A 40,920-nucleotide genomic window follows, 5' to 3' on the forward strand; every position below is an offset into this window, starting at 1 on the left:
TCCTCGAGGACGACCGGACGTCGGATCGCACGGCGAGCGACTTCGACGACGACTTCGAACCGCTCGACATCGAAGGCGCGCCCGAGCTGCCCGCCGAGCGCTACCTCGACCGCGAACTGAGCTGGCTCGCCTTCAACCAGCGCGTGCTCGAACTCGCCGAGGACCCGCTCGTCCCGGTGCTCGAGCGGGCGAACTTCCTCGCGATCTTCGCGTCGAACCTCGACGAGTTCTTCATGGTGCGGGTCGCCGGGCTCAAGCGCCGCATCATGACCGGGCTCGCCGTGCCGACGAACGTCGGCCGCGCCCCGGTCGACGTGCTGAGCGACATCTCGCGCATGGCGCACGAACTGCAGGAGCGCCACGCCGCCGCCTACCAGGAGCTCGTGAAGCCCGCCCTCGCCGACGTGGGCATCCGCATCGTGACCTGGGCCGAGCTCGGCGACGACGAGCGCGCGCACCTGCGCGGCTACTTCTCGTCGCAGATCTTCCCCGTGCTCATGCCGCTCGCGGTCGATCCGGCGCACCCGTTCCCCTACATCTCGGGCCTCTCGCTGAACCTCTCGGTGCGCGTGCGCAACAGCCGCACCGGCCGGCAGGAGTTCGCGCGCGTGAAGGTGCCGCAGATGCTGCCCCGGTTCGTCCGCGTCGAGCCCGGCGAGTCGGTCGAGGACGCGCGCTACATCACACTCGAGGACCTCATCGCGAACCACCTCGGCGACCTCTTCCCCGGCATGGAGATCGTGGAGCACCACGTGTTCCGCGTCACCCGCAACGAGGACGTCGAGATCGAGGAGGACGAGACCGAGAACCTCATCAAGGCGCTCGAGAAGGAGTTGCTGCGACGCCGGTTCGGCCCGCCGATCCGCCTCGAGGTCACCGACGACATGGACGAGGTGACGCTGGGCCTGCTCGTGCGCGAGCTCGACGTCACCGAGCAGGAGGTGTACCGGCTGCCCGCGCCGCTCGACCTCGGCGGGCTCTTCGACCTCGCGCGGCTCGACCGCCCCGAACTACACTACCCCACGCACGTGCCGACCACGGCCGTGCAGCTGCAGCCGACCGAGTCGAACCTGCGCGCCGACGTGTTCAAGGCCGTCTCCCGCCAGGACGTGCTGCTGCACCACCCGTACGAGTCGTTCGCGACGAGCGTGCAGGCCTTCCTCGAGCAGGCCGCCGCCGACCCCGACGTGCTCGCGATCAAGCAGACCCTGTACCGCACGTCGGGCGACAGCCCGATCGTCGAGGCCCTCATCGACGCCGCGGAGTCTGGGAAGCAGGTGCTCGCCCTCGTCGAGATCAAGGCCCGCTTCGACGAGCAGGCGAACATCACGTGGGCGCGCAAGCTCGAGAAGGCCGGCGTGCACGTCGTCTACGGCCTCGTCGGCCTCAAGACCCACTGCAAGCTCGCGCTCGTGATCCGCCAGGAGAAGGGCGTGCTGCGGCACTACAGCCACATCGGCACGGGCAACTACAACCCGAAGACGAGCCGCATCTACGAGGACCTCGGCCTCCTCACCGCCGACGACCAGGTCGGCAAGGACCTGACGCGCCTCTTCAACGAGCTGAGCGGCTACGCGATCGAGAAGAAGTTCAAGCGGCTCCTCGTCGCGCCGCTCCACCTGCGCAAGGGGCTCCTGAAGCTCATCGCGGGCGAGATCAGGGCGGCCGAGGAGGGCCGGCCCTGCGGCATCCGCATCAAGGTCAACTCGATGGTCGACGAGGCCATCATCGACGCGCTCTACCGGGCCTCGAACGCCGGCGTCCCCGTCGAAGTGTGGGTGCGCGGCATCTGCAGCCTGCGACCGGGCATCCCCGGCCTCAGCGAGAACATCCGCGTCCGGTCGATCCTCGGCCGCTACCTCGAGCACTCGCGCATCTTCTCGTTCGCGAACGACGGCGACCCGCAGGTCTACATCGGCTCCGCCGACATGATGCACCGCAACCTCGACCGCAGGGTCGAGGCGCTCGTGCGCCTCACCGACCCGCAGCACCTCGTCGAGATCGAGCGCATCTTCGACCAGGCGATGGACGAGTCGACGAGCTCGTGGCACCTCGACGGCGACGGCGTCTGGACACGCCGGTCGGTCGATGAGGAGGGCCGCCCGCTCACCGACCTGCAGAATGGCCTCATGCTCGAGATCGCCCAGCGCACCCGATCGGGCCAGCGCACCCGATCGGGGTCGCGCCGGTGACGACGGCCGTCTACGCCGCCGGCGCCGTCTGCTGGCGCTACATCGACGCCAAGCTGCACGTGCTCGTCATCCACCGCACCGTGTACGGCGACGTGACCATCCCGAAGGGCAAGGTCGACCCCGGCGAGTCGCTGCCGCAGACGGCCGTGCGCGAGATCCAGGAGGAGACCGGCCTCGCCGTCGACCTCGGCGTGCCGCTCGGCGTCTCGCGCTACCCGCTGCCGTCGGGCCGCGAGAAGATCGTGCACTACTGGGCGGCCGAGGTGGGCGAGAAGGCGGTGCAGCGCTCGACCTTCAAGCCGAACGCCGAGGTCGCCGCGCTCGAATGGGTCACCCCCAAGCGCGCCCGCGGCTACCTCACCTACGAACCCGACGTCGAGATCCTCGACAACTTCACGGCGCTCGTCGAACAGGGCGTCACCGAGACGTTCAGCATCACGGTCCTCCGGCACGGCAAGGCGGTCGGGCGGGGCGGCTTCGACGGACCGGATGCCTCGCGGCCGCTCTCCGCCCGCGGCGTCGACCAGGCCGCGGGCCTCGTCGATACCCTCACCGCCTGGGGCCCGAAGCGGATCGTGTCGAGCCCGGCCGTACGCTGCGTCACCACCGTGACGCCGCTCGCCGCGGCCACCGGCATCGAGATCAAGCGAGACGCCGGCATCAGCCAGGAGGCGTTCGAGGCCGGCGAGGCCGAGGTGCGCCGGGTCGTCGGCAAGCGCGTGCGCGCAGGCAAGTCGGCCGTCATCTGCAGCCACGGGCCGGTGCTGCCCGACATCATGCGCGAGCTCGCACTCGCGACCGGCACGCCCCTCGGCACGTACGCGACCGACGCCGCGGAACTCGAGCCCGGCGCGTTCAGCGTCGTGCACCTGTCGGCGACGAACCAGGGCTCCGGCATCATCTCGATCGAGACGCACGCGCCGCGCGCCTGAACGCAGCGGAATCACGCGCCCGATTCCGTTCACCTCCCGTTCACCGGCGTGGCGGAAGCTCGTAAGGCGCACTGATTAGCGTCGCAGGCGGGTCGGCACCGACCCGGACCTGCAATCGAACCCCGGAAGGGACTTCACGTGAACTTCAAGCGTTTCGGCGTGCCCGCCGTCGTCGCCGTCACCGCGGCGCTCGCGCTCAGCTCCTGCGCAGCAAACGAAGGCGGCGGCAGCGCCACCCCCGAAGAGTCGACCTCGACCCTCTCGGGCACGATCGACGCGGCCGGCGCCTCGTCGCAGGGCTCGGCGCAGGAGGCGTGGGTCGCCGCGTTCCAGACCGCGAACCCCGACGTCACCATCAACTACGACCCCTCGGGCTCGGGCGCGGGCCGGGAGGCCTTCATCGCGGGCGGCGTCGACTTCGCCGGCAGCGATTCGTACCTGAAGGACGAGGAGCTCGCGGGCGAGTTCGCCGCGTGCGCCCCCGACACCAAGGCGATCGACCTGCCGGTCTACATCTCGCCCATCGCCGTGATCTTCAACGTCGAGGGCGTCGAGGAGCTCAACCTCGACCCGGCGACCCTCGCGAAGATCTTCAAGGGCGACATCACCAAGTGGAACGACCCGGCGATCGCCGCGCTCAACGAGGGTGCCGCCCTCCCCGACGCGACCATCACCGCGGTGCACCGCTCGGACGACTCGGGCACGACGAAGAACTTCGCCGACTACCTCAACCAGACGGCCGCAGACGTGTGGGCCGAGGAGCCGAGCGACACCTTCCCGTACCAGACCGGTGAGGGCGCCCAGGGCACCTCGGGCGTCGTCGACGCCGTCACCAACGGCGTGAACACCATCGGCTACGCCGACGCATCGCGCGCCGGCGACCTCGGTGTCGCGAAGATCAAGGTCGGCGACGAGTTCGTCGGCTACTCGCCGGAGGCCGCCGCGGCCGTCGTCGCGGAGTCGCCGCTCGTCGAGGGCCGCGAGGCCAACGACCTCGCGATCGCGCTCGACCGCACCACGACCGACCCGAGCCACTACCCGCTCGTGCTCGTGAGCTACGCGATCGTCTGCCAGGAGTACGCCGACGCGGCACAGGGCGAGCTCGTGAAGAGCTACGTCTCGTACCTCGCGAGCGAGGAGGGCCAGTCCCTCTCCGCCGAGCAGGCCGGTTCGGCGCCGCTCTCGAGCGAGCTCGGCGAGCAGGTCCAGGCCGCCCTCGAGACGGTCAAGTAGTCCGGCGCCCGCCCGTCCCGATCGCACCGCAGCGGTGTCCGATCGGGCCGGGCGGGCTCGGTGCGCGAGCCCGGCTCGCGCGCTCCCCATTCGCACGAACCAGGAAGACCCCGCCCCATGACGCCCCCCGAGGCATCCACCATCACCGCCAAGCAGCGCCCCGGCGATCGGATCTTCTCGACCGCCACGCTGGTGGCGGGCGTGCTCATCCTGGTCACCCTCGCGGCCGTCGCGATCTTCCTCGTCGCGCAGTCGCTGCCCGCGTTCACCGCAGTGGCCGACGACTTCAAGGGCGACGCCGAGAACTTCTGGCAGTACGTGTGGCCGCTCGTGTTCGGCACGATCTGGGCGGCGGCGCTCGCGCTCATCATGGCCGTGCCGCTCTCGATCGGCATCGCGCTGTTCATCTCGCACTACGCGCCGCGGCGCCTCGCGCAGGGGCTCGGCTACATCATCGACCTGCTCGCCGCCGTGCCGTCGGTCGTCTTCGGCCTCTGGGGCATCACGGTGCTCGCCCCCGCGGTGCAGCCGTTCTACACCACGCTCACCGAGTGGTTCGGATGGTTCCCGCTGTTCGCCGGGCCGGTCTCGGGCACGGGGCGCACGATCCTCACCGTCGCGGTCGTGCTCGCCGTCATGATCCTGCCGATCGTCACCGCGCTCTGCCGCGAGATCTTCCTGCAGACCCCCGTGCTCCACGAGGAGGCGGCGCTCGCCCTCGGCGCGACCCGCTGGGAGATGATCAAGCTCGCGGTGCTGCCGTTCGGCCGCCCCGGCATCATCTCGGCCTCCATGCTCGGCCTCGGCCGCGCCCTCGGCGAGACGATGGTCGTCGCGATGGTGCTGTCGCCGTCGGCGATCATCAGCTTCGCCGTGCTGCAGTCGCAGAACCCGACCACGATCGCCGCGAACATCGCGCTCAACTTCCCCGAGGCGCACGACATCGGGGTCAACATCCTCATCGCGACGGGCCTCATGCTCTTCACGATCACGCTCGCCGTCAACATGGTCGCCCGCTACATCGTCGAGCGCCGCAAGGAATTCTCGGGAGCCAACTGATGAGCCTCACCGCCACTCCCCCGCAGGCGCCGGTCACGCAGAACGGCATCTCCAACTCGCTGACCGCGGGCAAGCTGCCGCGCTACGCCTCGATCTACGTGCTCGTCGGCGCACTCGCCGCGTCGAGCGCCGTGTTCGGCCTCGTCGCCGTCTCGAGCGGCGAGCTCTTCAACATCGCCGGCGCCGTCTTCTGCGGCGTCGTGCTCTACACCGCCTCGATCTGGCTGATCTCGCGCCTCGTGGAAGGCTCGCGCAAGGCCGCCGACCGGTTCGTCACCGCGCTCGTCGCGACGGCGTTCACGATCGCGCTGCTGCCGCTCATCTCGGTCGCGTTCACGACGATCGTCAACGGCCTGCCGCGCTTCGACGCCGCGTTCTTCACGGAGTCGATGCGCAACGTCGTCGGTGCCGGCGGCGGCGCGCTGCACGCGATCATGGGCACGCTCCTCATCACGGGCATGGCCGCGCTCATCTCGGTGCCCGTCGGCCTGCTCACCGCGATCTACCTCGTCGAGTACGGCCGCGGCAAGCTGAAGCACGGCATCACGTTCTTCGTCGACGTGATGACGGGCATCCCCTCGATCGTCGCCGGCCTGTTCGCGTTCGCGCTCTTCGCGCTCGTGACCGACGACCCCGGCGTGCGCATGGGCTTCGGCGGCGCCGTCGCCCTCTCCGTGCTCATGATCCCGGTCGTCGTGCGCTCGAGCGAGGAGATGCTGAAGCTCGTGCCGAACGACCTCCGTGAGGCGTCCTACGCGCTCGGCGTGCCGAAGTGGCTCACGATCCTGAAGGTCGTGCTGCCCACCTCGATCGCGGGCATCATCACCGGCATCATGATCGCCGTCGCCCGCGTCATCGGCGAGACCGCGCCGCTGCTCATCATCGCCGGCTTCACGACGAGCATGAACTACAACCTGTTCGCCGACCGCATGATGACGCTGCCGGTGTTCGTCTACACCCAGTACATGAACCAGGGCACCGACTCGCAGGCGTACATCGACCGCGCCTGGGCCGGTGCGCTGACGCTCATCCTCATCGTCGCCCTCCTCAACGTCGTCGCCCGCATCATCGCGAAGGCGTTCTCCCCCAAGACCGGCCGCCGCTGAGCGCCCAGACCGCAACGACCCCGTACAGAGAGAAGCAGCACCCGTGTCCAAGCGCATCGAGGTCGAGGACCTCAACGTCTACTACGGCAACTTCCGCGCCGTCGAGGGCATCACGCTCGAGATCGAACCCCGCACCGTGACCGCGTTCATCGGCCCCTCCGGCTGCGGCAAGTCGACCTTCCTCCGCACGCTCAACCGCATGCACGAGGTGATCCCGGGCGCGCGCGTCGAGGGCAAGGTGCTCATCGACGGCAACGACCTCTACGGCCCGGGCGTCGACCCGGTGCTCGTGCGCCGACAGGTCGGCATGGTCTTCCAGCGTCCGAACCCGTTCCCGACGATGTCGATCAAGGAGAACGTGCTCGCCGGCGTGCGCCTCAACAACAAGCGGATCTCGAAGCCCGACGCCGACGAACTCGTCGAGCGTTCGCTGCTCGGCGCGAACCTCTGGAACGAGGTCAAGGACCGCCTCGACAAGCCCGGGTCGGGTCTCTCGGGCGGCCAGCAGCAGCGCCTCTGCATCGCCCGCGCGATCGCCGTCTCGCCCGAGGTCATCCTGATGGACGAGCCCTGCTCGGCACTCGACCCGATCTCGACCCTCGCCATCGAGGACCTCATCGAGGAGCTGAAGCAGCAGTACACGATCGTGATCGTGACGCACAACATGCAGCAGGCCTCGCGCGTGAGCGACAAGACCGCGTTCTTCAACATCGCGGGCACCGGCCAGCCGGGCAAGCTCATCGAGTACTCGGACACGACGACGATCTTCTCGAACCCGCAGGTCAAGGCGACGGAGGACTACGTCTCGGGCCGCTTCGGCTGATCGTCCTGCCGGCGACGAAACGGATGCCTCGGAGCGGACTTCGCTCCGAGGCATCCGTGTCTCACGACGGGATCAGCAGGCCTTCACGAGCTCCCAGGGGCCCCACTGCTCGGCGCCGGGGACGTTGTTCTGCGTCCACCACTTCGCCCGGTACTCGCTGCCCTGGTAGCTCACGACCTGCCCGCCGGTGTAGGCGGTCGAGGCGCTCCACGCCGCGGCCGCACAGGTGCCGGGGTCGGTCGGGTCGGTCGGATCCGTCGGGTCGGTCGGATCCGTCGGGTCCGTCGTGCACGAGCCGACCTCCGCCCAGACCGCGGACGTACCGGGCTGCTCGCCCTGCGTCCACCACTTGGCCGAGTACTCCTTGCCGCCGAACGAGACCTTCTGGCCGCCCGTGTAGACCGCGGTCGAGCTCCAGGCCGGCGACGCGCAGTCGCCCGGGTCCGTCGGGTCGGTCGGGTCGGTCGGATCCGTCGGGTCGGTCGGATCCGTCGGGTCGGTGGTGCCGACCGGGTCGGTGGCCGGACCGGACTTCGCCGCGCGCAGCCGGTCGGCGAGCGTGCCGATCAGTTCGCCCCGGCGGTCGCCGTCGAGCTCCCACCACATGCCACCGCCGAGGCCCTGGTCGACGATGTACTGCGACTTGCGCGCGGTCGACTGCGCGTTGTCGTAGCTCCACCACTGGTTGCCGTCGTAGCGCCAGGCCGCGCCGATCGCGGCGTCGTAGTGGTCGGTGCCGAGGGTCTTCAGCTTGTCGTAGTCCTCGTTGCCCTTCTCCCAGGTGCCCGGGGCGGCACCGGTCGCCGGCCCCCATGCGTTCGCCGAGCTCGCGCCCTGCCAGCCGCGGCCGTAGGCGGCGAGGCCGATGCCGAGCTGCTTGGGCGAGATGCCCGTCTTCAGGTACTCCTTCACGGCCTTGTCGACGCTGAACCTCTTCGAGGCCGGCCGGGTGTCGGCCGGATCGTCGAAGAGGTTCGCCTGGTGGCCGGTGAGTGCCGGGTCCCAAGCGCCGTGCAGGTCGTAGCCCTGGATGTTGCCGTAGTCGAGGTAGCGGAAGTTCTCGGGGTTGTTCCAGCCGCCCGCCGCGATGTCGGCCGGGTTCGCCGGCAGGAATGCGGAGAGCTGGTACGGGTGCTCGTTCTCCGCGGTCAGGGCGTCCATCTGGGTGCGGAACTCCTTGAGGAGCAGCGTGAAGTTCGCCTTGTCGTTGACCTCGTCGACGTAGTTGCCGACCTCGCCGTTCTGCGAGCCGGGCCACTCCCAGTCGATGTCGATGCCGTCGAACACCCCCGCGGCCGCGCCGGTGCCGCCGCGCCCGTCGATGACGGGCAGGTTGCCACGCAGGTAGAGGTCGACGCAGCTCTTCACGAACTTCTTGCGCGAGGCGTCGGTGGCCGCCGCCTTGGAGAAGTTCTTCGACCAGGTCCAGCCGCCGATCGACAGCATGACCTTGAGCTTCGGGTGCTTCTGCTTCAGCTGCTTGAGCTGGTTGAAGGAGCCCGCGAGCTTCTGGTCCCAGGTGTCGGCGACGCCGGCGACCGAGTTGGCCGCGGTGTAGCCCATGCCGAAGTCGGCCCACGCGTCGCCCGCGCCGTCGGATCCCGTCGGCCCGGTGCCCTGCGCCTTGTTCGCGATGAAGCAGGTGAGGTCCTGGTAGTGGATGTTGCCGAACGCGTAGTTGATGTGGGTGAGGTCGTCGGCGGCGCCCGACACCTCGAGCTGCTTCGCCTGGAACGCGCGGCCGTACACGCCCCACTGGGCGAAGTAGCCGACGTTGCGGTAGCCGTTCACGGCGCTCGGCGCCTGCTCTGCGGCGACGGCCGGTGCGGCCGCGCCGAACGCGGCGAGGCCGGCGACCATCGCGCCGGTGGCGACGGCGGCGAGCGCAGTGCGCAGGCCCCGTCGCGTGCGTTGCTGATTCTCCATGATGTCCTTCGTCGTGTGGGGAACCGGACGCGCATCGTGCACGCCCCTGGACGCTCTCACGCTAGGGACGCATGCCTCGCCCCGGCGTCCGCACGATCCACATGATCCGCGCCGTGCGGGGCCACGGGTACGTGGAACTACCTACAGCCCCCGCAGCGGGCCGCCGGGCGCGCCGGGACGCCGGAGCGGGGGCTCCGGTCGCCGGAACCCCCGCCCGAGGCATCCTGTTCGATCAGCAGGCGGCGGCGTCGCCCCAGACGGCCGCACTGCCGGGCGTCTCGCCCTGCGTCCACCACTTCGCGGTGTACTCGGCACCCCCGTAGCTGACCTGCTGGCCGCCCGTGTAGACCGCGGACGCGCTCCAGGCGGACGCGTCGCACGTACCGCCGGTGCCGCCGCCCGAGCCCGAGCCGCCGCCCGGCTGGACGACCATCGCCCCGCGGGGCAGGTCGTAGAGCGCCGCGTAGGTCTCGGTTCCGATCTTCACCCGCAGGTTCGAGAGCTCGGCCATCGGCAGGCGCCAGCTCAGCTTCGTGGAGACGCTGCCGCCCGCCGCGATGCCGCCCGATGGCACCGTGATCGTGTACGTGTGGAAGTCGCCCTTGAGGCCGCCGACGTTCGATCCGGTGTGATCGCTCGAGACCTTCGTGATGCCCCATCCGTTCTGCTCGCCCATCGCGCCCGTGTCGCTCGTCGCGGTGTCGAACGTGATCTTCGATCCGGCGGGGATCGCGGTCGTCGAGTTGTTCGTGAACGTCACCTTGGGGTTGATCGGGTAGTTGTTGTCGCCGAGCGCGAACTCGGAGAACCTCACCTGCAGGTCGATCGACTTCGCGGGCATCGCGACGTTGGCCTTCGCCGCGTCGTACGGCTGCGAGGCCGCGAGCCGGTCGTGCAGCAGCGACACGAGGGTCGAGCCCATCTCGTACTGGCCCTTCTGGGCGTTGTACGAGTAGTCGCCCGCGAGCTCCCAGATCATCGCGCCGCCGATGCCCTGCTGCGCGATGTAGTCGGCCTTCGCGCCGATCGCCTGGTCGGCGTCGCCCGAGAGGAAGGTCTTCGTCGTGTCGTTCCACCACCACTCGGTCTTCGTGACCGAGTCGAAGTGATGCGTGTACGAACCGCTGATCGACGTCGGTGCGCCGTAGCTCGCCGTGTAGTCGCCCACGACGCCCTTCTGCAGGTTGAGCACGTGCCAGATCGGATTGGCGCCGGCACCCACCTCGGCCCCGGTCTTGTCGAGGTCGTGCCACAGGTTGTTGATGCCGACCGCGCCGTTGCCGCACTTCGACGTGCCACCGAGCGACGGACCGGTGCCCGCGGGGCACTTCGTCTGGTCGGGCAGCGGCGCCTTGCCGTAGAGGCCGTTCGTCCCGCCCTGCACGCCGTCCCAGCCGCGGGTGTAGAACGGCACGCCGACGTTGATGCGGCCGGGCGGCATCGCACCGCGGAAGTAGTGGTAGGCCCAGTCGGTGTTGAGGTAGCCGATGCCGTTGTACGCCCCGTACACGCCGCCCGCGGCGAGCTCGGGGTCCTTGCCGTCGTCGAAGAGCGGGCCGTTGCCGCCGACGTAGTCGTTCCACGAGCCGTGCAGGTCGTAGCTCATGATGTTGACGTAGTCGAGGTACGGGGTGACCTGGTAGACCTCGGCGCCGCGCAGCAGCCAGCCCGAGGCGGGTGCGGCAACGGTGAGCAGGTAGTGCTTGCCGTCGGCGGCGCCGGCGCGGTCGAGCTTCTCGCGGAGGGTCTTCATGAGCGACTCGTAGCCGGCCCAGAGCTTCGCCCGACGCGGCTCGGAGAACGAGAAGTCGTCGGGGCTGCCGGCCTTGCCGTTGGAGTTGGCGTACTCGTAGTCGATGTCGACGCCGTCGAAGCCGTAGGTGCGGATGAACTGCACCGCCGAGTCGGCGAACGCGTCGATCTTCGCCTGCGAGTCGGTCAGCGTGTAGAAGCCGCCGTCGGCGACCCTGTTGCCGTCGGCGTCGAAGTGGCCGCCGGTCTCGGCCCAGCCGCCGACCGAGACGAGCGCCTTCACGCCCGGATTCTGCTGCTTGTACTTCGTGAGCAGGTTGAAGTGCCCCTGGTACGGCAGCGTCGGGTCCATCTCGGCACCGGCGACGCCGGGCCAGGTCATCTTCGTCGAGGCGTTGCCCGCGACATCCTGGTTGACCGAGACCTTGCCCTGTCCGTCGATGTGGGCGAAGGCGTAGTTGATGTGGCTGAGCTTCTTCCACGGGATGTCGCTCGCGAGGTAGCGCGGCTGGCCGTTCTGGCCCGTGCGCCAGTTCGTGAAGTAGCCGATGACGCGATGCTCGAGGCCGTTCGGCAGCTTCTCGCGGCCGGCCTCGTCGTAGATCGTGCAGTAGGGCACGTTGACGCCGGGCGTCTGGTAGAGGCCGTCGGGGCGGCACTTCTCGTCGGGGTTCGTCGTCCACGGGGTGCCGCCGGGGTCCGGGGTCGGCGTCGGCGTGGGCGTCGGGGTCGGCGTGGGCGTCGGCGTCGGCGTGGGCGTCGGCGTGGGCGTCGACGTCGGCGTGGGCGTCGGCGTCGGCGTCGGCGTCGGCGTCGGGTTCACCGTGCCGCACGCGCCCAGCGACTCCCACGGGCCCCACTGCTCGGCACCGGGGACGTTGTTCTGCGTCCACCACTTGGCCTTGTAGTTGACGCTCTGGTACGAGACGAGCTGGCCGCCCGTGTACGTCGCCGACGACGACCAGGCGGGTTCGCACTCGGTCGTGGCGGCGGTCGCGGCCGTGGCGCCGGCGAACCCGAGGGTGCCGATGAGCGCCAGGCCCGAGACGATCGCGCCCGCACGGAAGCGGGCACGAGAAGAGAGTGTGCGCATTCGAGTCCTCACTGACTGGGGATGCCGCGGCGGAGGCCGCCCGGCGGCTCGACGCTATTCGAGCCGGAGGCGCGAGCGCGTCCGTACGACCCCGCATACGTAGGACTGCGTAGACGTCGCCGGCGGCGAGCGGCGGGTCGCATTCGGCACCGGCTCGCGGCGCGGACGGCCGGAGATCAGCGCAGGGCGTGCGCCGCATGGGCCATGCGGTGGGCGAGCACCGCGAGCTCGACCCGCGAGTGCACATCGAGCTTCTGGAACACCCGGCCGACGTGCACCTCGACGGTGCGCACCGAGACGTAGAGCCGGGCGGCCGCGTCGCGGTTCGAAGCACCCTCCACGACGAGCATCGCGACTTCGAGTTCGCGCTCGGTGAGCACGTCGGTCCACACGGCCCGGCACGCCGCGAGCGGATCGCCCGGCACGTCCACGACGCCAGAGGTGGCGCCACGGTCGCGGACGCCGGCGGATGCCTCTGGAGGGCGACGCGCGCGCGCGGCGGGTTCGCCCGTCGGGTTCGTCGTGAGCGCGGGCGCGGACTCCGCCGGCACGGGCCCCTCGGCGCGGGAGAGGCTCCCGTCGGCAGCGAGCGCCCGACGTTCGTGGGCGACGGCCGTGAGCCAGGCGTCGGCGCCGGCCTCGCCGAAGAGGTGCTCGGCCGCCAGCAGGTGCCGTTCGGCGCGCTCGGGCACGCCCGCCTCGCCGCAGGCCCGCGCGAGCATGAGCTCGGTGCGCGCCCGCTCGTAGGCCGATGCGATCGCCCGCCCGCCCTCGACCGCGGCGAGGTAGTCGGATTCGAACCGCGTGCGGTCGGTGCTGCGCATCCGCCGGCGCAGCGCGCTCGCGAGCAGTGCGTCGGGCGGCCGACGCACCGCCGGGTCGCCCGCCGCCCGCCCGGCATCGGTCGAGCACCAGTCGATGCCCGCGTCGAGCCCGGGCACGTGCAGTCCGCCGCCGCGCTCGAACTCCGTCGCGAGCGCGACGAGCGTGGCCGCCTCCGTGCGCGCACCGCCGAGGTGGGCCGCGACGGCGCGGTCGATCAGTTCCTCGTACCGCACCGCTCCCGCCGACGGGGGTTGGGCGGCCTCGATCGCGCGGGCGAACGCGGAGACCTCGCCCGTCGTGATGATGTCGATGCGCCGTGCGACGGCCGCGCCGATGCCGCCGAGCGGCGACGCGATCGGCAGGTCGGCCGCGCCGCGGGCGAGCACCTGCGCGGCCCGTCGCACGTCGCCCGCCCAGAGTTCGAGCAGGCTCGTCGCGACCGCCCGTGCGGCGCGCATGAGCGGCGACCGGTCACCGCGTGCGATCGCCGGGTCCGCCGCCGTCTCGCGCACGGCGCCGAGCCAGCGCACCGCGGCCGCCGGGTCGCCGGCGAGACCGCGCTCGAGGGCCGCTGCGACCGCCCGCGCGCCCCCGACGAGGGCGATGCCGCCGGTCGAGACCGCGACGGCGTCGTCGGAGTCGGCGGACTCGGTCGAGCCTGCAGCGCCGGTGACGTCGAGGCCGAAGAGGGCGCACCAGGCGCTGCCGGCCTCGAGCGGCGCCCGATCGAGGCCGTACCGTTCGGTGATGACCCGAGCCTGTGCGAGTCGGCGTCGGGCGGCCGGCAGCATCCCCCGCTCGGCGAGCAGCCCCGCGGCGGTCGCGACGGCCCGGGCGAGCTGCAGGCGCATCGGACGCGTCGCGGGGTCGAGCGCCGCGGCATCGACCGTCGAGCGTCCCGTCGGCGTCGCCCCCGGTTCGAGCGCACCGCCGGCCTCGTCGAGCGCCGACCCGATCTCGTCGCCGAGCCCCGCGAGCCGGCGGTCGAGCTCGACCTCGGGGACGTCGCCCTCGAGGATCGCGCGGGCCGTCAGGTAGTCGGCGAGCACGGACGTGCGGGCGGGCTCGTCGCCGTGCTCGATGACGCGGTCGAGCCAGCCGCGCGCGTCGTCGACGTGCCCGCCGTGCAGTGCGGCGCGGCCCGCGATGCTCCACGCGGTCACGGATTCGGCACCGCAGGCGTGGCTCGCGGCCTCTCGCGCGACCGCATGGGCCCACTCGGATTCGCCCGACGCATCCGCGGACTCCGCGATCTCGATGAGCGGCGCGACGAGGTCGCGCGAGCCCTCGAGCGTCGCGAGCGAGCGATGCCAGGTCGCCTGTCGCGCATCGCCGAGCCGGGCGCACGCCCGGGCGAGCGACGCATGCGCGGTCGTCCGCTCGGCGAGCGTCGCGGAACCGTGCACCCAGACGCGCATGCGCGGGTCGGCGAAGGCGAAGTGCCCGGCCACGAGGAGCAGGTGCCGGCTGACCTCGCCGTCGATGAGGTCGGCCATGGGGCGGTTCGATGCGGCGAGCAGCACGTCGATGCGGTCGTCGACGCACACCGACGCGACGACGAGCAGCTCCCGCTCCCACGCTGCGAGCCGCGCCCCGCTCGGTGCCATCGCGACCTCGATGGCCGGCACCGACGGCAGCGGGTCGGGCAGCACGGCATGGCCGAGGCGCTGCGCGACGCGCAGGAGCCCGGCGACCTCGATGATCGCGTCGGCGTCGCCGCCGAGCGCGAGGCCGAGGCGAGCCGCGACGTGCGGAGCCGCGACGAGCCGGTGCCGGGCGAGCAGTTCGACGACGGCGCGGGTGTCTTCGAAGGCGTCGACGGGCGAGCGGTGCCGCGCGGGCGGCCGGGGGTGCTCGGGTGTGTCAGGCATCGGCCCCTCCGCTCGCTTCACGGTCGCGTGGGGTTATGTTAGCAACATTTACAAAGTGGTCGCGAGGGCCGATGCCGGCAGCGCAACTCCCCGTTCGAGGGGCGGGCCGGCGTCAGTCGCGCGGGCTCAGCAGGTAGTCGTTGAACCGTCGCGTCTCGGCGGCGTCGAACGGCACGGCCGTTCCGTCGAGTGCGGTCACGCCCGCCGCGAGGCGCACGCTCGACACCAGCCAGATCGCGTCGGCGGTCGCGAGCTCGGCGACCGGGATGTCCCGGTACTCCGTCGCGTGACCGTCGCGCTCGAGGAACTCGAAGAGGCTCTGCTGCGTCGTGCCCCGCAGGATCGCGCCGCTCGGCTCTGGGGTCGAGTAGACGTCGCCGTGGCGCAGGATGACGCTCGACGTCGGCCCCTCCATGACGTACCCGTCGCTCGCGACGAAGAGCGCGTCGTCGGCACCCCGCCGCTTCGCCTCGCGGATCGCCGCCATGTTCGTCGCGTAGCTCAGCGTCTTCGCACCGAGCAGCAGCCACGGCGCCTTCGCCGCGGCGTCGTGCGCGAGGCCACGGTCGAGCGAGACGATGCGGATCCCGTGCTCGCGCTCGGCGGTGCGATCGGCCGCGCGGGAGGCCGCAAGCCACGCGGTGGGCGCGGGGCCGTGCTCGACGCCCCGGCTGAGCACGAGCTTCAGCGCGAACTCGCCCGACGCGGGCAGCTGCGAGACCGCCGCGGCGATCGCCGCCCGCCATTGCGCGAGGTTGGGCTCCGGGAGCTCGCAGATCTGCGCCGAGTTGCGCAGTCGCTCGAGGTGCGCCTCCGCCTCCTGCGCATGACCGTCGACGACGGCGAGGGTCTCGAAAATGCCGTCGCCGCGCTGCGTGGACAGTTCGCCGACGCGCAATGCGGGCTCCGAGGCATCCACCGCATGGAACGTCGAGTCGAGGTCGACGGCGGGTGCGTCCGCGGTGAGGGGCGCGATGAGGAACGTCACGGTCTCGGGCATGCACCAATCGTAGGCGTGGATGCCTCGCCGCCATGCGCTACCGTACGGTGCATGCGCGCGCTCGGCACCGGGGAGATGAGCCGGGCGTCCGGGCTGTCACTCAAGGCGCTGAGGATCTACGACGCGAGCGGACTGCTCGTGCCGGCCGACGTCGACCCGCGGACGGGCTACCGACGGTACGCGCCCGAGCAGGTGGCTCGCGCGCGCACGATCGCGATGCTGCGCCGCATCGACCTGCCGCTCGCCGAGATCGGCGGACTGCTCGATGCGGCACCCGCGGAGGCGCGCGAGCGGCTCCTCGGCTGGTGGGCGGCGCAGCGCGAGGACTTCGCGGAACGCAGCCAGGCGGTCGATCGGCTCGCCGCATCGGACGCGGGCCCCGTGGCGGGGGCCGGCACGGCGGACGACGGGTTGCGCGGACGGGTGCGCTTCGAGACGATGCCCGACACGTCGATCGCGACCATCGTCCGCACGGTCGTGCAGTCGCGACTGGTGCCGAGCTTCGTCGCCGACGTGATCGAGATCGGGCGCCACCTCGAGCGCGAGGGCGCCACGGCGGGACCCGGCCATTGGGTGCTCTTCCACTCCCCCGTCGGCGACGCCCTCCCCGGGCGCATCGAGACCGCCGTGCCCTTCACCGGCCGGGCCGCCCCGACGCGGACCATCGCCCTGCGGATGGAGCCCGGAGCCCGCTACGCGGTCATCGACGTCACCGCCCGCGAGGTCGTCTATCCGCAGCTGCTGCGCTTCTACGACGCGGTGCGCGGTGCGGCGGGCGCCGGCGCGTCCGAGGCATCGGCCGGCCGGGACGCCTCGGCGCCCGCGGCGCCGCGCGAGTGGTACCCGGGGCCGTGGCCCGAGGACCCCGACGAGATCGCGATGCGCGTCGCGATGCCGCTGCGGCCCGGTGTCCGGCTTGACCCGGCCCCTGGGACCGACTCGACGATGCCGGTATGACCGGACACCCCAACCCTGCCGAGTACGCCCGCCATTCGCCGTTCTCCGACCCGGGCGCCCATCGCGCGCTCGTCGCGGGGGTCGCCGCCGAGCCCGGCGCGATCCACCGCGCGGTGACCGCCGCGATCACCCACTACCGCGCCGACCCCGCGGTGACCTCCGAACAGTTCGCCGACATCGACCGCCGCTGGATCGCGTCGATCCTCGATGCCGCGACGGAGCGCGCCGACGGCCCGCTCGACGCCGAGCGCGCGCCCGACCGGCGAGTCGGCGGCTGCTGCCGCGACCATTCGCTGCTCGCGGTGTCGATCCTGCGCGAGCACGGGCGCCCGGCACGCACCCGCCTCGGATTCGCGGGCTACTTCACGCCGGGGTTCCGCCACGACCACGTCGTCGTCGAGGCCGGGCACGACGGCCGCTGGGTGCGCTTCGATCCCGAGCTCGACCCGGCGGCGCACGGATTCGACGTGCACGACCTGCCGACCGGACCGGGTTCGCCGTTCGAGACCGCCGCGGAGGCCTGGCTCGGCTACCGCGCCGGCGAGATCGACCTCGCCGGGTACGGGGTGGCGCCGGGGCATCCGATCTCGGGGCCCTGGATCGTGCACGGCTACGTGCTCGGCGACCTCGCCCACCGCATGCGCACCGAGCTGTTGCTCTGGGACGGCTGGGGCGTGATGGACGCCCCCGCCGCGCCGATCGCCGCCGACGCCCTCGACCTCGCCGACCGCGTCGCTCGGCTCACCGTCGCAGCCGACGGCGGGGATGCCTCGGCCGAAGCGGAACTCGCCGCGCTCTGGCGCACGGACGAGCGGGTCCGGCCCGGGCGCACGGTGACGACCTTCTCGCCGGCCGGCGGGTTCGGCACCGTCGATCTCGAGGCCCGCACGACCGTTTGGGCGACCGCGGAGACGTGAAAGGCCGGCCGCAGAACGCCTCTCGGCGCGAGGCCGCTCGGAGCGGCGAATTTTGGAGCCCGGGGTTACTGCGGCCGGCCTCAGACAGTCTAAACGACACCGAGGGGCGGTTCATTCCCGACGCGAGCCACCGGTCGCCCCATTCGATGTGCGGAGCGCGGACGTGGCCGTTCCGACCGGCTGCGCCCCTTCGCGGGGCCACGCTCGGTCGGAACGGTCACATCCGGCGAATCAGTCGAGCGCGTCACGCCGCCAGAGCTTCGCGCAGGCCGTGAGCTCGTCGCCGAGCTCGGTGAGGCGCAGCGCCCGCCTCGTGAGCGCGGCCGAGCGGTCGTGGTGCACCGAGTCGGAGGCGTCCGCGTCGTCGGCGAGGCTCGTGAAGCCGGTCGCCGTGACCCGCGCGAACGCGGCCGCCCGCTCGAGCGCGACCGCGAAGTCGCCCGTGAACACGCCGTGCAGCACCCGGTCGGCCAGCTCGCGGATCTCGGCGGGGCCGGCCGGGGACGCCGCACCGGCGACGACCTGGTCGATGGTGTGCGACATCTCGGTGCCGCGCCGGTAGGCGAGGCTCAGCGTCTCGGCGTCCTGCCCGATGAGCGTGCGCAGGAGGTAGATGCGCCAGAGCGCGCCAGGCAGGCTCTTCGCCGACGCACCCGACCACAGCTCCGCGATCGCGTCGATGCCGTGGCGGTCGGTGTACGCGATGAGACGGGCGACGATCTCGGGGTCGGGGTCGGCGCGAACCCGGGCGAGCAGGGCCTGCGCGGTGTCGTGGGCTGCCCGGTTGAGGTGGGCCGGGTCGGCCCCGCCGATGAAGTCGTCGAACATTCCGGGTGGGAGTTTCGTCGGGCGGTGGAAGTCGGCGGCCATTCGGTACAGGATACTCCGGTCGGGTGCGGCCATCCCCGGCCGGGTGCCCTGCGCTCCCCCGTGCTCCCCTGTGCGGGGGCCGCTCGCACTGGGGGCTTCGATGCCGTCGCGATCGGGACTAGCCTGCGGGTCATGCACACCCGAAGCATTCTCGGGCGGGCGGCGAGCTGACCGTGATGCCGCTCGAGGGCGAGCGTTCGGCCGTTCGGGCGGACGCGACCCCCGTCGCCGAGATGGCGAGCGGCCGGTCGCCGGGAGCGCCGGCGGCCGGTCGCATCGCCGTGCGCGGCGCTACGAGGCCAGGCCGTCGTCTCCGGCACGACGCATGAGCCCTGACCTCCCGTTGTCGCCCATGCGCTCGCAGGTGACCTTCGCATGACAGTTCCGGCAACGGACATCGCATTTGTCGATCTCGGCCATGATGCGCAGCAGGCCGTACCCGTCTTGAACGAGCTTCATCACCTCAGCGGTCTCGTCGCAGTTCTCCCGGTGATCGAAGTCGAGTACCCGGACGTCGGCCTCACCGCAATCGATGCACGGGTGGTCGAGGAGGTGGTCGCCCACCGCTGCGAGCGCGATCTGGCGCTGAACTGCCTTGCGCGCCATGATCACTCGAATGCGGGCCTCACGGTGTCTCGCGTCGTAGTCGCGAGCCTTCTGCGTGTTGCACTCGCGGCAGATGGGCTGGAGTCCATCGCGGGCCGATCGCAACCGATTGAAATCGGCGATTGGCTTAGACTGTCGGCAAGCCGAGCAGCGCTCCTGCGTCATCGGCGTCGCCCCCGTAGCTCAGAGGCAGAGCAGCGGACTTTTAATCCGCGGGTCGGGATGTCGGAATTCCCCGGGGGCACCGTCGAGGGCCGATCGCGGTGGGAGATGCTCGCCGGTTGAGCGCTCCATGCTTCGAACATATCTTCGACCACCGAAATGGAGGCCGCTCACCGCGGAACGAGCCCCCGCTCGTACGCCCAGATGACGACGTGCACGCGGTCGGGCAGGTCGAGCTTCGCGAGGATCGCCTTGACGTGCGTCTTCACGGTGTTGCCCGTGAGGAAGAGCCGCTCGGCGATCTCGTCGTTCGAGGCGCCCGTGACGAGGAGCGCGAGCACATCGCGCTCGCGCCCCGTGAACGGCTCCAGCAGCGTCTCGGCGTCGACCGGCTCGGGCGCGCGCGCCACGAAGTCGACGAGGCTCGCCGTCGCGCGCGGCGCGAGGGTCGCGTCGCCCGCATGCACGGCGCGGATCGCCGCCGCCAGCTCGTCGGCCGAGGCGTCCTTGGTGAGGAAGCCGCTCGCGCCCGCCCGGATCGCGGCGAACACGACCTCGTCGAGGTCGAACGTGGTGAGCACGAGCACCCTCGCGGCGGAATGCTCCGCCCGCACGCGCCGCGTCGCCTCGATGCCGTCCATCCGAGGCATCCGCACGTCCATCACGACGACGTCGGCACGGTGCGCGCGCAGGCGCTCGACGAGTTCGGCACCGTCGGCGGCCTCGACGACGAGCTCGAGGTCGTCGTGCGACTCGAGCATGACGGCGAGCGCCGAGCGGATGAGCTCCTGGTCGTCGGCGAGCGCCACGCGGATGCGCGCGGCCGCCGGATCGTCCGTCACTCCTCGCCCTCCGCTCGAACGGGCGCCGCGACGAGCGGAAGCCGGGCGACGACGCGCCACCCCGGCCCGTCGGGGCGGGGGCCGGCGTCGAGGCTGCCGCCCAACTGGGCGACGCGTTCGCGCATGCCCGGGATGCCTCGACCGCTCGCCGCACGCGCGGCGGCGGAACCTCCGGCGCCCGCATCGGACGCTCCCGTGCGGATGGGCAGCCCGATCGGCTGCCCGTCGTCGTCGACGGTCACGACGAGGTCGCGCCCCCACTCGAGTCCGACGCGGGTCGTCGTCGGCGGCGATGCGTGGCGCAGCACGTTCGTGAGCGCCTCCTGCACCACCCGGTAGGCGGTCAGCGCGAGTCCGGGCGGCACCTCGCGCGCGGTGCCGGTCACGACGAGCTCGACCGCGCGGCCGGGTGATTGCGCGCGCTCGACGAGCTCGGCGATGCCGTCGAGCCCCGGGCTCGGCTCGCGGAGCGCCGACTCGCCGCCCCCGCCGCCCTCGTCACGGATGCCGGCGCGAACGCCGGGCTCGACGAGCGCCCCGAGCAGCCCGCGCATGTCCCGCATCGCCGCGCGGCCGGTCGAGACGACGTGCCCGACGGCGACCCTCGCCCGGTCGTCGTCGCGCCCGACGAGCACCCTCGTCGCCTCGGCCTGGGCGACCATCACCGCGAGCGAGTGGGCGATGACATCGTGCAGCTCGCGGCCGATGCGACGCCGCTCGTCGGCGACGGCCCGGAGCTCCGTCTCGATCCGCAGCTCGGCGGCCCGCGCGACGGCGACGCGCTCGGCCGCCCGCTTGCGCAGGGTCTCGCGCCGGTACCGGCCGAGCGCCCACGCGACGCCGATGCCGCCCGCGAGCGATCCGGCGAGCGCGAACGCGGCGCCCGGGCTCGCGACGATCGCCGCATCGTTCGGTCGCTCGGAGACGATCACGAGCCCGGTCATGATGCCCGCGCCGGCGAGGCCGCAGCCGAGCGCCGCCCAGCCGGCGACGAGGTCGTCGCCGGCGGCCGCGGCGAAGACGAAGACGAGGTAGACGAGCGAACTCGCCTGCAGCACCGCGAGCCCGGGCATGCCCGGCACGCTCAGCGCGGCGAGCACGAGCATGAGTGCGGATGCCGCGGCGATCGCCGTGCGCGGCAGCCGGCGCCGCACGACGACGAGGAGATGCAGCAGCACGTAGCATCCGAGCACGGCCGCCGCCCAGGCCGCGTGGCGACCGCCCGCCTCGTCGAGCACTTCGACGACCGTGAACGGCAGCAGCGCGCCGGCCGCCACGGCCGCCGTCACCCGATCGGCGTATCCCGGTGCGCGCGACTCCCCCGAGGCATCCATCACCGGCCCCACGCTACCGGCCGTGCTGCTGGCGCATCTCACCCGACCGGGTGAGGCGAACCGCCCGCGACCGCCGCGAGGCTGGCGGAGCCGGGGCGGCGGATCCGCCCGGCGGGCGCCCCGGCGGCGCCCCCTCCGACGATGCACAGGAGCACACGATGACCTCCGTCCGCGATTCCACCGGCGCCACCGCGTTGCCCCCACGAACGCGCCCGAGGCGATGGCTCGCCGCGACGGCGTTGCTCGCATCGGCTGCGATCGCCGCGCTCGGCACCGCATGGTGGCTCGTCCCCGATTCCGATCCGTTCGTCACGGCGTCGTCGCGCAGTCTCGCGAGCGCCGTGCTCGACCCGACCCAGTTCGCCGCCGTCGTGATCGCGACCGGGCTCGTCGGCATCGTCGTGGCCGTCGCCCTGCTCGCCCGGGGCGCACGCGAGCCGCGCGCCCCGTTCGTCGCCGCGGTCGCCGCCGCACTGCTCGCCCTCGCCGCGACCCTCGTGCTGGGAGACGCCGGGACGATCACCTTCGCCGGCTACGTCTTCGGCTTCTGCTCGGTCGTCGCCGGCGTCGTGACGACGTGCGTCCTCGTCGTCCGCGCCCCGCGCCTCGGCGTGCCCCTGCTCGTGCTGCTCGTCGCGCTCGTCGTCGTCGCGGTGTCGTGGGCCGGCCTCACCTGGCAGGGCGTCACGACGTTCCTCGGCAAGTTCGGCGCCGCGCTCGTCGCGAACGCGGGCCTCATCGCCGTCTCGGCGATCTCGGTCGTCGCGGTGCTGGCGTGGGTCGCGATCGCGGTCTCGGTCGGACGCACGACGCGCGAGGTGCGCCGCTTCGAGGGATGGCTCGTGCGACACCGCCGAGTGCTCACGGTGCTCGCCGCGCTCGGGCCGCTGCCCTACGCCGTGGTCCGCGCGAGCTGGCTCACGCCGTGGCCGCTCTTCGCGCCCGCCGCCGACGAGCTCTCGCCGGCGATGCTCACGACCGGGCTCATGCTCGGGGCGGGCGCCGTCGCCGCGGTGGTGCTCACCCTCGGCCTGATCCTGCCGTGGGGGCTCGTCTTCCCGGCGTGGATGCCGCGGGTCGGCGGCCGGACGGTTCCGGCGCGCCTCGCCGTCGTGCCGGGGCTCGCCGCGGCGACCGTCGTCACGATCTCGGCCGTGCCGATGCTCATCGTGGCGGCGGGAAGCCCGACGCTCGGCGAGGCCATCGTGTTCGACCTGCTGCTGCCGTTCTGGTTCTGGGGGCCGATGCTCGCCCTCGCCGTCTGGGCCTACGCGGCGTGGCGCCGCGAGCTCAGCCGACCAGTCGCCTGAACCCGGCCATGAGCGCCACGCGCTCGGCGGAGGTGCGCGCGAGCGGGGTCACGGCGAGGGTCGTGACCCCGCTCGCGGCGAATGCCGCGACGCGCTCGGCGACGACCGAGGCCGGGCCGATGAGCGAGATCGCCCGCACGAGTTCGTCGGGCACCGCCTGGACCGCCTCCTGCTTGCGCCCGTCGAGGTAGAGGTCCTGGATGTGCGCGGCCTCCGCCTCGAACCCGTAGCTCGCGACGAGGTCGTTGTAGAAGTTCTTGCCGCGGGCGCCCATGCCGCCGACGTAGAGGGCGAGCTGCGGCTTCGCCGCGGCGAGCGCCATGGCCTCGAGCTCGGGGTCCTCCGTGATGGCGAGCGCGGGGCTCGCGAACACGTCGAGCTGGCCGAGCGCGGCATCGCGCTTCGCGGTGCCCGCGGCGAGCGCGGCACCCCACACGTCGCCCGCGCGCTCGGGGTGGTAGAACATCGGCAGCCAGCCGTCGGCGATCTCGGCGGTCTGCTCGACCGACTTCTGCCCGAGGGAGGCGACGGTGATCGGGATGCGCTCGCGCACCGGGTGGTTGATGAGCTTCAGCGGCTTGCCGAGCCCGGTCCCCTCGCCCGCGGGCAGCGGGATCGTGTAGTTGCGTCCCTCGTGCACGACGGGCTCGCGCCGCCACGTCATGCGGCAGACGTCGATGATCTCGCGGGTGCGCCCGAGCGGGGCGTCGTACTTGACGCCGTGGAAGCCCTCGATGACCTGCGGTCCCGAGGCGCCGATGCCGAGCTCGAACCGGCCGCCCGACACGTAGTCGAGCCCTGCGGCCGTCATCGCGGTGAGCGTGGGCGTGCGGGTGTACAGCTGAAGGATGCCGCTCATGAGCGTGAGCCGCTCGGTGCGGGCGGCGAGGAAGCCGAGCTGGCTGACCGCGTCGAACGAGTACGCCTCGGGCACCGCGATGAGATCGACGCCGGATGCCTCGAGCTCGGCGACCTCGTCGGCCGCTTCGCGGAAGCCGCCCGCGTAGTTCAGGAACATGCCGACGCGCATCCGTCACTCCTCGTCGTGTGGGGTCGTGGTGTGCCCGGCCGTCGGCACGGGCCCATCAGAGGCTACCGAACGGCTCGGGCACCCGCCGCGCCGGTTGTGGGGTTCCGACGACCCTCAGGTTGCTCCGAGTCGGATGCCGCAGGCTGGACTCCAAACGACCGCCAGCATGCCCCGACGGGAGGAGGATCCGTGAGCTGGAGCCTCGTGCTCGACATCCTGCTCGTGCTCGTCTTCATCGGAGCCGCCGTGAACGGCTGGCGTGCGGGGCTGCTGCGCACCGCCGCGGGCCTCATCGGGCTCATCGCGGGCGGAATCGCCGCCTGGTTCGCGATGCCCTGGCTCGCCGGGCTCGTGCCCCTGCCCGAGCTGCGCGCGCCGGTCGCGATCGCCGTGGCGCTCGTGCTGCTGTCGCTCGGCGCCTGGCTCGGCGCGATCGTGGGCCGTGCGCTCCGCCGCGGCGCGCACCGGGTGAAGCTCGGCGTGCTCGACCGGGCGCTGGGTCTGGTCGGCAACCTCATCGTGACCGCGTTCGTCGTCGCCCTCGTCGCGTCGGGCGTCGCGGCGATGGGCGTTCCGGTGCTCTCGCCCGCCGTGGCCGGATCGACCGTCGTCCGGGCGCTCGACCAGGTGACGCCGCCGCCGGCGAGGTCGGCCATGGCCGAGCTCCGTGCCGCGGCGCTCGGCGAGGGGCTGCCGTGGCTCGTCGACGTGCTCGACACGCCGCTGCCGACCGAGCCGCCGCCGCAGGGCGGCGTCGACTCGCCCGCGATCGCCGAGGCGTCGCGGTCGGTCGTGCGCATCACGGGCACGGCGTTCCGGTGCGGCAGCAACGTGTCGGGGTCGGGGTTCGTCGTCGCCGACGACCGCATCGTGACGAACGCGCACGTCGTCGCGGGCGTCGACGAACCGATCGTCGAAGCGCCGGGGCTCCCCGCCGTCGCCGGCCGGGTCGTCGCGTTCGACCCCGAGCACGACCTCGCGGTCATCGCGGTCGACGGGCTCGACGCCCCGGCGCTGCCCATCGACGAACCCGCCGTCGGCGACGAGGTCGCCGTCGCGGGGTACCCGTTCGGCGGGCCGCTGGAACTCAGACCGGCGCGCGTCGCGGCGAGCGGACCGCTCACGATCTCGACCGACGGCGCGACGTCGACGCGCGACGTCATGACGCTGTCGGCCGACGTCGATCCCGGCAACTCGGGCGGGCCGGTGCTCGACGTCGACGGCGAGGTCGCCGGCGTCGTGTTCGCCCGGTCCGAGACCGTCGCGACGGTGGGGTTCGCGGTTCCCGTGTCGACGCTCGCGCCGCTCGCGGCGGAGGCATCCGCCCTCGACGACCCGGTCGATTCGGGGGCGTGCGCCGCGTGAGGTCAGTCGGCTGAGAAGCCCTCGAAGCGGATGCCCCAGCTGAGCTGCCATTCCTCGCCCGGGCCGAGCCACCGCAGGCCGCGGCCGGAGTTGAACGCCTCGGCCGGCGCGGTCATCGGCTCGATCGCGATCGCGACGTCGCCGCCCTCGCCCGGGTACTCCCGCGAGGTGTAGACCTGCACGTAGCCGAACTCGTCGTCGGCCCACACCGACACGCTGCGCCCGTCGGGTGCGGTGAGCGTGTGCAGCACCTGGCCGTCGTCGCTTGCGAGCTCGCCGAACGCGTCGTCGAGCTGCACGTCGCCGACCCGGCGTCCTTCGCGGAAGTCCCACTCGGTGCCGTCGACCGGGACCTCGCCGGTCGGCAGCAGGCGCTCGTCGACCTCGATGTGGCTCGCGGCGTCGAGACGCAGGACCAGGTCTTCGGTGCGGACGCCGCCGATCTTGAGGTACGGATGGGTGCCGAGCGCGACGGGGGCCGTGTCGGCGCCGAGGTTCTCGACGAAGTGCGTGACGCGCAGGCCGTCGGCGACGAGCTCGTAGTGCACGGCGGTGCCGAGCAGGAACGGGTAGCCGAGCTGCGGGTAGATGCGCGCGGCGAGCGTCACCGAGTCGCGCTCTCGGTCGACGGCGCTGTACTCGGTGTAGCGCAGCAGCCCGTGGATCGCGTTGCCGCGGGCCGGCTCCGTGATCGCGAGCTGGTGGTCGACGCCGTCGTGGCTCCACCGGCCGTCGCGGATGCGGTTCGGCCACGGCGCGAGCACGATGCCGGCGCCCATCGGCGGCGACTGGTCTTCGCCGTAGGCGGGAACGAGGTCGATGCCGTTGATGCTGAGGCTGCGGAGCCCGGCGGCGACGGCCGTGACGGTGGCCCGGATCTCACCGCTCGACGTCGTCGTCTCGAGCTCGAACTGCTCGCCCGTGGGAAGGGTCATGGACCAACTCTATGGTCTGCATCGGGTGCGTGCGCGGTGACGACCGCGAGTCCGGCCTCCTCCAGTTCGGCGACGACCGGGTGCGGCGCCGAGGCATCCGTGACGAGCTCGTCGAACGCGTCGACGGGGCCGACGCGACCGAGGTGCACCTCGCCGACCTTCGACCCGTCGGCGACGACGACGGCTCGCGCCGCCCGCTGCAGCATGAGCGCCTTCACCTGCGCCTCGGGCAGGTTCGCATTGGTGACGCCGTGCACCGGATCGACCCCGTTGCAGCCGATGACGGCGAGGTCGACGTGCACGTCGCGCAGCATCGAGCCGGCGAGCGGGTCGACGAGCGAGTGCTGGCGAGGACGCAGCGTGCCTCCCGTGACGACGACCTGGAACCTCGGGATCTCGGACTCGAGCTCGAGGGCGATCGAGAGGCCGTTCGTGAACACGACGACGTCGTCGAGGTCGCTGCGCTGCTTCAGCGCGCGCGCGACCTGCAGGGTCGTGGTGCCGACGTCGAGGATGAGGCTCTGCCCGCTGCGCACGAGACCGGCCACGTGCGCTCCGATGCGGCGCTTCGGTTCGACGGACGCCTCGAGCGCCTCCTCGAAGCTCGGCTCGCGTTCGGGCCGGTCGACGCCGGGAGCGCCGGCGGGCACGGCGCCGCCGTGCACCCGGCGGATCATGCCCTGGCGTTCGAGCGCGTCGAGGTCGGCACGGGCGGTGACGGTCGTCACGCCGAAGGCGCGGCTCAGCTCGGCGACGCGCACGAACCCGCGCTCGGCGACGAGGGCTCGCGCGAGCTCACGGCGGCGGGGCGCGTCGACCTGGGCGTCGAGCCGTGGTTGGTCGCTCATAGGGGAATCATGCGGCTTCCCACCTGACTTTGCAATACGAAAGTGGTTTGTTTGCGAAACGAAAGTCGCGTAGGGTGTGCGGCGTGACCGAGACCCGTGACCCCGCCGAGGCGTCCTCGACGCCCACCGGCGCCCCGCGCATCGTCGACCAGCACGCCGTCGACCCCCGCATCGCCGTACGACGCACGACACTCGCCGACGGTCGCGAGCTGATCTACTTCGACGACGTCGACACGATGCTGCCCGACGAGCGGTCGATCGACGAGCGCGAGCTCGGCCCTCGCCCGGCGACGGCCGAGATGCGGCAGGACGTGCTCACCGGCGAGTGGATCTCGATCGCCGCGGCCCGCCAGAACCGGGTCGTGCTCCCGCCCGCCGAGCTCGACCCGCTCGCGCCGCAGTCGCCGGGCAACCCGTCCGAGATCCCGAGCCGGTACGACGTCGCGGTGTTCGAGAACCGGTCGCCGTCGTTCGGGCCCGCCATTCGGCCGGCTCAGGGCGCCGAAGGCGGGCTCGCCGGGCTCCGCCGCGTCGGCCTCGAGCGCCGCCTGCCCTCGGTCGGCCGGTGCGAGGTGGTCTGCTTCAGCCCCGAGCACGAGGGCTCGTTCGGCACGCAGCCGGTCTCTCGCGCCCGAACCGTGATCGAGGCGTGGGCGCACCGCACGGCCGAGCTCTCGGGGCTGCCCGGGGTGCAGCAGGTCTTCCCGTTCGAGAATCGCGGCCGCGAGATCGGCGTGACGCTCGGGCATCCGCACGGTCAGATCTACGCCTACCCCTATGTGACGCCGCGCACCGAGCGACTGCTCGCCTCGATCGACGGCTACGGCCCCGGACTCTTCGCCGACCTGCTCGAGCGGGAACGCGGCGGCCCGCGCATCGTGCTCGAGGGCGAGCACTGGAGCGCGTTCGTGCCGTTCGCGGCCCGCTGGCCGATCGAGGTGCACCTGCTCCCCCACCGTCACGTGCCCGACCTCGCGGCGACGAACCTCGACGAGCGGGACGAGCTCGCGGTGCTCTACCGGCGGCTCCTGCGCGGCGTCGACCGGCTCTACGAGACGCCGACGCCGTACATCGCGGCCTGGCACCAGGCGCCGGTGCACGAGCGTCGCGACGAGGTGCGGCTCATGCTGCAGCTCACGAGCCCGCGCCGCGGCGCCGACAAGCTGAAGTACCTCGCCGGCTCAGAGGCCGCGATGGGAGCATGGGTCGGGGATGTCCCGCCCGAAGCACAGGCCGAGGCGCTGCGCGCCGCGATCGAAGGAGTCGCAGAATGACCGTCGCCGACGCCGCCCACGGATTCGCCGAGTGGTTCGGCCGACGGCCGGCCGGGGTGTGGTCGGCGCCCGGCCGCGTGAACCTGATCGGCGAGCACACCGACTACAACGACGGCTTCGTGTTCCCCTTCGCGATCGACCGTCGCACGACGGTCGCGCTCGGCGACCGCGACGACCGGGTGCTGCGCGTGGCGACGAGCCACGAGCCCGAGGCGGTCGAGATCGGCCTCGACGACCTCACCCCCGACGCCGTGTCGGGGTGGGCCGCCTACCCGCTCGGCGTCGCGTGGGCGCTGCGGGAGTTCGGCGCCGATCTCGACCACGCCCGCGGGGTCGACCTCTACATCACCTCGGACGTGCCGATCGGTGCGGGCCTGTCGAGCTCGGCGGCGATCGAGTGCGCGGTCGCGCTCGCGCTCGACGAGCACTGGGGGCTCGGTCTCGACCGCCCCACGCTCGCGAAGGTCGGCCGCCTCGCCGAGAACCGCGTGGTCGGCGCCCCGACGGGCATCATGGACCAGACGGCCTCGCTGCTCGGCGCAGCCGACTCGGCGGTGTTCCTCGACTGCCGCAGCCTCGACGCCGACGTGATCCCGCTCGGCCTGGAGGCCGAGGACCTCTCGCTCCTCGTGGTCGACACCCGCGTGGCGCACGCCCACGCCTCGGGCGGCTACGCCGCGCGTCGGGCGTCGTGCGAGGCGGGTGCCCGGAGCCTCGGCGTGGAGTCGTTGCGCGACCTGCGGGTCGACGGCCTTTCCCGCGCGGCCGAGGTGCTCGACGACGAGACGTTCCGTCGGGTGCGCCACGTCGTGACCGAGAACCAGCGGGTGCTCGACACCGTGCGCACGCTGCGGGAGCACGGGGCGGGGGCGATCGGCTCCCTGCTGGATGCCTCGCACGTGTCGATGCGCGACGACTTCGAGATCTCGGTGCCGGAACTCGACCTCGCCGTGGCGACCGCCCAGTCGTCGGGCGCGATCGGCGCCCGCATGACGGGCGGAGGCTTCGGCGGTTCGGCGATCGCGCTCGTCCCCGAGGCCCTCGTTCCCGACGTGACCCGCGCGGTGACCGCGGCCTTCGCCGACCACGGCTACCGCGCACCCATCGTCTTCACGGTTCGCGCATCGGAGGGCGCCCGCCGGGACGCCTGATCGGCGCCGACCGGAGTCGCGTCGCCTCCGGATCAGGTGCCGCACTCGCAATCGCAGTCGGCCGCACAGTCGCCGGCCTCCCAGCAGTCGACACGACAACGACAATCGTCGAGCAGTATCGGATCGCGTCTCGCGAGGGATGCGGCACGCTCGAGTCGGTCTCGAAGGCGTCGCTGCGCCTCGAACCTGAGGGCGCTCGTGGTCGCCCATCGTCGCTCACCGCATGGAGACCGCGGGCGCGCCGCTCATCACGGTGCGCTCGATGGTGGTACCAGGCGTTCGGCTCGGCACGGTCGTAGTGGATATCGGTGAGCCTCGAGCGTGGGCGGTCGTCGGGCGGGCGCACGTCGAGATGAACGGGCAGACGCCGTCCGGCGTTGTCGCGCACCCAGTCGGGCGGAATCGGGGCCGTCTCGGCGCCCGACTCGTCCAGCACCGCGAGACGCATGCCCGCGAGGCCGACGAGCCGCTCGAGGTCGGCCACGTCGATGCCGTTCCGATTCGCCTCGACACGTGCGATCGCCGCGTGGCTGACGCCCAACCGTCGTGCGAGGTCTCGTTGGCTCAGGTCGAGCTGTCGACGAACCCTGAGGACCACGCCGACCACATCGAATCGAGGGGTCTGCGCAGCGACGGGTTCCCCGTCGCTCCGTCTCCCCTCCAGCGGTCCTCCGCTCTTCTCCATCGGTCCTCCGCCCCGGGCGCGACCTGCGCCACTGCAGGTGCTCTCAGGAGGCAGTGTCCTGCTCGCCACCCACATCCATCACGCCGTCGTGATTCCCTCGGCGCGACTACGACACTGAATCGCCCTGCGACTCAGTGTCGTAGTCGCGGGAGGGGGGATCGACATCGGCGTGGAAGCCGGCCGCGAGCGGGATGCAGCGCAAACGCAGGCCTGTGGGCCGCAGGGAAGTTCCGCCGTGGCGCGCGGATGCCGCGCGATTCCGGTCAGGCTGACTCGGCGGCCGATTCTCGGGCGGGCTCGACGGCGCGGGGCGTGCCGCCGGTGATGCGGACGAGGTCGTCGAAGGTGGTGGGGAACACGGTCTTGGCGTGCCCGGCGGCGGCCCACACGACGGGGTAGGCGGCGAGGTCGGTGTCGACGATCGTGCGCACCGGAGCGGGGTGGCCGAGCGGCGCGACGCCGCCGATCACCTGGCCGGTCGCCGCCTTCACGGTCTCCTTCGACGCTCGCCGGATGACGCCGCCGAGCTCCGATCCCAGCCACTCGGTGTCGACGCGATGGGCGCCCGACGTGAGCACGAGGATCGGTTCGTCATCGAGCGTGAACACGAGCGAGTTGGCGATCTGGCCGACCTCGACGCCGAGCGCGTCGGCCGCGAGCTGGGCGGTCGTCACGGCGTCGTCGAACCACACGATCTCGGGCTCGAGTCCCTGCGCGGCGAGGGCCGCGGCGACGCGGTCGACGGCAGCATGCGACGGGGCGGAAGCGGGTGAGCTCATCTCCCGATCCTATGGCGCGTCGCGGCTGGTGCCGCGCTGAGCCGAGAAACGGGCGCGACACCCCGATGGCGTAGAGTGCGCGCGTGCCACAGCCTTCGCTCGCCCGCCGACTCGGGCTCCGCGACGCCGTCGTGATCGGCCTCGCCGCCATGATCGGCGCCGGCGTCTTCGCCGCGTTCGCCCCCGCCGCTGCCGCCGCCGGCGAGGGGCTGCTCATCGGCCTCGCGATCGCCGCGATCGTCGCCTTCGCGAATGCGAGCTCCACCGCGCAGCTCGCTGCGCGCTACCCCGAGTCGGGCGGCGCCTACCGCTACGGGCGCGAGCGGCTCGGAGCATGGCCCGGATTCCTCGCCGGTTGGGGGTTCGTCGTCGGCAAGACCGCGAGCTGCGCCGCGATGGCCATGACGTTCGCCGCGTACCTCGTCCCGACGGCATGGCAGCGACCCGTCGCCGCCGCGGCCGTCATCGTGCTCGCCGCCGTCAACCTCCGCGGCATCACCCGCACGGCCCGGGCCGCGAGCATCATCGTCGCGGCCGTGATCTCGGTGCTGCTGCTCGTCATCGCGGCCGGCGCCGGTCCGCTCCTCCAGCGCGGCATCCCCCTCGACGGGCTGCTCGATGCCGGCTGGCCCGGCATCCTGCAGTCGGCGGGCCTCCTCTTCTTCGCCTTCGCCGGCTACGCGCGCATCGCGACCCTCGGCGAGGAGGTGCGCGACCCCGCCCGGACGATCCCGCGCGCCATCCCGGTCGCCCTCGGCATCGCGGTCGCGCTCTACGCCCTCATCGGCTCCGTCCTGCTCGCCACCCTCGGCGCCGATGCACTCGCGACGTCGACCGCACCGCTCGTCGACCTCGTCGACGACGTCGGCTGGACCTGGGCCGCCCCGATCGTGCGCGTCGGCGCGGCCGCCGCCGCACTCGGCGCCCTCCTCGCGCTCATCGCCGGCATCGGCCGCACCGCGCTCGCCATGGCCCGCGACGACGAGCTTCCGCGACCGCTCGCCTCGGTGCATTCGCGGTACCGGGTGCCGCACGTCGCCGAGATCGTCGTCGCGGTGGCGGTCGTCGCCCTCGTGCTCACCGTCGACCTGCGCCAGGCGATCGGCTTCTCGTCGTTCGGCGTGCTCGGCTACTACCTCGTCGCCAACCTCGCCGCGATCACCCAGCCCGCGAACGAACGCCGCGTCCCCCGCGCGCTGTCGGTGCTCGGCGCGATCGGCTGCATCGTGCTCGTCGTCACGCTGCCGCCTGGCGCGATCGCGGCGGGCGTCGCCGTCTTCGTCGTCGGCGTCGCCTGGCGCCTCGTGACCCAGGCGATCCGAAGGCGCCGCAGCCGCCGCCGATAGGCTGTCGCCATGTCCGTCGATCCCAGCGCACGCCTCATCCCACTGGCCGGCATCGCCGCCCCCGCCGTCGCCGACAGCGCGTTCGTCGCGGCCGGCGCCGTGATCGTCGGCGACGTTCGCCTCGAGGCGGATTCGAGCGTCTGGTACAACGCGGTGCTGCGCGCCGAGGCCGAGCCGATCGTGCTCGGCGAGGCGTCGAACCTGCAGGACACGGTCGTCTGCCACGTCGACGCCGGCTACCCGCTCACCGTCGGCCGTCGGGTCTCGGTCGGCCACGGCGCCGTGCTGCACGGGTGCACCGTCGAAGACGACAGCCTCGTCGGCATGAACGCCACCGTGCTCAACGGCGCGGTCATCGGCGCCGGCTCGCTCGTCGCGGCCGGTGCGGTCGTGCTCGAGGGCACGATCGTGCCGCCCGGCTCGCTCGTCGCCGGGGTGCCCGCGAAGGTGCGCCGCGAACTCAGCGACGCCGAACGCGAGGGCATCCGCCGCAACGCCGCCTCGTACCTGCAGCACGTCGGCGAGCACACCGCCGGCGCCTGACCCGGCACCGCGATCGGCGACGCCGCCACCGTCGGACTACGCCGCGTCGGACAGCGCCGCGTCGGACAGCGCCGCGTCGCCGCGCGCTTCGCCCGACGGCATCGATTCGAGCATTCCCTGCTCACGGTGGATCGACTCGGTGCCCGGCCGCGTCGTGACCGATCGCTCGCTCCGCACGGGGTCCGTGAGCACCCCGTCGGCCGGCATGGAGCCGGCGAGCACGGCGTGCGCGATCGCGGAGGACGACCCCGCCCGCGAACCGCCCGGCAACGCACGCCGCACCGCGCGCACCCGGCGCACCGCCCACCGCGTCGGCACCGCGACGACCATCGACAGCGCCCCGGCGACAGACCGATCGTACGGCCCGAGCATCCGCTTCCGCTCGAACGCCCGACGCACCGCACCGCCGACGAGGTCGTGCCGTCGAGTCGGCGCCGGCAGCAGTCCGGCCGCACGCCGGTCGAGCAGTTCCTCGAGCCGATCGGACCAGTCGTCGAAGGCCTCGCCGTGGAAGTAGTTGTCGACGAGCCAACCTTCGGCCGGCGGCTTCGCCACCCACTCCGCGACCGCCGCGCCGTCGCCGAACAGCCCGCTGCCAGCGAACACCGTGTTGATCAGCTTCGGGCCGACGCCGAACTCGTCGACGACGATCGCGGGCACCCCGGCGGCCACCGCTTCGAGCACGGCCGTCGAACTCACCGTGACGAGCATCGACGCGCGTCCGAGGTGCTTCGCCATGGGCCCGTCCTCGACGACCAGGTTCGGCGGGACGCCGCCGAGGCGGGCGCGTACCTCGGGATCGGCGAGGAGGTCGGCGTAGTCGTGCGCCTCCGCGTGGGTCTGCGCCTCGCCGCGCCGAGCCCTGACCTTGACGACGACCCGTCGGGTCGGCCGCCGCCGCGCGGCATCCGCGAGCAGGCCGAGCATGCGCACCCGGTCGTCGCGCTCGGCCGGCACCTTCGCCTGGGCGGCGAACACGAGGTCGCCGTCGGGCGGCGTCGATGCCGACGTCGACGCGAAGGCCGCCACCGGCGCAGACGCCACGTGCGGCGTCACCGGCGCGGCATCCCCGTCACCCGGCGATGCGCCGCGTCGGCGCGCCGTGAGGAACGGCAGCGTCGCGAGCCCGAACCCGACCCGCACGCCGAGCCCCGCGGCCAGCTGCTCGAACTCGCGCACCTCGCGGCGACTGTGGAGCACGACGAGATCGACCTGTTCGCGGTAGACCACCGCCTTCGGGACCGCCGGGATCGTGAGCCCCGGGAAGCCGCTCAGCAGGACCGGCCTCCCGGGCAGCGCCGCGACGATCGGCGCGACGACCCGCACGAAGGGACCGCGCAGTGCGAGCAGCACGGCATCCGGCCGGCGGGCGGCGAGGCGTCGCTCGAGCGACGCCAGGTCGAGCCGGCGCACGCCCTTCGCATGGAACGACGAGCCGGCGAGCGCGGCGCCGAGCTGCCGGTCGCTCGGCATCACGGGCGTCGTCACCACGATGAGCTCGGCATCCCAGCCGGCCGGCAGGCGTGTCGCGAACGCCGCTCCCCACTTGACGTACGAGTCGGAGTCGGCGACGACCACGAGGCGACGACGTGCCTCGGGCGCGCCAGAGGCCTCCGTGACGGCGCGACGCGCTGGTCCGCCCGCCGAACCCGCGTTCACAGCGCCGGCACCCGTCGCAGCTTCGCGCGCGGCGCCTCCTCGCCCGGGAACACGCGCTTCGCACCGTCGCCCATCGCGTCGCCGATCACCCTGATGTCGCGCACCAGGTGATCGAAGCCGGTCGGCTCGAGCGATGCGGCCTGGTCCGACCCCCACATCGCCCGGTCGAGCGTGATGTGCCGTTCGACGGCGACGGCGCCGAGTGCGACCGCGGCGAGCGAGATCTGGAGGCCGCGCTCATGCCCCGAGTACCCGACCGGGACACCCGGGTAGCGGCGTCGCAGCGCGTCGATCACGAGGAGGTTCGCCTCCTCGGGCGGCATCGGGTAGCTCGAGGTCGCGTGCATGAGCACCAGGCGCTCGGTGCCGAGCACCTCGACCGCCCGATCGATCTCGTCGAGGGTCGACATGCCGGTCGAGCAGATGACGGGCTTGCCGGTCGCGGCGATCGCCTCGAGCAGGGCGAGGTCGGTGATCGAGGCCGAGGCGACCTTGTGCGCGACGACGTCGAGGCGCTCGAGGAACGCGACCGACGGCACGTCCCACGGCGAGGCGAACCAGTCGAGCCCCGAGCGCATCGCGTACGACGCGATCTCGAGGTACTCCGACTCGCCGAACTCGACCCGGTACCGGTAGTCGAGGTAGCTCATCGTGCCCCACGGAGTCTCACGCGAGACATCCCGCATGTGCTCGGGCGTTGCGATCTCGGGCGTGCGCTTCTGGAACTTGACCGCCTGCGCACCCGCCTCGGCGGCGACGTCGATCAGGCGCTTCGCGATCTCGACGTCGCCGTTGTGGTTCAGGCCGATCTCGCCGATGACGTACACGGGCTGACCCGGGCCGACCGACGAACGGCCGATGCGGACGGTGTTCATGCGAGGGCTCCCTGCGGTGCTGTTCGGTGTGCGGAGGGTTCGGCCGCAGTGGCGGCTCGTTCGCGGGGTGCTGCGCCGGTCGCACCGTCGCGGGCCGCGAGCACGAGCTCGGCGAGCTCGCGCACCGCGCCGTCGCCGCCCCCGGCCTCGAGCACGAGGCGGGCGGCGTCGCGCACCGCGGGCACCGCATCGGCGACGGCGAGCGGCCACCCGACGAGCGCCATCGCCGGCAGGTCGCCGACGTCGTTGCCGAGGTAGGCGATGCGTGCGAGCGGGATGCCTCGGGCCTCGGCCCATTCGGCGAGCGCGGGGGCCTTGTCGTGCATGCCCTGGAGCACGTCGACCCGCAGCTTGGCCGCTCGCGCGGTCACCACGCGGTTCGTCTCGGCCGAGAGCACGAGCACCGGAACGCCCGCCGCGCGGAGGCGGGCGACGCCCTGCCCGTCGCTGCGGCTGACGCGGACGAGCTCGCGTCCCTCCGTGTCGATCCAGGCGGTGTCGTCGGTGTGCACCCCGTCGAAGTCGGTGACGACGGCGTCGACGTCGACGACGCGTGCCGGCCGGTCGATGAGCTCGACGAGCGCCCGCGCGACCACGAGGTCGGCGGCGGTGTCGATGTCGACGCCGTGCAGCTGGGGCACGACCTGCGGCGCGATCCGGCCGAAGAAGCGGTGCCGTGCCGCGCGGAAGCCCGCCGTCCGCATCGCGGTGAACGCGCCGGTCTCGCGGAACTCCGGTTCGCGCTCCTGCCTGCGGTGGCGCACCGCGGCGTCGTGGTTGGCGCCGAACACCGAGCCGTCGCCGGCGGCGCGCCACACGAAGGCGTGGCTCTCGACCGCCGCGAACACGCTGTCGGCCTCGTGGCTCACGACCCGTGCGACCGCGGCGTCGAGATCCGACGGGTCGATGAACGGCGATGTCGCCTGCACGAAGAGCGTGACCGCGGGCAGCGGGCCCCGGGCCTCGAGCTCGTCGAGTGCGTGCAGCAGCGCCGATTCGCTCGACGCCGTGTCGCCCGAGAGGTCGGCCGGCCGGTCGACGACGGTCGCCCCGGCGGCGCGCGCCACACGTGCGATCTCGTCGTCGTCGGTCGTGACCACGACCGCGCCGACGCTGCGTGCGGCATGCGCGGCCGCGACGGCGCGACCGACGAGGGAGACCCCGCCGAGGCGCATCAGGTTCTTGCCCGGCAGGCCCTTCGACCCGCCGCGCGCCGGAATGATCGCGACGGCGACGCCGCGCTGATCGGTCTTCGACTCGGCCATGCGGGCAGGCTACGGATCCGAGGTGGCGCCGGGGTGGCGCGCGCGTTGCGCACCGGTGAACGGTCGGGCATCGCCGCCCACAGATCGCGTGCCAAGGGCATCCGCCCCGGCGCGGATCAGCGCTGCGGGCCCTGCTCCGCCGCCTTCACGACGTTCGCGAGCAGCATCGCGCGGGTCATGGGGCCCACGCCGCCCGGGTTGGGCGAGAGGTGTCCCGCGACCGCTGCGACGGCGGGGTCGACGTCGCCCGTGAGCCGGCCCTTGCCGGTCTCCTCGTCCTGCACGCGGGTGATGCCGACGTCGAGCACCGCAGCGCCGGGCTTGATCCAGTCGGGCTTCACGAGGTGGGGCACGCCGACGGCGGCCACGACGATGTCGGCGCGGCGCACCTCGGCCGCGAGGTCCTGCGTGCGCGAGTGCGTGAGGGTGACGGTGGCGTCGAGGCCCTTGCGCGTGAACAGCAGGCCCAGGGGCCGGCCGACGGTGAGGCCGCGCCCGATGACCGTGACGTGGCGTCCTCTGATCGGCACGTCGTAGCGCTGCAGCATCTCCACGATGCCCGCGGGCGTGCACGGCAACGGCGAGTGCAGCTCGCCCTCGATTCCGAGCACGAGGCGGCCGAGGTTCGTGGGGTGCAGCCCGTCGGCGTCCTTGTCGGGATCGATGAGCTCGAGCATCGCGTTCTCGTCGTGCCCGGCGGGCAGCGGCAGCTGCACGATGTACCCGGTCACCTCGGCTGCGGCGTTGAGGTCGCTGATCGCCGCGCGCACGTCGGCGGCGGTCGCCGTGGCCGGCAGGTCGACGCGGATCGACTCGATGCCCACCTCGGCGCAGTCGCGGTGCTTGCCCGCGACGTACGAGCGCGACGCCGGGTCGTCGCCGACGAGCAGCGTGCCGAGGCCGGGCGTGACGCCGCGGGCCCTCAGTTCGGCGATGCGTGCGGCGAGCTCGTGCTTCACGGCTGACGCCGTGGCGACCCCGTCGAGCGTGATGGCGGTCATGGTGCTCCTCGGTGGGCGAGCGGGTGAACGGATGCGACGGGGTCGGTCCGGCCGGGGCGACGTCCGCCGCCCCGACCGGCGCGGCCTACTGCTGCAGGCCGGGGTAGAGCGGGAAGGCGGCGGTGAGCGCCTCGACCCGGGCGCGGAGCGCCGCGACATCCGCCTCGCCCTGCAGCGTCAGCGCGATGATGTCGGCGACCTCGGTGAACTCGGCGTCGCCGAAGCCCCGAGTCGCGAGCGCCGGGGTGCCGATGCGCAGGCCCGACGTGACCATCGGCGGGCGCGGGTCGAACGGCACCGCGTTGCGGTTGACGGTGATGAGCGCCTCGTGCAGCAGGTCTTCGGCCTGCTGGCCGTCGATCTTCGAGTTGCGGAGGTCGGCGAGCACGAGGTGCACGTCGGTGCCGCCCGTGAGCACGTCGACGCCGGCCGCGCGCGAGTCGTCGGCGGTCAGGCGGTCGGCGAGGATCGCGGCGCCGCGCAGCGTGCGCTCCTGGCGGTCCTTGAACTCGGCCGAGGCGGCGATCTTGAACGCGGTGGCCTTTGCGGCGATCACGTGCATGAGCGGGCCGCCCTGCTGGCCGGGGAACACGTTCGAGTTGAGCTTCTTCGCGAGCTCCATGTCGCGCGAGAGGATGAAGCCCGAGCGGGGGCCGCCGATCGTCTTGTGCACGGTCGACGACACGACGTCGGCGAAGGGCACCGGGTTCGGGTGCAGGCCCGCGGCCACGAGGCCCGCGAAGTGCGCCATGTCGACCCAGAGCTTCGCGCCGACCTCGTCGGCGATCTCGCGGAACGCGGCGAAGTCGAGCTGGCGGGGGTACGCCGACCAGCCGGCGATGATGACCTGCGGGCGGTGCTCGAGGGCCTTCTCGCGGACGACGTTCATGTCGACGAGGAAGGTCTCGGGGTCGACGCCGTAGGCGACGGCGTTGTAGAGCTTGCCCGAGAAGTTGAGCTTCATGCCGTGGGTGAGGTGGCCGCCGTGGGCGAGCTCGAGGCCGAGGATGGTGTCGCCTGGCGTCGCGATCGCGCTCAGCACGGCCGCGTTCGCGGTCGCGCCCGAGTGCGGCTGCACGTTGGCGTACTCGGCGCCGAAGAGCGACTTCGCGCGCTCGATGGCGAGCGACTCGGCGACGTCGACGTACTCGCAGCCGCCGTAGTAGCGACGACCGGGGTAGCCCTCGGCGTACTTGTTGGTGAGCACGGAGCCCTGCGACTGCAGCACCGAGACGGGAACGAAGTTCTCGCTCGCGATCATCTCGAGGTAGTCGCGCTGGCGACCGAGTTCGAGTTCGAGAACCTCGGCGATCTCGGGGTCGACCTCGGAGAGGGGCGCGTTGAAGACGGATTCGGCCAAGACTGGCTCCTTCATGACATACGGACCTAGGGGGTGCTGCCGCTGCGACTCGCGCAGCAAGCAGGCGTACCGGCCCAGGCGTGCGGTCGGTCCGTGCCAGTCGCTCCCCGATGGGAATCCATCTCAACGCCAGTCGCGACGACGCAAGCATAGCAATGGATGCCTCCTGCCGCCGCCGCTCGCGACGTGACAAGGCCGTCGGGATGCGGCACCGGGAGCCGGCGGCTCTTCCGCACGCCCGTCGTCCCGTGGCAGGATGTCCGACGAGACGATTTCGTCAAGATTCCTGTCTTTCGATTGGGAGGGCAAAGATGCCGAACGCCGCCGTCCGCACCGCCGTGGCCGTCGCGACGGCATCGCTCCTCGTGCTGTCGGGCTGCTCGGCGGACTCGGACGCGAAGGCCGAGTTCTCCGGCATCGTGCCGGCGCCCGCGCGGTTCGAGCTCACCGACCGGGGCGCATTCACCCTCGGCGAGCGCACCCGGCTCGTCGTCTCCGGCGACGGCGCCGCCGCCGTCGCCGAGACGTTCGCCGCACCGCTCCGCACCGCGACCGGGTTCGAGCTGCCGGTCGAAGAGGGCGCGGCCGAGGCATCCGACATCGAGCTCGTCATCGACCCCGAGGTCGAAGGCGGCGAGGGCTACACGCTCGACAGCGGCGCCGACGGCGTGCGGATCGCCGCGTCGGCACCCGCCGGACTGTTCTGGGGCACCCAGTCGCTGCGGCAGATGCTGCCGGGCGAGATCGAGGAGGCCGACCCGATCGAGCCCGAGGGCGGCTGGCAGGTGCCCGCGGCCTCCATCGTCGATCGGCCGCGGTTCGCGTACCGGGCCTCGCTCGTCGACGTTGCGCGCCACTTCTTCCCCGTCGACTACGTCGAGCAGCACCTCGACCGCATGGCGCTCATGAAGATGAACGTGCTGCACCTGCACCTGACCGACGACCAGGGCTGGCGCATCCAGATCGACGCGTGGCCGGAGCTCACCGGCATCGGCGCGTCGACCTCGGTCGGCGGCGACGGCGGCGGCTTCTACACGAAGGACGACTACCGCCGAATCGTCGACTACGCCGCCGACCGGTTCATCACCGTGGTGCCCGAGATCGACCTGCCCGGGCACACGAACGCGGCGCTCAGCGCGTACCCCGAGCTCAACTGCGACGGTGTCGCGCCGAAGCCGTACGAGGGCGTCGAGGTCGGCTTCTCGTCGCTGTGCGCCTCCCCGGCGCGCGCGGAGGCGACCGATCGCTTCCTCACCGAGGTGCTCGCGGAGGTGGCGGAGATGACGCCCGGCCCGTGGATCCATGTCGGGGGCGACGAGCCGCTCGCGACCGAGCCCGACGACTACCTCGACCTCGTGCGTCGCATCACGGCGGCCGCCGCGGCGACGGGCAAGACCGTGATCGCCTACCACGAGATGGGGGCCTCGACCGAACTGCCGCCCGGCACGATCGGGCACTACTGGGACCTGACCGCCGGCCACGAGATGCCGGCGAACCGGCGCGGCGAACCCGCGCGCCCGTATCCGGAGTCGGCCGGCCAGGCGCATGCGTTCCTCGAGCAGGGCGGCAGGCTCGTGCTCGCGCCGGCCGACAAGACCTACCTCGACATGATGTACCCCGACCGTCCGGCGGGCCCGCTCGGCACCGAGCTCGGCACGCGTTGGGCCGCCACCATCACGCTCGAGGAGGCCTACGGCTGGCAGCCCGAGGCGACGATCGACGGGCTCGACGAGTCCGACATCCTCGGCGTCGCCGCCTCGGTCTGGACGGAGACGCTCTCGAACGCGGCCGACTTCGAGTTCATGGTGTTCCCACGCATCGCCGCGATCGCCGAGGTCGGCTGGTCGCCCGCAGACGCGCGCGACGAGGAGGGCTTCCGTTCACGGTTGACGACGCTCGGCGCCCACCTCGACGGGCTGGGCGTCGCCTACCGGGAGGTCGGCGGGGTCGACTGGCCCGGCTAGCGGCGGATGCCTCGGGGCCGACCCCGAGGC

At 72.5% G+C, this 40,920-nt stretch carries 33 protein-coding genes, 1 tRNA gene and 1 riboswitch (1 of these 35 cut by a window edge); of the genes, 16 read left to right on the forward strand and 18 right to left on the reverse strand.

What is annotated here, in order from left to right:
• From ACWGPE_RS08720 to pstB, 6 genes are all read left to right on the forward strand, one after another.
• Positions 1–2,192, forward strand: the 3' portion of a protein-coding gene (locus ACWGPE_RS08720) for an RNA degradosome polyphosphate kinase (protein WP_231430231.1). It extends 16 nt beyond the left edge of the window; 2,192 of the gene's 2,208 nt are visible here — the last part of the coding sequence; the start codon falls outside the window, past its left edge; its stop codon occupies positions 2,190–2,192.
• Complete coding sequence (locus ACWGPE_RS08725; protein ID WP_452048511.1) at positions 2,189–3,124, forward strand: NUDIX hydrolase; 936 nt, start codon at positions 2,189–2,191, stop codon at positions 3,122–3,124. The genes ACWGPE_RS08720 and ACWGPE_RS08725 overlap by 4 nt, the downstream gene beginning before the upstream one ends.
• A gap of 138 nt (positions 3,125–3,262) precedes the next feature.
• On the forward strand, positions 3,263–4,357 hold the full coding sequence (gene pstS / locus ACWGPE_RS08730) for a phosphate ABC transporter substrate-binding protein PstS (protein WP_275505533.1): 1,095 nt from the start codon (positions 3,263–3,265) through the stop codon (positions 4,355–4,357).
• A 117-nt stretch (positions 4,358–4,474) separates the two neighbouring features.
• Positions 4,475–5,416, forward strand: coding sequence for a phosphate ABC transporter permease subunit PstC (gene pstC / locus ACWGPE_RS08735; RefSeq protein ID WP_231430228.1), 942 nt, complete (start codon positions 4,475–4,477; stop codon positions 5,414–5,416).
• Positions 5,416–6,522 carry a phosphate ABC transporter permease PstA gene (gene pstA / locus ACWGPE_RS08740; protein ID WP_231430227.1) on the forward strand — a complete coding sequence of 369 codons (1,107 nt, stop codon included), beginning with the start codon at positions 5,416–5,418 and terminating at the stop codon, positions 6,520–6,522. The genes pstC and pstA overlap by 1 nt, the downstream gene beginning before the upstream one ends.
• 43 nt (positions 6,523–6,565) lie before the next feature.
• On the forward strand, positions 6,566–7,345 hold the full coding sequence (pstB, locus tag ACWGPE_RS08745; RefSeq protein WP_231430226.1) for a phosphate ABC transporter ATP-binding protein PstB: 780 nt from the start codon (positions 6,566–6,568) through the stop codon (positions 7,343–7,345).
• A gap of 72 nt (positions 7,346–7,417) precedes the next feature.
• Here pstB and ACWGPE_RS08750 read toward each other — a convergent pair whose 3' ends face one another.
• The 4 genes from ACWGPE_RS08750 to ACWGPE_RS08765 all read right to left on the reverse strand — a co-directional run bounded on the left by ACWGPE_RS08750 (position 7,418) and on the right by ACWGPE_RS08765 (position 15,812).
• Complete coding sequence (locus ACWGPE_RS08750; RefSeq protein WP_452048512.1) at positions 7,418–9,271, reverse strand: glycosyl hydrolase family 18 protein; 1,854 nt, start codon at positions 9,269–9,271, stop codon at positions 7,418–7,420.
• Between the two features lie 232 nt (positions 9,272–9,503).
• The gene (locus tag ACWGPE_RS08755; RefSeq protein ID WP_275505531.1) at positions 9,504–12,116 is read right to left on the reverse strand and encodes a glycosyl hydrolase family 18 protein; all 2,613 of its coding nucleotides are present in this window, start codon (positions 12,114–12,116) and stop codon (positions 9,504–9,506) included.
• 176 nt (positions 12,117–12,292) lie between these two features.
• Positions 12,293–14,812 carry a LuxR C-terminal-related transcriptional regulator gene (locus ACWGPE_RS08760; protein WP_452048513.1) on the reverse strand — a complete coding sequence of 840 codons (2,520 nt, stop codon included), beginning with the start codon at positions 14,810–14,812 and terminating at the stop codon, positions 12,293–12,295.
• A 112-nt stretch (positions 14,813–14,924) separates the two neighbouring features.
• A complete protein-coding gene (locus tag ACWGPE_RS08765) occupies positions 14,925–15,812 on the reverse strand; it encodes an aminodeoxychorismate lyase (RefSeq protein WP_275505529.1) in 888 nt (295 codons plus the stop codon).
• A gap of 51 nt (positions 15,813–15,863) precedes the next feature.
• Here ACWGPE_RS08765 and ACWGPE_RS08770 point away from each other — a divergent pair, with 51 nt between their 5' ends.
• Positions 15,864–16,769 carry a MerR family transcriptional regulator gene (locus ACWGPE_RS08770; protein ID WP_275505528.1) on the forward strand — a complete coding sequence of 302 codons (906 nt, stop codon included), beginning with the start codon at positions 15,864–15,866 and terminating at the stop codon, positions 16,767–16,769.
• Positions 16,766–17,686: a transglutaminase-like domain-containing protein gene (locus ACWGPE_RS08775; RefSeq protein WP_452048514.1), complete on the forward strand. Its 921-nt coding sequence runs from the start codon at positions 16,766–16,768 to the stop codon at positions 17,684–17,686. Before ACWGPE_RS08770 ends, ACWGPE_RS08775 begins: the two co-directional genes overlap by 4 nt.
• Before the next feature lie 231 nt (positions 17,687–17,917).
• Here the strand turns inward: ACWGPE_RS08775 and ACWGPE_RS08780 are convergent, their stop codons facing one another.
• Together ACWGPE_RS08780 and ACWGPE_RS08785 are read right to left on the reverse strand one after the other, a co-directional pair.
• Positions 17,918–18,556: a DNA-directed RNA polymerase subunit beta gene (locus tag ACWGPE_RS08780; RefSeq protein ID WP_231430220.1), complete on the reverse strand. Its 639-nt coding sequence runs from the start codon at positions 18,554–18,556 to the stop codon at positions 17,918–17,920.
• A gap of 291 nt (positions 18,557–18,847) precedes the next feature.
• Positions 18,848–19,327 (reverse strand): hypothetical protein, encoded by a 480-nt coding sequence (locus ACWGPE_RS08785; RefSeq protein WP_376931300.1) that lies wholly within the window; start codon positions 19,325–19,327, stop codon positions 18,848–18,850.
• 7 nt (positions 19,328–19,334) lie between these two features.
• Here ACWGPE_RS08785 and ACWGPE_RS08790 point away from each other — a divergent pair.
• Positions 19,335–19,406, forward strand: a tRNA-Lys gene (locus tag ACWGPE_RS08790).
• A gap of 88 nt (positions 19,407–19,494) precedes the next feature.
• On the opposite strand, the gene ACWGPE_RS08795 is transcribed toward ACWGPE_RS08790, so the two are convergent.
• Together ACWGPE_RS08795 and ACWGPE_RS08800 are read right to left on the reverse strand one after the other, a co-directional pair.
• On the reverse strand, positions 19,495–20,166 hold the full coding sequence (locus ACWGPE_RS08795; protein ID WP_231430218.1) for a response regulator transcription factor: 672 nt from the start codon (positions 20,164–20,166) through the stop codon (positions 19,495–19,497).
• Positions 20,163–21,500, reverse strand: a complete 1,338-nt coding sequence (locus ACWGPE_RS08800) for a sensor histidine kinase (protein WP_452048523.1) — start codon at positions 21,498–21,500, stop codon at positions 20,163–20,165. Before ACWGPE_RS08800 ends, ACWGPE_RS08795 begins: the two co-directional genes overlap by 4 nt.
• Before the next feature lie 158 nt (positions 21,501–21,658).
• Here ACWGPE_RS08800 and ACWGPE_RS08805 point away from each other — a divergent pair, with 158 nt between their 5' ends.
• Positions 21,659–22,810 (forward strand): hypothetical protein, encoded by a 1,152-nt coding sequence (locus ACWGPE_RS08805; RefSeq protein WP_452048515.1) that lies wholly within the window; start codon positions 21,659–21,661, stop codon positions 22,808–22,810.
• Here ACWGPE_RS08805 and ACWGPE_RS08810 read toward each other — a convergent pair.
• A complete protein-coding gene (locus ACWGPE_RS08810) occupies positions 22,791–23,840 on the reverse strand; it encodes an LLM class F420-dependent oxidoreductase (RefSeq protein ID WP_275505522.1) in 1,050 nt (349 codons plus the stop codon). The two genes, ACWGPE_RS08805 and ACWGPE_RS08810, sit on opposite strands and share 20 nt — an antisense overlap.
• 189 nt (positions 23,841–24,029) lie before the next feature.
• Here ACWGPE_RS08810 and ACWGPE_RS08815 point away from each other — a divergent pair, with 189 nt between their 5' ends.
• Positions 24,030–25,205, forward strand: coding sequence for a MarP family serine protease (locus ACWGPE_RS08815; RefSeq protein WP_231430215.1), 1,176 nt, complete (start codon positions 24,030–24,032; stop codon positions 25,203–25,205).
• Between the two features lie 2 nt (positions 25,206–25,207).
• On the opposite strand, the gene ACWGPE_RS08820 is transcribed toward ACWGPE_RS08815, so the two are convergent.
• Positions 25,208–26,140, reverse strand: coding sequence for an aldose 1-epimerase family protein (locus tag ACWGPE_RS08820; protein ID WP_452048516.1), 933 nt, complete (start codon positions 26,138–26,140; stop codon positions 25,208–25,210).
• Positions 26,137–26,988 carry a DeoR/GlpR family DNA-binding transcription regulator gene (locus tag ACWGPE_RS08825; protein ID WP_231430213.1) on the reverse strand — a complete coding sequence of 284 codons (852 nt, stop codon included), beginning with the start codon at positions 26,986–26,988 and terminating at the stop codon, positions 26,137–26,139. The genes ACWGPE_RS08820 and ACWGPE_RS08825 overlap by 4 nt, the downstream gene beginning before the upstream one ends.
• 140 nt (positions 26,989–27,128) lie before the next feature.
• Between ACWGPE_RS08825 and galT the strand changes: the two genes are divergently transcribed.
• Complete coding sequence (gene galT / locus ACWGPE_RS08830) at positions 27,129–28,262, forward strand: galactose-1-phosphate uridylyltransferase (protein WP_452048524.1); 1,134 nt, start codon at positions 27,129–27,131, stop codon at positions 28,260–28,262.
• Complete coding sequence (gene galK / locus ACWGPE_RS08835; RefSeq protein WP_231430212.1) at positions 28,259–29,413, forward strand: galactokinase; 1,155 nt, start codon at positions 28,259–28,261, stop codon at positions 29,411–29,413. The genes galT and galK overlap by 4 nt, the downstream gene beginning before the upstream one ends.
• On the opposite strand, the gene ACWGPE_RS08840 is transcribed toward galK, so the two are convergent.
• Positions 29,373–30,173 carry a helix-turn-helix domain-containing protein gene (locus ACWGPE_RS08840; RefSeq protein WP_452048517.1) on the reverse strand — a complete coding sequence of 267 codons (801 nt, stop codon included), beginning with the start codon at positions 30,171–30,173 and terminating at the stop codon, positions 29,373–29,375. The genes galK and ACWGPE_RS08840 overlap by 41 nt on opposite strands.
• A gap of 188 nt (positions 30,174–30,361) precedes the next feature.
• On the reverse strand, positions 30,362–30,877 hold the full coding sequence (locus ACWGPE_RS08845; RefSeq protein ID WP_275505517.1) for a YbaK/EbsC family protein: 516 nt from the start codon (positions 30,875–30,877) through the stop codon (positions 30,362–30,364).
• Between the two features lie 83 nt (positions 30,878–30,960).
• Here ACWGPE_RS08845 and ACWGPE_RS08850 point away from each other — a divergent pair, with 83 nt between their 5' ends.
• Positions 30,961–32,223, forward strand: coding sequence for an APC family permease (locus ACWGPE_RS08850; protein WP_452048518.1), 1,263 nt, complete (start codon positions 30,961–30,963; stop codon positions 32,221–32,223).
• A 9-nt stretch (positions 32,224–32,232) separates the two neighbouring features.
• Complete coding sequence (locus ACWGPE_RS08855) at positions 32,233–32,766, forward strand: gamma carbonic anhydrase family protein (protein ID WP_275505515.1); 534 nt, start codon at positions 32,233–32,235, stop codon at positions 32,764–32,766.
• A 36-nt stretch (positions 32,767–32,802) separates the two neighbouring features.
• On the opposite strand, the gene ACWGPE_RS08860 is transcribed toward ACWGPE_RS08855, so the two are convergent.
• From ACWGPE_RS08860 to glyA, 5 genes are all read right to left on the reverse strand, one after another.
• Positions 32,803–34,425, reverse strand: coding sequence for a DUF6716 putative glycosyltransferase (locus ACWGPE_RS08860; protein WP_452048519.1), 1,623 nt, complete (start codon positions 34,423–34,425; stop codon positions 32,803–32,805).
• The gene (locus ACWGPE_RS08865) at positions 34,422–35,300 is read right to left on the reverse strand and encodes an N-acetylneuraminate synthase family protein (RefSeq protein WP_231430206.1); all 879 of its coding nucleotides are present in this window, start codon (positions 35,298–35,300) and stop codon (positions 34,422–34,424) included. Before ACWGPE_RS08865 ends, ACWGPE_RS08860 begins: the two co-directional genes overlap by 4 nt.
• Positions 35,297–36,565: a cytidylyltransferase domain-containing protein gene (locus ACWGPE_RS08870; protein ID WP_452048520.1), complete on the reverse strand. Its 1,269-nt coding sequence runs from the start codon at positions 36,563–36,565 to the stop codon at positions 35,297–35,299. The genes ACWGPE_RS08865 and ACWGPE_RS08870 overlap by 4 nt, the downstream gene beginning before the upstream one ends.
• A gap of 116 nt (positions 36,566–36,681) precedes the next feature.
• On the reverse strand, positions 36,682–37,566 hold the full coding sequence (locus ACWGPE_RS08875; RefSeq protein WP_452048521.1) for a bifunctional methylenetetrahydrofolate dehydrogenase/methenyltetrahydrofolate cyclohydrolase: 885 nt from the start codon (positions 37,564–37,566) through the stop codon (positions 36,682–36,684).
• 85 nt (positions 37,567–37,651) lie between these two features.
• Positions 37,652–38,926, reverse strand: a complete 1,275-nt coding sequence (gene glyA, locus ACWGPE_RS08880; protein WP_275505514.1) for a serine hydroxymethyltransferase — start codon at positions 38,924–38,926, stop codon at positions 37,652–37,654.
• 65 nt (positions 38,927–38,991) lie between these two features.
• Positions 38,992–39,073, reverse strand: a riboswitch (ZMP/ZTP riboswitch).
• Between the two features lie 164 nt (positions 39,074–39,237).
• Here glyA and ACWGPE_RS08885 point away from each other — a divergent pair.
• Positions 39,238–40,890 carry a beta-N-acetylhexosaminidase gene (locus ACWGPE_RS08885; protein WP_452048522.1) on the forward strand — a complete coding sequence of 551 codons (1,653 nt, stop codon included), beginning with the start codon at positions 39,238–39,240 and terminating at the stop codon, positions 40,888–40,890.
• Positions 40,891–40,920 lie beyond the last annotated feature (30 nt).

The organism is Agromyces sp. NPDC055658, assembly GCF_053618155.1.

Coding starts and splice junctions, on each gene's coding strand:
- ACWGPE_RS08845 (WP_275505517.1), bottom strand. CDS start 30,877: ATGAGCTCACCCGCTTCCGCCCCGTCGCATGCTGCCGTCGACCGCGTC.
- pstA (WP_231430227.1), top strand. CDS start 5,416: ATGAGCCTCACCGCCACTCCCCCGCAGGCGCCGGTCACGCAGAACGGC.
- ACWGPE_RS08820 (WP_452048516.1), bottom strand. CDS start 26,140: ATGACCCTTCCCACGGGCGAGCAGTTCGAGCTCGAGACGACGACGTCG.
- ACWGPE_RS08805 (WP_452048515.1), top strand. CDS start 21,659: ATGACCTCCGTCCGCGATTCCACCGGCGCCACCGCGTTGCCCCCACGA.
- ACWGPE_RS08775 (WP_452048514.1), top strand. CDS start 16,766: ATGACCGGACACCCCAACCCTGCCGAGTACGCCCGCCATTCGCCGTTC.
- ACWGPE_RS08800 (WP_452048523.1), bottom strand. CDS start 21,500: ATGGATGCCTCGGGGGAGTCGCGCGCACCGGGATACGCCGATCGGGTG.
- pstC (WP_231430228.1), top strand. CDS start 4,475: ATGACGCCCCCCGAGGCATCCACCATCACCGCCAAGCAGCGCCCCGGC.
- galK (WP_231430212.1), top strand. CDS start 28,259: ATGACCGTCGCCGACGCCGCCCACGGATTCGCCGAGTGGTTCGGCCGA.
- ACWGPE_RS08770 (WP_275505528.1), top strand. CDS start 15,864: ATGCGCGCGCTCGGCACCGGGGAGATGAGCCGGGCGTCCGGGCTGTCA.
- ACWGPE_RS08810 (WP_275505522.1), bottom strand. CDS start 23,840: ATGCGCGTCGGCATGTTCCTGAACTACGCGGGCGGCTTCCGCGAAGCG.
- ACWGPE_RS08765 (WP_275505529.1), bottom strand. CDS start 15,812: ATGCCCGAGACCGTGACGTTCCTCATCGCGCCCCTCACCGCGGACGCA.
- ACWGPE_RS08840 (WP_452048517.1), bottom strand. CDS start 30,173: ATGTGGGTGGCGAGCAGGACACTGCCTCCTGAGAGCACCTGCAGTGGC.
- ACWGPE_RS08785 (WP_376931300.1), bottom strand. CDS start 19,327: ATGACGCAGGAGCGCTGCTCGGCTTGCCGACAGTCTAAGCCAATCGCC.
- ACWGPE_RS08755 (WP_275505531.1), bottom strand. CDS start 12,116: ATGCGCACACTCTCTTCTCGTGCCCGCTTCCGTGCGGGCGCGATCGTC.
- ACWGPE_RS08780 (WP_231430220.1), bottom strand. CDS start 18,556: ATGGCCGCCGACTTCCACCGCCCGACGAAACTCCCACCCGGAATGTTC.
- ACWGPE_RS08865 (WP_231430206.1), bottom strand. CDS start 35,300: ATGAACACCGTCCGCATCGGCCGTTCGTCGGTCGGCCCGGGTCAGCCC.
- ACWGPE_RS08750 (WP_452048512.1), bottom strand. CDS start 9,271: ATGGAGAATCAGCAACGCACGCGACGGGGCCTGCGCACTGCGCTCGCC.
- ACWGPE_RS08870 (WP_452048520.1), bottom strand. CDS start 36,565: ATGGCCGAGTCGAAGACCGATCAGCGCGGCGTCGCCGTCGCGATCATT.
- ACWGPE_RS08885 (WP_452048522.1), top strand. CDS start 39,238: ATGCCGAACGCCGCCGTCCGCACCGCCGTGGCCGTCGCGACGGCATCG.
- ACWGPE_RS08855 (WP_275505515.1), top strand. CDS start 32,233: ATGTCCGTCGATCCCAGCGCACGCCTCATCCCACTGGCCGGCATCGCC.
- ACWGPE_RS08875 (WP_452048521.1), bottom strand. CDS start 37,566: ATGACCGCCATCACGCTCGACGGGGTCGCCACGGCGTCAGCCGTGAAG.
- ACWGPE_RS08760 (WP_452048513.1), bottom strand. CDS start 14,812: ATGCCTGACACACCCGAGCACCCCCGGCCGCCCGCGCGGCACCGCTCG.
- ACWGPE_RS08825 (WP_231430213.1), bottom strand. CDS start 26,988: ATGAGCGACCAACCACGGCTCGACGCCCAGGTCGACGCGCCCCGCCGC.